General features: G+C 45.3%; 57 protein-coding genes, 1 riboswitch and 1 other annotated feature (1 of these 59 running past the window's edge). Of the genes, 11 read left to right on the top strand and 46 right to left on the bottom strand.

Annotated elements, in window-relative coordinates:
• The 18 genes from JSY36_RS18085 to JSY36_RS18000 form a co-directional block, all read right to left on the bottom strand.
• Positions 1–551, bottom strand: the 5' portion of a protein-coding gene (locus JSY36_RS18085) for an SDR family oxidoreductase (RefSeq protein ID WP_236785122.1). It extends 280 nt beyond the left edge of the window; only the first 551 of its 831 coding nucleotides appear in the window; the start codon lies at positions 549–551; its stop codon lies off the left edge, out of view.
• A gap of 5 nt (positions 552–556) precedes the next feature.
• The gene (locus JSY36_RS18080; protein ID WP_122897644.1) at positions 557–760 is read right to left on the bottom strand and encodes a hypothetical protein; all 204 of its coding nucleotides are present in this window, start codon (positions 758–760) and stop codon (positions 557–559) included.
• A complete protein-coding gene (locus tag JSY36_RS18075; protein WP_205167444.1) occupies positions 757–1,206 on the bottom strand; it encodes a DUF1648 domain-containing protein in 450 nt (149 codons plus the stop codon). The genes JSY36_RS18080 and JSY36_RS18075 overlap by 4 nt, the downstream gene beginning before the upstream one ends.
• A gap of 191 nt (positions 1,207–1,397) precedes the next feature.
• Positions 1,398–2,558, bottom strand: a complete 1,161-nt coding sequence (locus tag JSY36_RS18070) for an acyl-CoA dehydrogenase family protein (RefSeq protein ID WP_205167443.1) — start codon at positions 2,556–2,558, stop codon at positions 1,398–1,400.
• Between the two features lie 89 nt (positions 2,559–2,647).
• Entirely contained in the window at positions 2,648–3,940 is a 1,293-nt protein-coding gene (locus JSY36_RS18065; RefSeq protein WP_205167442.1) for a TRAP transporter large permease, read from the bottom strand.
• 5 nt (positions 3,941–3,945) lie between these two features.
• On the bottom strand, positions 3,946–4,434 hold the full coding sequence (locus JSY36_RS18060; RefSeq protein WP_205167441.1) for a TRAP transporter small permease: 489 nt from the start codon (positions 4,432–4,434) through the stop codon (positions 3,946–3,948).
• 22 nt (positions 4,435–4,456) lie between these two features.
• Positions 4,457–5,488 (bottom strand): TRAP transporter substrate-binding protein, encoded by a 1,032-nt coding sequence (locus JSY36_RS18055; protein WP_205167440.1) that lies wholly within the window; start codon positions 5,486–5,488, stop codon positions 4,457–4,459.
• 144 nt (positions 5,489–5,632) lie between these two features.
• Entirely contained in the window at positions 5,633–9,079 is a 3,447-nt protein-coding gene (locus JSY36_RS18050; protein WP_205167439.1) for an efflux RND transporter permease subunit, read from the bottom strand.
• Positions 9,076–9,525, bottom strand: a complete 450-nt coding sequence (locus JSY36_RS18045) for a MarR family winged helix-turn-helix transcriptional regulator (RefSeq protein WP_122897651.1) — start codon at positions 9,523–9,525, stop codon at positions 9,076–9,078. Before JSY36_RS18045 ends, JSY36_RS18050 begins: the two co-directional genes overlap by 4 nt.
• Before the next feature lie 845 nt (positions 9,526–10,370).
• The gene (locus JSY36_RS18040) at positions 10,371–12,443 is read right to left on the bottom strand and encodes a sigma 54-interacting transcriptional regulator (protein ID WP_205167438.1); all 2,073 of its coding nucleotides are present in this window, start codon (positions 12,441–12,443) and stop codon (positions 10,371–10,373) included.
• A gap of 259 nt (positions 12,444–12,702) precedes the next feature.
• Positions 12,703–13,878 (bottom strand): beta-aspartyl-peptidase, encoded by a 1,176-nt coding sequence (iadA, locus tag JSY36_RS18035; protein WP_205167437.1) that lies wholly within the window; start codon positions 13,876–13,878, stop codon positions 12,703–12,705.
• Positions 13,871–14,656 (bottom strand): asparaginase, encoded by a 786-nt coding sequence (locus JSY36_RS18030; RefSeq protein WP_205167436.1) that lies wholly within the window; start codon positions 14,654–14,656, stop codon positions 13,871–13,873. Before JSY36_RS18030 ends, iadA begins: the two co-directional genes overlap by 8 nt.
• Positions 14,657–14,671: 15 nt before the next feature.
• Complete coding sequence (locus JSY36_RS18025; RefSeq protein ID WP_205167435.1) at positions 14,672–15,646, bottom strand: ABC transporter ATP-binding protein; 975 nt, start codon at positions 15,644–15,646, stop codon at positions 14,672–14,674.
• Positions 15,612–16,640 (bottom strand): ABC transporter ATP-binding protein, encoded by a 1,029-nt coding sequence (locus JSY36_RS18020; RefSeq protein ID WP_205167434.1) that lies wholly within the window; start codon positions 16,638–16,640, stop codon positions 15,612–15,614. Before JSY36_RS18020 ends, JSY36_RS18025 begins: the two co-directional genes overlap by 35 nt.
• Positions 16,641–16,649: 9 nt before the next feature.
• The gene (locus tag JSY36_RS18015) at positions 16,650–18,212 is read right to left on the bottom strand and encodes an ABC transporter permease (RefSeq protein ID WP_205167433.1); all 1,563 of its coding nucleotides are present in this window, start codon (positions 18,210–18,212) and stop codon (positions 16,650–16,652) included.
• Positions 18,213–18,229: 17 nt separating this feature from the next.
• A complete protein-coding gene (nikB, locus tag JSY36_RS18010; protein WP_122897658.1) occupies positions 18,230–19,153 on the bottom strand; it encodes a nickel ABC transporter permease in 924 nt (307 codons plus the stop codon).
• A gap of 320 nt (positions 19,154–19,473) precedes the next feature.
• The gene (locus tag JSY36_RS18005) at positions 19,474–21,111 is read right to left on the bottom strand and encodes a glutathione ABC transporter substrate-binding protein (protein ID WP_236785120.1); all 1,638 of its coding nucleotides are present in this window, start codon (positions 21,109–21,111) and stop codon (positions 19,474–19,476) included.
• A gap of 392 nt (positions 21,112–21,503) precedes the next feature.
• Positions 21,504–21,764 (bottom strand): hypothetical protein, encoded by a 261-nt coding sequence (locus JSY36_RS18000; protein ID WP_122897659.1) that lies wholly within the window; start codon positions 21,762–21,764, stop codon positions 21,504–21,506.
• A 129-nt stretch (positions 21,765–21,893) separates the two neighbouring features.
• Here JSY36_RS18000 and JSY36_RS17995 point away from each other — a divergent pair, with 129 nt between their 5' ends.
• Positions 21,894–23,195 (top strand): ATP-binding protein, encoded by a 1,302-nt coding sequence (locus JSY36_RS17995; protein ID WP_205167432.1) that lies wholly within the window; start codon positions 21,894–21,896, stop codon positions 23,193–23,195.
• Positions 23,196–23,585: 390 nt separating this feature from the next.
• Here JSY36_RS17995 and JSY36_RS17990 read toward each other — a convergent pair whose 3' ends face one another.
• The 3 genes from JSY36_RS17990 to JSY36_RS17980 form a co-directional block, all read right to left on the bottom strand.
• A complete protein-coding gene (locus JSY36_RS17990) occupies positions 23,586–24,062 on the bottom strand; it encodes a thioredoxin family protein (protein ID WP_205167431.1) in 477 nt (158 codons plus the stop codon).
• Positions 24,063–24,067: 5 nt separating this feature from the next.
• A complete protein-coding gene (locus JSY36_RS17985; protein ID WP_205167430.1) occupies positions 24,068–24,493 on the bottom strand; it encodes a disulfide oxidoreductase in 426 nt (141 codons plus the stop codon).
• Between the two features lie 94 nt (positions 24,494–24,587).
• Complete coding sequence (locus JSY36_RS17980; protein ID WP_205167429.1) at positions 24,588–26,075, bottom strand: putative bifunctional diguanylate cyclase/phosphodiesterase; 1,488 nt, start codon at positions 26,073–26,075, stop codon at positions 24,588–24,590.
• Positions 26,076–26,126: 51 nt separating this feature from the next.
• A riboswitch (cyclic di-GMP riboswitch) is annotated at positions 26,127–26,210 on the bottom strand.
• A 170-nt stretch (positions 26,211–26,380) separates the two neighbouring features.
• Between JSY36_RS17980 and JSY36_RS17975 the strand changes: the two genes are divergently transcribed.
• Both JSY36_RS17975 and ald read left to right on the top strand, forming a co-directional pair.
• Positions 26,381–26,599 carry a KTSC domain-containing protein gene (locus JSY36_RS17975; protein ID WP_205167428.1) on the top strand — a complete coding sequence of 73 codons (219 nt, stop codon included), beginning with the start codon at positions 26,381–26,383 and terminating at the stop codon, positions 26,597–26,599.
• 177 nt (positions 26,600–26,776) lie between these two features.
• Positions 26,777–27,889 (top strand): alanine dehydrogenase, encoded by a 1,113-nt coding sequence (gene ald, locus JSY36_RS17970; RefSeq protein ID WP_205167427.1) that lies wholly within the window; start codon positions 26,777–26,779, stop codon positions 27,887–27,889.
• Positions 27,890–27,952: 63 nt separating this feature from the next.
• On the opposite strand, the gene JSY36_RS17965 is transcribed toward ald, so the two are convergent.
• Together JSY36_RS17965 and JSY36_RS17960 are read right to left on the bottom strand one after the other, a co-directional pair.
• Positions 27,953–29,431 carry a methyl-accepting chemotaxis protein gene (locus JSY36_RS17965; RefSeq protein ID WP_205167426.1) on the bottom strand — a complete coding sequence of 493 codons (1,479 nt, stop codon included), beginning with the start codon at positions 29,429–29,431 and terminating at the stop codon, positions 27,953–27,955.
• Between the two features lie 592 nt (positions 29,432–30,023).
• Complete coding sequence (locus JSY36_RS17960; RefSeq protein ID WP_205167425.1) at positions 30,024–30,848, bottom strand: HAD family hydrolase; 825 nt, start codon at positions 30,846–30,848, stop codon at positions 30,024–30,026.
• A gap of 297 nt (positions 30,849–31,145) precedes the next feature.
• Between JSY36_RS17960 and JSY36_RS17955 the strand changes: the two genes are divergently transcribed.
• The 4 genes from JSY36_RS17955 (at position 31,146) to phnE (JSY36_RS17940) (ending at position 34,862) form a co-directional block, all read left to right on the top strand.
• Positions 31,146–32,138 (top strand): phosphate/phosphite/phosphonate ABC transporter substrate-binding protein, encoded by a 993-nt coding sequence (locus JSY36_RS17955; RefSeq protein WP_205167424.1) that lies wholly within the window; start codon positions 31,146–31,148, stop codon positions 32,136–32,138.
• A gap of 315 nt (positions 32,139–32,453) precedes the next feature.
• Positions 32,454–33,242, top strand: coding sequence for a phosphonate ABC transporter ATP-binding protein (gene phnC, locus JSY36_RS17950; protein WP_205167423.1), 789 nt, complete (start codon positions 32,454–32,456; stop codon positions 33,240–33,242).
• Positions 33,223–34,050: a phosphonate ABC transporter, permease protein PhnE gene (gene phnE, locus JSY36_RS17945; RefSeq protein WP_122897671.1), complete on the top strand. Its 828-nt coding sequence runs from the start codon at positions 33,223–33,225 to the stop codon at positions 34,048–34,050. Before phnC ends, phnE (JSY36_RS17945) begins: the two co-directional genes overlap by 20 nt.
• Complete coding sequence (gene phnE / locus JSY36_RS17940; protein ID WP_205167422.1) at positions 34,050–34,862, top strand: phosphonate ABC transporter, permease protein PhnE; 813 nt, start codon at positions 34,050–34,052, stop codon at positions 34,860–34,862. Before phnE (JSY36_RS17945) ends, phnE (JSY36_RS17940) begins: the two co-directional genes overlap by 1 nt.
• A 657-nt stretch (positions 34,863–35,519) precedes the next feature.
• Here the strand turns inward: phnE (JSY36_RS17940) and JSY36_RS17935 are convergent.
• The 16 genes from JSY36_RS17935 to JSY36_RS17860 all read right to left on the bottom strand — a co-directional run bounded on the left by JSY36_RS17935 (position 35,520) and on the right by JSY36_RS17860 (position 48,823).
• Entirely contained in the window at positions 35,520–35,669 is a 150-nt protein-coding gene (locus tag JSY36_RS17935) for a YrzI family small protein (RefSeq protein WP_122897675.1), read from the bottom strand.
• Positions 35,670–36,474: 805 nt separating this feature from the next.
• Positions 36,475–36,831, bottom strand: a complete 357-nt coding sequence (locus tag JSY36_RS17930) for a DUF1516 family protein (RefSeq protein ID WP_122897677.1) — start codon at positions 36,829–36,831, stop codon at positions 36,475–36,477.
• A gap of 152 nt (positions 36,832–36,983) precedes the next feature.
• On the bottom strand, positions 36,984–37,721 hold the full coding sequence (locus JSY36_RS17925) for a response regulator transcription factor (RefSeq protein ID WP_336511529.1): 738 nt from the start codon (positions 37,719–37,721) through the stop codon (positions 36,984–36,986).
• 43 nt (positions 37,722–37,764) lie between these two features.
• Positions 37,765–38,424 carry a phosphate signaling complex protein PhoU gene (gene phoU, locus JSY36_RS17920; RefSeq protein WP_205167421.1) on the bottom strand — a complete coding sequence of 220 codons (660 nt, stop codon included), beginning with the start codon at positions 38,422–38,424 and terminating at the stop codon, positions 37,765–37,767.
• 20 nt (positions 38,425–38,444) lie between these two features.
• Positions 38,445–39,278, bottom strand: coding sequence for a phosphate ABC transporter ATP-binding protein PstB (pstB, locus tag JSY36_RS17915; protein ID WP_205167420.1), 834 nt, complete (start codon positions 39,276–39,278; stop codon positions 38,445–38,447).
• A 17-nt stretch (positions 39,279–39,295) separates the two neighbouring features.
• Positions 39,296–40,180, bottom strand: a complete 885-nt coding sequence (gene pstA, locus JSY36_RS17910) for a phosphate ABC transporter permease PstA (protein WP_205167419.1) — start codon at positions 40,178–40,180, stop codon at positions 39,296–39,298.
• Positions 40,181–40,183: 3 nt separating this feature from the next.
• Positions 40,184–41,092 carry a phosphate ABC transporter permease subunit PstC gene (gene pstC, locus JSY36_RS17905; RefSeq protein WP_419466051.1) on the bottom strand — a complete coding sequence of 303 codons (909 nt, stop codon included), beginning with the start codon at positions 41,090–41,092 and terminating at the stop codon, positions 40,184–40,186.
• Between the two features lie 151 nt (positions 41,093–41,243).
• A complete protein-coding gene (locus JSY36_RS17900; RefSeq protein ID WP_236785118.1) occupies positions 41,244–42,257 on the bottom strand; it encodes a PstS family phosphate ABC transporter substrate-binding protein in 1,014 nt (337 codons plus the stop codon).
• A gap of 402 nt (positions 42,258–42,659) precedes the next feature.
• Complete coding sequence (locus JSY36_RS17895; protein WP_205167417.1) at positions 42,660–43,394, bottom strand: MBL fold metallo-hydrolase; 735 nt, start codon at positions 43,392–43,394, stop codon at positions 42,660–42,662.
• 53 nt (positions 43,395–43,447) lie between these two features.
• Positions 43,448–43,846 carry a DCC1-like thiol-disulfide oxidoreductase family protein gene (locus tag JSY36_RS17890; protein ID WP_205167416.1) on the bottom strand — a complete coding sequence of 133 codons (399 nt, stop codon included), beginning with the start codon at positions 43,844–43,846 and terminating at the stop codon, positions 43,448–43,450.
• Positions 43,847–44,170: 324 nt separating this feature from the next.
• Entirely contained in the window at positions 44,171–44,464 is a 294-nt protein-coding gene (gene rpmA, locus JSY36_RS17885; RefSeq protein ID WP_122897695.1) for a 50S ribosomal protein L27, read from the bottom strand.
• Positions 44,465–44,469: 5 nt separating this feature from the next.
• On the bottom strand, positions 44,470–44,802 hold the full coding sequence (locus JSY36_RS17880) for a ribosomal-processing cysteine protease Prp (RefSeq protein ID WP_205167415.1): 333 nt from the start codon (positions 44,800–44,802) through the stop codon (positions 44,470–44,472).
• Between the two features lie 12 nt (positions 44,803–44,814).
• A complete protein-coding gene (gene rplU, locus JSY36_RS17875) occupies positions 44,815–45,123 on the bottom strand; it encodes a 50S ribosomal protein L21 (RefSeq protein ID WP_122897699.1) in 309 nt (102 codons plus the stop codon).
• Positions 45,124–45,138: 15 nt separating this feature from the next.
• Positions 45,139–45,231, bottom strand: a sequence feature (ribosomal protein L21 leader region).
• 54 nt (positions 45,232–45,285) lie between these two features.
• The gene (locus JSY36_RS17870) at positions 45,286–46,743 is read right to left on the bottom strand and encodes an Rne/Rng family ribonuclease (protein WP_205167414.1); all 1,458 of its coding nucleotides are present in this window, start codon (positions 46,741–46,743) and stop codon (positions 45,286–45,288) included.
• A gap of 431 nt (positions 46,744–47,174) precedes the next feature.
• Complete coding sequence (locus JSY36_RS17865) at positions 47,175–48,011, bottom strand: M50 family metallopeptidase (RefSeq protein WP_205167413.1); 837 nt, start codon at positions 48,009–48,011, stop codon at positions 47,175–47,177.
• Entirely contained in the window at positions 48,011–48,823 is an 813-nt protein-coding gene (locus JSY36_RS17860) for a M23 family metallopeptidase (RefSeq protein ID WP_205167412.1), read from the bottom strand. Before JSY36_RS17860 ends, JSY36_RS17865 begins: the two co-directional genes overlap by 1 nt.
• A gap of 187 nt (positions 48,824–49,010) precedes the next feature.
• Here JSY36_RS17860 and JSY36_RS20750 point away from each other — a divergent pair, with 187 nt between their 5' ends.
• Positions 49,011–49,136: a hypothetical protein gene (locus JSY36_RS20750; protein ID WP_272873326.1), complete on the top strand. Its 126-nt coding sequence runs from the start codon at positions 49,011–49,013 to the stop codon at positions 49,134–49,136.
• 205 nt (positions 49,137–49,341) lie between these two features.
• Here JSY36_RS20750 and JSY36_RS17855 read toward each other — a convergent pair whose 3' ends face one another.
• From JSY36_RS17855 to JSY36_RS17840, 4 genes are all read right to left on the bottom strand, one after another.
• Positions 49,342–49,968 (bottom strand): class I SAM-dependent methyltransferase, encoded by a 627-nt coding sequence (locus JSY36_RS17855; RefSeq protein WP_336511527.1) that lies wholly within the window; start codon positions 49,966–49,968, stop codon positions 49,342–49,344.
• Between the two features lie 18 nt (positions 49,969–49,986).
• Positions 49,987–50,478: an NUDIX hydrolase gene (locus JSY36_RS17850; protein ID WP_336511526.1), complete on the bottom strand. Its 492-nt coding sequence runs from the start codon at positions 50,476–50,478 to the stop codon at positions 49,987–49,989.
• An 8-nt stretch (positions 50,479–50,486) separates the two neighbouring features.
• Positions 50,487–51,455, bottom strand: coding sequence for a DUF2332 domain-containing protein (locus JSY36_RS17845; RefSeq protein ID WP_205167411.1), 969 nt, complete (start codon positions 51,453–51,455; stop codon positions 50,487–50,489).
• Positions 51,456–51,605: 150 nt separating this feature from the next.
• Positions 51,606–52,496, bottom strand: coding sequence for a helix-turn-helix domain-containing protein (locus tag JSY36_RS17840; protein ID WP_205167410.1), 891 nt, complete (start codon positions 52,494–52,496; stop codon positions 51,606–51,608).
• 64 nt (positions 52,497–52,560) lie between these two features.
• Here JSY36_RS17840 and JSY36_RS20745 point away from each other — a divergent pair, with 64 nt between their 5' ends.
• From JSY36_RS20745 to JSY36_RS17830, 3 genes are all read left to right on the top strand, one after another.
• Complete coding sequence (locus JSY36_RS20745; protein ID WP_272873325.1) at positions 52,561–52,683, top strand: hypothetical protein; 123 nt, start codon at positions 52,561–52,563, stop codon at positions 52,681–52,683.
• Between the two features lie 76 nt (positions 52,684–52,759).
• Complete coding sequence (locus JSY36_RS17835) at positions 52,760–53,896, top strand: S8 family peptidase (RefSeq protein ID WP_205167409.1); 1,137 nt, start codon at positions 52,760–52,762, stop codon at positions 53,894–53,896.
• 216 nt (positions 53,897–54,112) lie between these two features.
• Positions 54,113–55,342, top strand: coding sequence for an NADH:flavin oxidoreductase/NADH oxidase family protein (locus JSY36_RS17830; RefSeq protein WP_205167408.1), 1,230 nt, complete (start codon positions 54,113–54,115; stop codon positions 55,340–55,342).
• Between the two features lie 229 nt (positions 55,343–55,571).
• Here the strand turns inward: JSY36_RS17830 and JSY36_RS17825 are convergent, their stop codons facing one another.
• From JSY36_RS17825 to JSY36_RS17815, 3 genes are read right to left on the bottom strand one after another with little or no spacing between them, the layout of a single operon-like run.
• Complete coding sequence (locus tag JSY36_RS17825) at positions 55,572–56,459, bottom strand: GNAT family N-acetyltransferase (RefSeq protein ID WP_205167407.1); 888 nt, start codon at positions 56,457–56,459, stop codon at positions 55,572–55,574.
• A gap of 16 nt (positions 56,460–56,475) precedes the next feature.
• Positions 56,476–56,697 (bottom strand): hypothetical protein, encoded by a 222-nt coding sequence (locus tag JSY36_RS17820; protein WP_205167406.1) that lies wholly within the window; start codon positions 56,695–56,697, stop codon positions 56,476–56,478.
• Positions 56,672–57,328: a hypothetical protein gene (locus JSY36_RS17815; protein WP_205167405.1), complete on the bottom strand. Its 657-nt coding sequence runs from the start codon at positions 57,326–57,328 to the stop codon at positions 56,672–56,674. Before JSY36_RS17815 ends, JSY36_RS17820 begins: the two co-directional genes overlap by 26 nt.
• Positions 57,329–57,671 lie beyond the last annotated feature (343 nt).

The raw sequence follows: 57,671 nt of genomic DNA, 5'->3' as shown, positions 1-57,671 counted from the left end.
GCTTCGATCAGGCTTACATAAATACCGAACGGCAGCAGTTCCAGCCTCAACGACTCGCTGAAACCACCAAGAGCATGCTTTGAAGTTACGTAGGGAGCAAGGCCCGGAAACCCAAACCTTCCGCTTATGCTTCCTAGATTAATAATTTTTCCTTTTCTCCGCTCCCGCATCATCGGCAGGAACGCTTTCGTAATACCTACCACGCCTAAAACGTTGGTCTCAATCTGCCCGCGCCACTCATTCATGTCCACAAGCTCCGTCATTCCACCTAGACTGTAGCCTGCATTATTAATCAGCACGTCCACTTTCCCATAACGCTTTTTAACTTCATCCCTCACGTCATTCACTTGTCTGAAATCGGTCACATCGAGTGGTAAAACTGCCAGACAATCTCCGCAGCCCCGGCTCTCCGCTTCCCTCAGAAGTCTCTGTTTACTTTCCTCATCCCGGACCGTCCCGACTACACAGTATCCCCTTTCTGCCAGGGCGAGTGCAGTCAGATACCCGAAGCCGCTGCTCGTTCCAGTGATCACTGCTACCTGCCTGTCCAAAGCCATTATCCCCTTTTCGTTTCTTCCGTTTTTACTTTTTTCCACTCACTGATATTACCTAAAGTACCGAGCACTCCCACAACCACAAAGACAACCGCGATAATTTGCAAGCCTCCGTCTACACCTTCAAACGCCAGCCTGTAAATTCCAACGCCCAAAACCAACAGACTGCCTATAAAACTGAGAACTATCCTCGTTTTATTGCTCATGTTTTTTCCCCCTTTCTCAATGAACGAACTAAAAAGAATCCAATGATCCCAAAAGTTCCACCAATTCCACCGATCATAACGGGTAAAAAACCCCGGTTCAAACCGCCATCCGCAGCTGATTTTACAATTACCCATGTCAGACAGCAAAAAAAGACAACGATAAAATTCTTCATCACATTTACCTGCATAAGCATGTTCTCATATTGAAATCTCATGTTTTCCCGGGTCAAATGCAGATAATTAAATGTATGAGGATACTTTTCCAAAACTGTCATCCCAAGCCACAGTCCCGCCGTAATCAACGGTAAAATAAATAACGTACCGGGGCTTCCCCAGCCATCCGATTCTCCTTGCAGGTTAAAATGAATGGGAATAGTGTCAGGCAGGGCTTTCCACATAACGATTACATATACGACGGTGAAGGCTAGAACCAATAAACTACCCACATCAACCCTTTTCTCCATCACCGTTTTTGGAATATCCAGTTTTGGCTGTTCCAGAGTTTCACCTAATTTTTGTTATATGAATGTTGGAAAGTCTGGCAAACTGCCTCTCTAAATATTAACATATTTTTCTAATATTAAGAGCAACAAAAAGTGCCCAGGATATGTGTATCCTGAGCATCTGTATCGATCAATTATCTCTTTTCTGTCTTGTTAATAGAATCCACTGCCAGCTGGTTAATTGTCATATCATCCATCGGGGGATTATGAAGCCCGGCTCTTACATCCCGGTAATATCGTTGAAGTGGATTTGTTTCCGACAGGCTTTTTGCTCCGACAATACGCATCGCCAAGTCAACAATCTCCATCGCCTTGTTTACAACTGATAATTTAACAGCACCTAATTCAGCTTTCATACTTTGCCTGACATTGAGGTCACTTCGGTCCCATTTTTCCGCCACTGAATATAAGAAGTGCCGGCTTTCTAAAACGAGCAGCTCCATCTGCCCAATCTTCTGTATCACATTAGGAAGATCTGCTATCGTTCCTTCTATACTATTAGGTGAGTAATTTTTAGCAAAGTCTGTTGCGTACCTCTGCGCTGCTCTTGCAATCCCAATATAGCAGGCAGGAATATGAAGCAGCCAGCCCGCCGGCTCTTTCCTGCCAGGTGAAATATACTCAACTAAATCTGATTCATTTACGACAACATCATGCAGCACCAGGTCGTGGCTTCCTGTTGCTTTCATCGCAACTGAATCCCATGTATCCTCAATATCAACACCATCATATTCTCTTCTAATAAGAAAATTCCCTATCCGGTCAGAACCCTCGATTGATGCACTTACCACAAAGTAGGTAAGGATTGGGGCCATGGTAGTAAAGTTCTTTCTACCATTGATAATCCATCTATCCCCGTCTTTTACTGCTCTTGTTTCCGGCTTCCCTCCTCGGGTTGGGCTCCCAGTAGCCGGCTCTGAGGCGGCATTATTCAATAATGCACCATGGTAAAAAACATCATCTGCAAACGCTTTGTAGGTTTTATTATCCCATATTCGATTCTCACCCAGATGCTTTGTGATCCCCATATGCCATCCAATGGAGAGCGCGGTGGGGCCATCCGCTCTTGCAATTGTTTCCTGATGCTGAAGCATCTCCGTAAGTGAAATCCCCGCTCCTCCAAAATTCTCGGGAACCGTCCAGGAAGGATAGCCTATCCTGATTAATTCGTTTATATTGTCAAAAGGAAAAGTTCTTTCCCGGTCATGCCTTTCAGCGTTAATCTCAAATGAATGAACGACTTCACCAAGTTGTTTCTGGCGATCTTCAATTTCTTTTTGTTTGTTTAAAGTCATACAAATCCCCCTGTTTATCTTTTTTACAACTTTTTAAATGTATACTTTGAACTCCAAGTCCCCCTGACCTTCATACTCGATCCATAAAGCTAATAAACCACAACATCCGGCATGAGCATTCTCGGTAAAAACATGAACAAGTCGGGAACTAATAATCCAATAATAATGATTCCAAGTGTAATGCCAATTAAAGGAAGTATCGCTAAGAAAGCTTTAGGCGTACTCACTTCCCCAATCTGTGTAGCAATCAACAGACAAATTCCATATGGAGGTGTAACCATACCTAACGACAACGTCAAAATCACAATAATACCAAGGTGAAGAGGATGAGCCCCGGCTACCTGCCCTAACTCCTGAATGATCGGCATAAAGATAATTACGCTTGTAACCGGACTTAAAAAGGTGCCAATCACAAGTAAGAAAAGAACAATGAGCAAATACACGGCTGTCTGGTTTGTGGTTATTCCTGTTATAAAACCTGCAATTATCTCCGGTGCACCTAACATGGCGATTAACCATCCCATGATTCCAGCGCTTGCCACTGCCATCATCGGCAACGAATAATTCACAACAGAATCTGCCAGAATTCCGGGGAGTTTTCTAAAGTTTATGGAACGGTAAAAAATCATTAATATAAATCCATAAGCCACAGCGACTGCAGCTGCTTCAGTAGCTGTAAAAATTCCACCTGTGATCCCTGCGATGATGATGATTGGCAAAAGCAGGACGGGCAATGCTTTCCACAGGTCCATTCCCTTTTGCCGGACACTCGTTTTAGGGGAAGCAGGAAAACCCTTTCTTACTGCCAGGACGTATGTATAGACCATCTGCATAACAGCGATTAAAATCCCGGGTACGACTCCCGCAAGGAACAATGCTCCGATACTCACCTGGGCAACTGCCCCATAAATAACCATTAATATGCTTGGTGGAATGATGACACCCAGTGTAGACGAAACAGCTGTGAGGGCTACTGCAAAGGCTGGATCAAACTTCGCTTTCTTCATAGCAGGAATCATCATTGCTCCCACTCCTGCCGTATCTGCTGCTGCAGACCCCGATAATCCTGCAAACATCATACTTACTGTCACGTTAATGTGTCCAAGTCCGCCACGAATGTGACCGACCAGAGAACTGGATAAGTTCACAAGCCTGTCTGTAATTCCCCCATCATTCATCAGCCGTCCTAATAATAGAAATAACGGGACTGCCAGCAACGGGAATGAATTTACGCTGGAATACATTTGATTCACAATGGTCGTAAAAGGGAGCCCAAGTGTATAGATCGTCAGCATGGATGACAGTCCAAGGGCAAAAGCAATCGGAACTCTCAGGATGATTAAAACAAAAAAACTTAACAGCAAGATGATTAACGGATCCATTGCAATCAGTCAGCCCCCTTTTTAAACAGTGCCCTTACATCATTTGAAATAAGCTCGATAATAAACAGGAACATCACTAATCCGGACACAGGAATACTGGCAAACAAATATGCCTGAGGAATCTCCAGCGCATTTGATAACCTCGTTAATCCCATTCTCGCAAAATCGTATCCTCCGGTAATTAGCACATAGACAAAAAATAAGATTAACACGTGGGCCACTAATGAAAGGCTGTGATTTGTCTTTTCCATCTTTTTTGGAAATGCTTCTACTAAATAATGCCTGCGTTGCCGGAGGCCAATCGCAGCACCAAGGAAAATTGTCCATAAAAAACAGAAGATCGCTACTTCCTGAGCCCACAAAACAGGTAAGTGTAAATAATTTCTTGAAACCACCTGAAGTAAAATTAAACTGATATAAATGATAAATAACAAAACTGATAATGATATCAGTCCCTTTTCTACCCAGTCATTGAATGTTTTAATTACTTTCATCTGATGACTTCTCCTTTAACGGTCATTGGTGATTCAGGTTTTGTATCATATCAAGCAATTCTGACGCACCAATATCTTCAGCTAATTCCTCATGCAGTGGTTGCAGGATTTCAATAAAGGCATCTTTGTTAACTTCATTCACTTCCATTCCAAGACTTTCCAGCTCATCAAGAATCTCCTCATCATACTCGATTCCATTCTCCGTCCCAATATACCCGCTTTCTACCGCAACCTGTTCTATGATCTCTGCATACTCTTCAGGTAGCTGTTCATAGGTGAGGGTGCTCATGGAAAAGTGCGATACCATAAACTGATGCTCAGAAACACTTAAATAATCAGTAACCTCATTTAAATTACTTCCTTTAAAGCCGCTCAATGTACTTTCAAAGCCATCAACCACACCTGTCTGTACAGCAGAATAAATCTCATTCCAAGGAAGACTTGTAGGCACTGCACCTAATTCTGACCATATTTTACTTTCTAATGGGGAATCAGGTAAACGTAACTGGAGCCCTGCTATATCTTCCGGTTCTTCAATCGGGCCAATGCTATTAGCCAGATTCCTCGTTCCTCCACCTGCAAAAGCAAGAAGTTTAAACCCTAAGTCCCTTTCATCATGGAGATTTCTAAACTCTTCTGTCAGTTCGCTGTCATGAGCGATGGCTTCCTGAAAATGACCCATATCTTCAAATAAATAGCTCAGACTGAACAGCTGATACTCTCTGAGAAAAGGCGCAGCGTTTTGTGTCCCGCCAATTACAAAATCCACCGTTCCGAGCCTCATTTCATCAATGCTCCCTTCGTCATCTCCCAGGGTACCTGTATGGTGGATTCTGACCTCCACATCTCCCCCTGTTTTCTCCTCTACCTCTTCTGCAAAATACTCTGCCATATCAATCCATGGATGAGGTGCAGTAACCACAGTAGCCAGGTCCAGAACGTGGGGCGTACCATCTCCCTCTTCACTTCCTGATGCAGCCTCCTCATTTCCACACCCCACGATGATCCATGTTAAAGCTATGCCGCTAATTGTACCCAAAAACGTTTTTTTCATTATGTATCTTCCTCTCACAAAATATATTGTATAATCCTTATGGGTTTACTCGGATTAAAATACATTATACTTACTTATCAGAAAATTACAAGATAAATTCCTAAAAAAAACGCAGGCCCCATTCCGGGACCCGCGCTGAGTTATCTATTCATCATCTCTTCGTTTGTTGCGTTTTACAAAGGTGTCGAGCATATCCAGAAACTCATCGTTTGACATGTTGTCGAGACGGTGACGGTCTTTACGGGAAGGAAATTTCGGCGGATTGTCCGGGTCATAAATGAAACGGTCATCCTGTTTTTCTCCGTTCCTGTCAACCTCACGGAATTCAGCCTCCCGCACATCCTTTGGCTCATCGAGATAAGCTGACTCACGGGAATCAATTTCTTTTTCCCGGTAAAACTCCTGGAAGTCAAGTTCTTCCTGCTCTTTCTTCCCATCAGCAATCATCTGCTGACGGCTTCTCCCCTGGTCATTGGTATACCGCTCATCAAGGAGATAAGCCGGTACGAGCTGACCATCAGGTGTCACATACTTCTTATTCAGATTACGTGTTTCTTTATCAAAGAAGCTGTAGATAACCGGGATAAAGAACAGCGTCAGGAACGTTCCACTGATCAGACCGCTGATAACTGTAATCGCAAGCGGCTGCTGGAGCTCGGTTCCTTCACCAAATCCCAGTGCCAGTGGTACAAGACCCAGGATCGTTGTTGCTGCTGTCATAAAGATCGGACGGGCACGGTCTTTCACCCCTTCAACGATCGCATCATAGCTTCTGAGGCCTGCCTCTTTACGTTTGTTAATATAATCCACCAGTACAATCGCATTGTTGACGACAATACCGGCCAGAACAATAAAGCCGATAAAGCCCATCACACTTACTGGTGTCTGCGTTACCGTAAGTCCAATCGCTACCCCGATTAAAACAAGAGGCACACTGAACATAATGACCAGTGGATAACGAAGAGACTCAAACTGGGCAGCCATGACCAGGTAAACAAACACAATCGCCAGTATCAAGGCCAAGACCAGATCACCAAGGGCATCATCGAGAAGCTCCTGGTCACCGGTAACAGCAACCGTCGTTTCTTCATCCAGGTCCAGATCGTCGATGGTCGATTGGATGAGCTGGCCAATGTCCCCCAGGTTATACTGTGTACCGTATTGAAGGGTAAACTGAACCGCTTCTTCCTGGTTGATCCGGTTGATTTGTACCGGACCGTCACCTTCTTCAATTTCAGTAATATCACTAAGAGCTACGTACTCCCCTTCATTGTTGCGGATAAGGAGATCCTCAAGTGCCTCCAGGTCTTCTATGAATTCTTCTTGATACTGAACACGCACCTCATAGACATCATTATCACCCGTTACAATCTGCGTAGCTGTGGTCCCACGCATGATGGAGTTCACAGCATTCGCAATCTGTGCAGGAGTGAAGCCTTCTTCACGGGCGGCTTCATCATCAATTGAAATCTGCACTTCACGCACGGTATCTGTACGATCGTTGTTCACTTCCTGGAATTCGCTCATTCCGGACAATTCTTCATAAATCTCCTCAACTGCCTCATCGAGCCGGTTCGGATTCGTATCACTTACATTGAATGTGTACGTATTAGGATTGCCCCCAAAGGAAGCTTCAAGCTGAATCGACACCTCTTCAGCGTCTTCAGCTGCCCGTTCGATGTCACGGCGGAGGGATTCTGCAAACTCCATCGTTGTGACGTTACGGTCTGCAGTCGAAACCATAGACACATAGATAAACCCTTCGTCTGAGCCCCCGCTGCCCATAACGTTGTCTTCCTGACCGCCAGAGCCAGTCACACTCGTGTAATCCTTGATGAGCGACTCCCCATCGAGTACTTCTTCTACGCTTTCAATAACAGCAAATGTATCTTCAAGGGGCGTCCCGTTTTCCATTTCAATTTCCACCTGGAAGAATCCTTCGTCTGTTGCAGGCAGGAATTCTGTGCCGACAGTCGTTACCCCCACGCCTCCTCCAATAAGCAGAAGGAGAGTGATAAACAACACACCTAACCTGTGGCGGAGGGACCACCGCGCTGAACGGTCAAACATCATCACAAAGCGTGAGTTCCGGCGTTTTTCCTCTTCGTTTTCTTTCGGTTCCTTTAACCATCTTGCCGCAAGCATCGGTACGACTGTGAGTGCTACGGCAAGTGAGGCAAACAGGCTGAATGATACGGTGAGGGCAAACTCACGGAACAAGTTCCCTACAATTCCGGTAATAAAAATAACCGGTAAAAATACAGAAACGGTCGTAAGGGTAGATGCCGTAATCGCTCCGGCAACCTCTTTGGCTCCGTCCCGGGCAGCCTGAGCCGGGTCTTTCTTCATACTAAGATGCCTGTAGATGTTTTCAATAACAACAATCGAGTTGTCCACAAGCATCCCGATACCAAGGGCGAGTCCCCCGAGGGTCATAATATTTAACGAGAAGTTTGTAAAGTAAAGAAGAACGAATGTCACAATAACCGAAAACGGAATGGCGATTCCGATCAGCAACGGTGTTTTAAAGCTGCGCAGGAAAATGAAAAGAACGAGCATGGCAAACACACCACCGGCAATGAGTGCCATCGATACGTTAGAAATCGCCTCTTCTATAAATTCCCCCTGGTCAAACAACATGGCCGTGTCAATATCCTGGTAGCGGTCACCTTCCAGCAGTTCCTCAAGGCGTTCATTAAACGCCCTTGAAACCTCAGCCGTATTGGCATCGGACTGTTGCTGCACACTCAGGAGAATCGAAGCATCCTGGTTCGTACGTGTCACAACATCGCTCGCTTCAGGCGTAAGTTCAACGGTTCCAATATCCGAAACAGTCACATCATCTCCACTCTCAAGATCCTGTGTGACAACAACATTTTCGATATCTTCTACACTTGTGAGTTCAAACAATACACGGGTCGTCAGTTCAAAATCACCGCTTCTTACATTCCCCCCCGGTTGCGTCACATTGTGAGCCTGCAGGGCAGAAACCACTTCGTCCTGGGTAAGGCCGTACTCTTCCAGGTCATCCTGGTTTAAACTGATGCGAATTTCATCGACAACATCACCTAATGTATCAATGGAACCAACACCGTCAATTTTGAGAAGCTCCTGTTCAAGGTCTCCTACAAGTTCACCCAGTTCAGAGGCATCGCCTGTAACAGAAGACAAAGACATCTGGATGATCGGAAACTGAGAGGGGTCAAACTTTAAGAACCTTGGATCGGACGCATCATCAGGAAGGGGCGTCTGATTCATGTTTGTCAAAATATCATTTTCCACATCATCAATAGAAGTGGCCCATGAAAACTCAAGCAAGGTGAGTGATGAGCCTTCCATTGAAATGGAACTGATATTATTCAATCCTGGCAGCGTCGACAGGCTTTCTTCCATCGGTTCAGAAACCTGTGAAGCTACTTCCTGAGGCGAAGCATCAGGGTAGCTTGTTACTACTGCTCCGATCGGCGGATCAATATCCGGGATGAGCTTTAATGGTATGTTTATGAGTGAAATGAGTCCGAGCAGCAAAAACAGCGTCATTGCTACCAAGGTAAAGACTGGTCTCCGTATTGAAAAATTCGTTATTTTCATTCCTTACTCCCCTCTTTCTCCTCTAACATGATGTCTCTGAGTTTTTTATACACATCACGGAAATGAGCCAAATCATCTTCCGGTATCTTCGTTAAGTATTTGGTCATGATCGTCTGCCTCGTTCTTTCCATATGCTCAAGAAGCACAATGCCCTCGTCGTCCAGCTCAAAGGGAACCGTACGGCGGTTTTCTTCGTTGGGCTTTCGTTTAACAAGCTCCATCTGCTCAAGTTTTGAAAGCATTTGACTGACTGCACTCGGCGACACATTCAAGTGATGGGAAAGATCTTTTACATACTTCACTTCGTGGCGGCCGATTAAATACAGCAGCACCTGCTGATTTGAAGACAGACGGTTGTCATATTCTGTACCAAATTCATGCTGGATCATCATCATAACGTCTACAACCAGCTGCTCAATTTCAAGCACTGTATCTTCTATTTTCATTTCAATCGTCCCTTCTCAGACAAAAAAATGACGCCCTTTTCGTAAAAATCGCTCCTCTTACAATGGGTAATTCCGCTACAGGCGTATGCTTTCCGCAGGCAACACTTCAGCCTCCTAGGGAAGTTGGCTTCTGCTTTTTCCTACTCACTTAGTCTTCGAAGTATCTGCGTCGAAGCAATTCGGAGCTAATACATGGTGTAACCGCTCGTAGTCGATGCTATTCCCGCCGGAGTCGCCGCCTTTCGCTCCATTTTTAACAAGTTATCCGAAAAACAGCTAAAAATTAAGAAAGTTAACCGTTAACTTTCTTAACTATAATCTCCCGACCTTTTCAAAGTCAAACAATCGAGTGTGAACAAAATGTGAACTGTTGTCGCACTTCAGTTTTCTATGTAAATAAAGCTGAAGGCAGCTTGTTCTTTCCTTTCTACACTTTAGAGAACAGGATTATGATGATCTATTTGCACCATTACGGATGAAAACAGGCATGGGTTCTTTTTTAGGATGAGTTATCTTATCCCTACAACGCCTTGTGCGGAGTTGAACAGAATACGCGAGACTCCTGCGGAAGTGCGAAACAGATGAGCCCCCGCAATGGCATAGGCCTGAGAGGGCTCCTCTCAAGGCCGCGGAAAGGGAGCGGATTCCGTTCCATGAAGCTGAGTTTGAACTCTTTTTCAGTCAGTTTTGCAAACCATGCCTAAAGTAAAAGTCCCATTCATTCTGTATAATCATTGCCTCATCTATACTCCGGTCCGTCATACCCTCCAGGTCACCCCTCATCATATACATATTAAACAAAAAGCCATCCAAAAAGGCTTTGTCTGCCCTTTGGGATGGCTTACTCATTTTCCTGTATAGACCGTTTCGAGAAAGCCCCGCCCCTTTTCGGTCATTTTTGAGCCGAGACGACCTCTTGATTTCTCCACAAACCCACGCTCCTGCAGAAGGTCCATCCGGTACCTCACTTGCTGCTCTGAGAGGGGAAGACTGGAGTTCCGGCTGAACTCGGAGATTCGCTGGCGGCTGATGGCCAGCCCCTTCTGTTCAATCTCTCTGATGAATTGCAGAACGGTAACGAGCTCCTTTTCTTCTATAGAAGAGCCCGTGTCCGGATATTTAGAATAGGCATGCTGCTTTTCCCCACGTTCATTTGTTCCGAACCGCTTTGACTGAAAAAAGCTCTCGTTCGGAATATCTTTTATACGGATGACATGATCCTCACAGACGGCAAGCATGTAATCAATTGTGTTCTTAAGCTCACGAATGTTGCCGTACCAATGATACCGCTTAAGCTGATCAAGAACTTCAGCCTCAATTTTCACATCCATCCGCCCGGACTGGTGCATGAAATACCGGATCAGCGCCTCCATGTCGTCTTTTCGCTTCCGGAGCTCCGGCAATTGGATAAACAGCACCTTTAACCGGTGATACAGATCTTCCCGGAACTCTCCTTTCTCAATGAGTTCAAGGAGGTTCCTGTTCGTTGCTGCAACGACTCTTACATCCACAGGAATAATTTCACTTCCCCCAATTCTCAGGAGTTCTTTTTCCTGAAGGACCCGAAGCAGACGGGCTTGCACTTTCAAGCTGATGTCCCCTATTTCATCGAGAAAAAGCGTTCCTCCATTCGCCTGTTCAAACAACCCTTTTCGTCCGCCTTTTTTCGCTCCCGTAAACGCTCCTTCTTCATAGCCGAACAGCTCGCTTTCAACCAGTTCTTCCGGGAGGGCACTGAAATTCACGGCCAAAAAAGGACCGTTATGGCGGTTCGAAGCGTGATGAATTGAGCTTGCAAACAGCTCTTTTCCAGTCCCGCTCTCCCCTTGTATTAAAATGGTCAACTGGGTTTTCGCCAGTTTCTCTGCGATCTCTTTTGTTTCCAACAGCTGTTTGTTCTGGCCGATAATGTCGTCGAAGGTGTATTTTGCATAATGGCCCCGCTTGACCAGTTCTCTTCTGAGCTTTCTTTCCATTTCGATCGTTTCCACCGCATTTTTAAACGTGGCAACAATGGTCCCGTCCGCCTCCATGGAAAAGCGGTGCACGATGACGTCGGCATATTCAACGGTAAAATAACAATTCGCTTCTTTTTCATCTTCAGCCATAATAAATGTGACCAGATCTTTATTCGAAATCACATCGGTAATGTTCTTTCCGATCACACGTTTTCCTTCAAAGCCGAGAAGCTTCTCGAGAATGCCGTTGAACACCGTAATTTTCCCTTTCCGATCCACTGCAAGGATCCCGTCATGGACCCCGTCTACGACCTTTTTCAAATGTTCACTTACCTGATTTGCTTCGCTCGTAGCTACGGCCAGACGCCGGCTCAGCTGAATAATCGTTTGTATGTAGCGGGTTGATACTTCCTCCTGCTTTTCCTCTAGGAGTCCGAGCTTATCGAGAACGGTAATGATCGTTGTCATGTCAATAAGACGCGGGCCAATGTTGATCACTTCTTTAATTGAGTCCGGCACAAGCTCCATCTCTCCCGGTGTTATCGCAAGAGATACGTCTTTGACCATCTTTTTTCCGGGGAAATAAGGATAAAGCTTGATGTGGTCGATACCGAGGTTCTTTAAAGACTCAATCGCTTCATTAACCGTTTCCGGGAAATCATTTACGTATAACGCTTCTGTGCCTTTAGAGACTGTAAACAACTGATCGATATTGTGAAAATTGACGATCCGTTTCGCTGTGATCAGGTGGCATCCTTTCCCGATAAAAGCAGCCACCTCTTCTTCTATTAAATATGAAGATAATAAGACGACCCGGTCCTGTATGACACGGCCGATCCCTTCATCCACGGCATAGCTTTCAATTTGCACGAATGTTCCGATAAATTCCGACAGCTGGGCCACAAGGGTCTTCCTCGTTTCCTCCGAGCCTGCCAAAACAACCAATTTCCGTTCTTTCATGTCCGACACCCCTCTGGTTAAAGTATAGCATAGTGTGATATTAAATGGGTTTATTGGGGAACGGGGAATAGCCATTTTTTATCTAGATGCGAATCGGGGGCTTTAAACGAGTTAGGAAAGGGTTTAATCAAGTTAAAAGTCGAATTAATCAAGTTACACGTCCACTTGATCCATTTAGCCTTCTCTTTAGTCAAGTTAGCACCGTTCATGCCTCCTCCAAAATGAAAACCCCGGCACCAGCCGGGGTTGCAACTCTCGTCTATTCAAATGTTCCTTTCATCAAATGCTCTTTGTCTTTCATCATCCACTGCCCCCGGGCCATGACGGATTCGATTTCCAGATCCGATTCATTCACGAGAAGCAAATCAGCGTCGGCGCCGACTGCCACCCGCCCTTTCCCGGTAAACTTGTACACATCAGCTACATTGGATGTGGCTACTTTAATGGCATCTTCAAAGGCGATGCCTTCCTCCAGGACAGCATCCCGGACTTCCTTGTACAAGCTCGTCACACGGCCAATCTTAAGGCCGGTCAGGTTCCCTTTTGCATCAAACTCCGGCAGACTTCCCTGGCCGTCTGATGTGAAGGTGATCTGTTCAACGGGGACACCGCTGTCGAGCATCTTCTTAAGGCCGCGGCTGCACTTCGTTTCGTCCCCTTCGAGAATTTCCTTTGTTGTGCTCGTCGTAAAGTCCACGTAGCCGCCTCTCTTTGCAAAAATGATACCGGCTTCGAGCAGCCCTTCGTTCCGGTTAATATGAGTCGGAACGAACTGGGTGATCGGTATATCGGTTGTTTCTACGACTTCTTCGATCAGTTTGAGCCGGTCGGGACTATCTCCGAGGTGAACGTTCACAACACCCGCTTTCCCGGACAGAATCCCACCCACCCTTGCATCGCTTGCAATACGGGCAAGCTCTGCCCGGGTCGGCTGTGAGGAGCGGTGATCGGAGATGGCAATCTCCCCTGCCCCGATGATCTCTTCAATTAAGATGATGTCCTGCTCGATGGAACCGGTTAAAGTTTTCACGGGAACCTGATACGAACCCGTTTGGCAATAACACGAGATCCCCTCTTCTTTAAGGGCTTTTGCTTTTGCAATCAAATTTGTCATCGTCCGGGTTGTTCCGTCGGTTCCGATGACGCCGACCAGCGTTGTAATTCCACCTGCGATGCAGTCGGACAGCATGAGTTCAGGGGTTCTTGTTTTAAAACTCCCTTCACCCCCGCCCCCGGTAATATGTACATGAGCATCGATCAGACCCGGCATTAACCGTTTCCCCGATCCGTCTATCACATCATACGATGACGGGTCCAGACTCTCAAGATTGATTTGGTCTTCAATTAGAGCGATTCGTCCGTCGGTAATGAGAACATCTTTTTTCCCTGAAAATTCCGGACGATAAACGCTTACATCTTTAATTATCTTAAGCACGTATTCCACCTCCTGAAATCAGTTGTGTGATAAGTCTATTGACCACACGCTTTTTCATCTCTTCAAACATAAGAGGGTCGTGATTGCGAGGCGCATAAACAGCAGCACCTGCTTTTTTCCCCGGCACCCATATGCCGGCGTATGTAACATGATCACTCCAAATCTGCCAGGGAGATATTCCAGCAGATACAGTATGTGGCCCGCAGCTCATTCCCATTACATGGCTGAGCTTGACGATGGCTCTTTTCAGGGAATGTTCCCTGACTTCCGTTACATCCCCCAGTGTACTAAACATTCTCGAAACACCCAATACAGAAAAACGCCCCATTTCACCGGACCACCGTGATAAGAGTTGTTCTGTCATTTGACTGACCGGATGCGTACGGCTGAAAACCCCTCGCCAGTCGTGCTGCAGGTACATGGCCAGACCTGCCTTTCCTGCATAAGATGCAGTTAAACTAGTGTGATCGTCAGTAAAAGCATAAAATTCATCCGGTTCAATTCCAAAGCGAAACAGCAGGGACAGCTCAATATCTTTTTGAAGACGTGAATCATACTGCACACCACAGCAGACAGCCAGCTCCCTGTCCGTTAACAGATACGCTTCCGCTGCACCGGTTGTCAAAAGGGGTAACGCGTAAAAAGGCTGAAGGAGGGAAGGAAGGTTCACTTCCACACCTCCATTCCCTTCTTTATACTGACAGCCATTCAAGGAGTGGTACACAGCCAGATGCCCCATCTGACCCGGCCCTTGTTCAATCGAATTCTTTACTGTCATACCACTCCCTCCTTTCTATTGCGGATCATACAAATGACAGGCTACATAATGGTCCTCGTCCATCTTCTGAAGATCCGGACGTTCCACCCCGCAACGTTCATGTGCTTTAGGGCACCGGCCGACGAAGGCACACCCTTTGGGAGGATCTACCGGAGAAGGGACATCCCCCTGGAGAATGATCCGTTCTTTCCGCTCTCGCGGGTTCGTAATCGGAATAGCCGAAAGAAGCGTCTGGGTGTAAGGGTGCAGCGGGTTTTCAAAGATTTTATCCGTATTGCCGATCTCCGCCATACGCCCGAGATACATGACCGCCACCCGGTCACACAGGTGACGGACGACACTCAGATCGTGGGAAATAAACAGGTAGGTGAGCCCGAAATCTTCCTGTAGATCTTTAAGTAAATTCAGAATCTGTGCCTGAATCGAGACGTCCAGGGCCGCTACAGGCTCATCAGCAATGATGAGCTTCGGGTTTAGAATAAGCGCCCGGGCAATACCGATCCTCTGACGCTGTCCTCCTGAAAATTCATGGGCATATCTTCGGATAAAATCCCGGTTTAATCCTACTACATCCATCATTTCTTCTATCCGCTTTTTGCGTTCCTGTTTATCTTTCACTCCGTGGGCCTTCAACGGCTCCGCAAGAATGTCTTCAACCGTAAGACGGGGATTCAGGGAGGCATAAGGATCCTGAAACACCATCTGCATATTTTTACGCTGCACACGAAGATCGGATTTGGAAAGGGAAGCAATATCTGTTCCTTCGTAAAGAACTTCACCGTCAGTCGTAGGAACAAGCTGGGTAATGCCACGTCCTGTAGTGGACTTTCCACACCCGGACTCTCCAACGAGCCCGAGAGTCTCCCCTTCATTTACGGAAAAAGAAATCCCGTCGACCGCCTTCACATAGGTGACGCGCTTTTTGATTACGCCCTTTTTCTGGGGAAAATGAATTTTAAGGTCTTTCACGTCCAAGAGTGGTCTGCCCATCTTTTGCTTCCTCCTTTCGTCCGTGTACGTCGTCATAAAGCCAGCAGCGGGCATGATGCCCGTCCTTCATTTTCAGAAGAGGCGGATCCTCCTGTGTACAATGAGGCATCACATGGTCACAACGCCCCGCAAAGCGGCATCCTTTTTCCACAGTACCGGGTGCCGGAACCTGACCGGATATGGAAAAGAGCCGGTCCTGTTTTTCATCTACTTTCGGCAGTGAGCCGAGAAGTCCGACCGTGTACGGGTGTTTGGGATCGTTAAAGAGCGTATCTACATCTGCTTCTTCTACAATTTCACCAGAATACATCACTACCACACGGTCGCACATTTCCGCCACTACACCAAGGTCGTGGGTAATGAACATAATCGCCGTATTCGTCTTTTCCTTCAGACCACGCATCAGATCGAGAATCTGAGCCTGAATTGTCACATCCAGAGCCGTCGTCGGTTCATCAGCAATGAGAAGACGCGGTTCACAGGCGAGACCGATGGCAATCATTACCCGCTGCCTCATGCCTCCCGACAGCTGGTAAGGGTGGCTGTCGTATATCTGCTCCGCCCGGGGAATACCTACAAGCTTCAGCATTTCTATTGATTTCTTTCTGGCTTCGGCATGGGTCATACGGTTATGAAGAAGCAGCACTTCATTGATCTGCTTGCCGATAGTGAAGACGGGATTTAACGACGTCATCGGTTCCTGAAAAATCATTGAAATATCATTTCCACGGATCTTACGCATTTCCCGCTCTTTTTTATCCAGGAGGTTTTCACCATCAAAGTGGATCTCCCCGCCGGAAATCCGTCCCGGCGGCGATGGGATCAGCCTCATGATGGATAGGGATGTAACACTTTTACCGCACCCCGACTCTCCTACCACGCCGACAGTTTCACCGGCTTTAATGGAAAAACTGATGCCGTTTACGACTTTCACATCTTTCCCGTCACTTTTAAAACTCACTTCGAGGTTTTTTATATCAAGTACATTTGCCATTTGTATCACCTATTCTTTCAGCTTCGGATCGAGGGCGTCACGAAGCCCGTCACCCAGAATATTGAAGCTCAGCACTGCAATGACAATGGCCAGTCCCGGAAAGAACGTAGCATGAAACACAGTACCACTGTTGTCTTTTGCAGCACTCAGCATTGATCCCCACTCCGGCGCCGTAATGTCTCCCCCGAGTCCAAGGAAACTGAGGGCGGCCCCGATCAAAATCGCCACCCCAATCCGCATTGTCAGATAAACCATCACAACAGAAAGGGTGCCTGGGAAGATATGCCGGAGAATAATAACCGGATCTTTTACCCCAATCGAGCGGGCTGCTTCTACATAGGTCATTTCTTTCAAAGCCAGCGTTGAACCACGGACAATACGGATAAATACAGGAATCGTAAAGACAGCCACGGCTAAAATGATGTTCGTAATGCCCGCACCGAGAAAGGCAATAACCGCAATGGCTAAAAGGATCCCCGGGAAAGCAAGAAGAACGTCTGTCATTCTCGTAACCACACTGTCCACCCAGCGGCCGTAGAATCCTGCCAAAAGACCAAGGGCGGTCCCGATAAACGCACCGATCGCCACAGAAACAAATCCGATTAAGAGTGTATCCTGCGTGCCGTGAATGACCCGGCTGAAGATATCACGGTTCTGGTGGTCTGTTCCAAAATAATGAATGGATGACGGGGGCTGATGCTTATACACATCGGTGAGCGTAACGTTGGGCTCACTGACGTTTAAGTAGGCAAGAACCGGCTCCGCCTGTTCCCCTGCCGCAATTTGAACAACGGAACTTACAGGACCCGTCTGAATACGGATCGCCCCGTCCCCTTCACCAGTTACGGTAACAACGCCCGTGTCACTTACCTCGGCCACATCCTCATCAAGTGAAGAAAAATGCAGCCCTTCAATGGCTTCGGCGTCACTTGCCGGAGCATTGAAGCCGCTAGGTACTTCTTCTGACTCTTCTGTTTCATACAAACGTAAAGCGAGTTCGTGAATGTCTGCATGTTCTGTGATCTCTTCTCCATCGGTCAAAATGGCCGTAACATTAAGTTGAAACTCATCTCCAGGAGAGAGGACACCCTCAGGCTGTGATGGGATCAGCTGTGAAATGACCGGCTCTTTTCCTTCCAGGAGAGACTCCCCTTCCACCACTACCTGGAATGACGAGCTCACATCCCCGCTTTCAATTGTGGCATTTGTAAAGCCCGACGTATTGCCGTTCACTAAAATGCCCCGCTGGGAACGGCGGATCGATGCAATTCTCCGGTTTTCCGAATCGGCCGTCAGCTGCGCAATCTCCGCTCCTTCAATGGTTGACCCGTCTGTGAGAACCCCTTCAATCGTAACCGACGCATTGGTAAGCTGATCCAGGTCTATGCCTTTACCAGGATACTGGGACGTAACCGGGCGGTGTGGATCGTATGGCGCCAGTAGCGATCCGAACAGGCCCACAAATAAAATCAGAATGACTACGGCAAAAGCGGCCACAGCCATCTTCTGCTTTAAAAACTTCGTAAGGAATTCCCTGAAAGGAGAATAGGGCTTCGTCTCATTCGTGTTCATAGGCTGTCTCCTTTCCATCAGTCATAGCGGATCTGCGGATTTAAGAATCCATAGCTGATATCCACCAGTAGATTTATAACTAAAAACTGCAGTGAGAATAATAGAATCAATGCCTGTATAACCGGATAGTCACGGGACAAAATGGAATCGATCAGATAAGACCCCAGCCCCGGCCAGGCGAAAACCTGTTCAACAACGACAGCTCCTCCAATGAGAAAGCCAAACTGCAGACCTGCCATGGTGACAACAGGAATGAGTGCGTTTCTCAGGACGTGACTCCAGATGACCACACGTTCCTTCTGCCCTTTTGCCCGGGCGGTCCGCACGTAATCTTCCCGCATCACTTCGAGGACACTGGAGCGGGTAAATCGTACAATGGTCGCTGCCACACCAAACCCGAGGGTAATCGACGGCAGCAAAATATGCAGTGGTGTTCCGGCTCCGCTTGTAGGAAACCAGCCAAGCTGAACAGCGAAAATCTGCATGAGCATCAGACCAAACCAGAATTCAGGGATACTGAGTGCTGTAATGGTCGACACCATCCCCGCTCTGTCCCAGATGGAGTTTCGTTTTGTTGCAGAGATAATACCTACAGAAACTCCGATTAAAATCGCCCAGAACATACTCAGTATCGTTAGGACAAAGGTATAGCCAAACCGGCGGATGACTTCTTCGGATACGTCTGCCCGTGTCCGGTACGATTGTCCGAGGTCCCCATGCACAAGCATATCTTTCATATAACGGCCGTATTGAACAGGAAGCGGATCGTTGAAGCCTTCACGCTCACGAAGCGTCTGATACGTCTCCTGGTCAATCTCCGCTCCATACATAATCCGGATCGGATCACCCGGTGTGAGGTGAACGAACAGGAAAGAAATGATTGTTATGATAAATAAGATCGGAATCATGCCTATGAGTCTTCTAAGTACAAATTGAAGCATGGTCTCACCTCTTTCTGAATGAAGGTTTTAGAGTTTTAAATCAGAGGATTCCGGCTGCACTCAAGGTAGATACTTTCACCACGGTAAGTGAATGTATCGAGCCTTCTTTGGGGTTTATCGACCCTTATTGCGAGTTTATAGACCCTTTTTATGGATTTATCGACCCTTATTGCGAATTTATCGACCTTTATTACGGATTTATCGACCCTTAATCAGAATATATCGGTCATTCGACAAAATCCGACCACAAGCGCCGCCATCGTCACACTGAGAAAAAAGGGGCTCCATCAACGAAGCCCCTCTTCTTTTTTACCGGACAATCAGCGGATTTCCGCCAGGTTTAAGTGAACAGCACCAGAAGGAAGTACGTAAATGCCGTGTACGTTTGTACCTTTGGCAATCAGTGCATCCGGAATGTGGAGGAATACCCACGGTGCGTCTTCGTAAATCACCTGCTGGATTTCAGCGTATGTTTCCATTGCTTCGTCTTCATCAGGAGTGGAGATGGCGTCATCAAACATGACATCAAGCTCTTCGTTAACATAGAATCCTGAGTTGTTGAAGTTAGGCGGGACCCGGTCAGAGGCGAAGTTCGGACGTAAACCATAGTCAGCTTCACCGGTACCAGGAGACCAGCGGCCGATCCACAGATCCGTGCCTTCACCAGCATCGAGCATGTCAAACAACGTACCAGATTCATAAGCTTCTACTTCCACATCGATGCCGATCTCAGCAAGCTGGATAGCCACGTACTCTGCAACACTGAGAAACTCGGTGCTGTTACGTGTCCAGAGGGTAGCTTCGAACCCGTCTTCATACCCTGCTTCATCCATCAGTTCCTGAGCAAGCTCAAGGTCATACTCGTAGACAGACTGCCCTGCGTACCCATATACGGCCGGAGCAATGGCAGAATCAGCAACCTGACCGTAGCCGTCAAGAACCTGGGCGATAAGACCATCTTTATCTACTGCATGGTTCATAGCCTGACGCACTTTAAGGTCATCGTAGTTTTCGTTTTGGAAGTTCATTCCGATATAGTAAAGATCCGTACTTGACCCTGTGTAAAGATCAAGATCCTCTTCATTTTCCAATTCAGCGGCATTTAAGGTTGGAATTGGTGTGATGACGTCCACTTCGCCTGTACGAAGCATGTTCACCCGCGTACTTGCTTCCTGAACAGGGCGGAAGGTAATGGCGTCCACTCTTGCTGCTTCCTCCTCATTCCAGTAGTCATCGAATTTCTCGACAACAACGTGCTCACTGTCACGCCACTCGACAAATTGGAAAGGTCCGGTACCAACAGCACCTTCACGGTCAAGGTTGTAATCCGGGTCCTCCAGCTTCTTATTCAGCTCTTCTACTGATTTAAATGCCGCAGAAGAGTGGGCCATGTAGGAGGCCATGGCAGAGTTTGGCTCATCAGCTACGATTGTAACTGTGTAGTCATCCTCCACGATGACTTCCTCTACAAATGAAAAGAAAGAAGACCTTGCCATCCCATTATCCGTATCACGGACAAAATCGATATTTTCTTTTACAGCCTCAGCGTTAAATTCTGTTCCATCGTGGAAGGTTACGCCTTCACGTAAGTAAAAGGTAATTTCGGTAGCGTCGTCACTATAGTCATAGTCTTCTGCAAGGACAGGAACGATTTCCATATTTTCATTGAATCTTAGCAGCCCTTCCATCATCGTACTCTGAATCGTAGCGGAGTTGCCGTCTGTCGTATTATGAGGATCCATCGAAGTAGGCTCGGCTTCGATACCTACAGTAAGGTCTCCCCCTGAAGCCGCTTCTCCCTCTCCTTCGTCACCTTCATCTTCCGTTTCTTCTGTTTGCGGTTCATCTGTGCCTGTGTCGTCTTCACCTGTATCTGCGGGTTCTTCACCGCCGCATGCTGCCAGTACCAGGACGGATGAAAGAGCAAGTGCCATCCAGGACGCTTTAACTTTTTTCAATGTTCATTTCCCCCTCAACATTAATTTCATATTCACACTATATACACTGCAATTTTGATGCCAAAGTTCTAAGTATTCTAAAAATAACCCCCTCCCCTTCTCATAAACTATCTATTTCAAAGGATTTTCACCCTTTGATTCAATCAATAACCTTTCTGAATCTTCAATCTTATTGGTTGTTTTGGTTTGTTTATTGGTTGAACCTGATTTTTATGCATAAACAATAATATAATCGTCCTTAGTGAATAAATCAACATGTTTTTTTATTAATATGCAAAAAAACATTAAATAAAAAGCCTTATCCAGTCAGGTAAATCCTGACTGGATAAGGCTTCTTAAGACATAATCATTTCCGGCATCCGGGATATTTATTCTTTCATCCAATCACCCCGTTAAAAAAGAACAACTGCGAGGATGATAAAGGCCGCTCCAAGTGCTGCGACAGCCCCGTTTCTTACTGCATTCTTTTTTACCACAAATGTAAACAGAGCCACAACACCGAGTAAGATGAGGAAAAAGATGATCCCATCGGCAATCGGATGAATAACGGTCCCTTGTACCGTCGTTTCCTGGTAAATCTGAAAGTTAACAATGAGGGCAATGGCCCATAAAAGGACGATTCCGCTAACACCTGTGATAATATAACGTGCCATATTAACCACTCCTTCTTAAAACAATAATGGCATATTCCTTATTTTTTGACAATTATCCCATAATTCCATTGTGTTACCACGCATTTATTCGTACAATAAAGGAAAGTTTTGGAGGTGGGAGGAGTCTTCATGAGTGTTTTTAAGGATTTTCTGCACAACCTGTTTTACATCCTGACTCCCATTTTTCTTTATGTAACCTTTTGGGGAGGCTTTGGTTTTCAGCGTAACCGGAAAATGACAAGAATATTCTTCTTTATCCTTTGTGTGAGCTCCATGGTCCTTTCCATGACCTTTCCTGTAGTATTAAACAACGGAATTACCTTTGACCTCCGGCATGTTCCCCTGATAATCGGAACACTTTACGGCGGCTGGGGTATGGGGCTTGCTTTACTTTTGTTCCAGAACGCTTATCGTGCCATCTGGATTGGAATGGAAAGCATATTGTTCGCCATTTATTTCAGTTCACTAGTATATCTCTTTTTTCTTGGTTTTTCAAAGTATTATCATTCCATTAAATTAACGAAAAAAATTCTTTATTATATGCTGGTTCTCCTGATCGTTGCCTCTCTTGCGACGGTGTTTCCTTCTACGATCTTTGCCGATACGAGAACTGAAATTGCGTATTACATGGTACAGTTCTTCTTTATCTACTCATGTGTATCGTTTCTTGTTATCTATACACTTGAAAAGATCCTTTTAAACGAACGTCTTAAAGGTGATTTAAGAAAAAGTGAACAGCTCCGCCTTGTCAGCGAGCTTGCTGCTTCTGTTGCACATGAAGTAAGAAATCCTATGACAGTGGCACGAGGCTTCATTCAGCTTCTTCAATCGAATGCCAACCTGACGGAAAACGAAAAGAAATACATGCAGCTTACCCTCTCTGAAATTGACAGGGCCCAGCTGATTATCAGTGACTATTTATCCCTCGCAAAGCCAAAAGATGTGGAACTTGAAACGATCAATGTTGCTTTTACGATGGATAAAGTAAGGCACACCATTCAGGCCTACGCCCTTATGAACAATGTTTCGGTCTATCTTGACGTTCCGTCTCATTTAAAAATCAGAGGCGATGAAAAAGAGCTCACCCAGGTTGTTTTAAATTTAGCCAAAAACGGTATCGAAGCGATGCCACAAGGGGGAAAGCTGTTTTTGTCTGCCGGCCATACCGGCCAGCACATCCGAATAAAAATTGCAGACACAGGCAGCGGGATGACAAAAGAAGAAGTCAAACAGCTGGGCACAGCGTATTATTCCACCAAGGAAAAAGGAACGGGCCTTGGATTAATGGTGTCATTCAGTATTATCCGCTCCTGGGGCGGACATATACAGGTCAACAGTAAGGTCGGAGAAGGAACAGAGTTTATCATCCAGCTTCCTGTCGTAATTGAAAAGCACGATACTCCTGAAAAAGAACCGACGATGTCAGTATAAACAGCAGTTTCTGCAGGAGTGTAGCGTATTCCCTGCAACCACCATATTTAATAAATCAGCAATGCTCTTTAACACAGCTATCAAACAGCTATCAAACCTAATTCATTCGCACCATAAAGCATGAAGATAAGCATACTGTCTTTTTTCAGCTGAGTTACCCAGTTCCTCTGATTTTTCAGCGCATCGTGCGGAGTTGAACGGAATACGCAAAATTCCTGCGGAAGTGAGAGACAGACGAGACCTTACATCTCACCGGGTAGACTCGGCGCGAGTGCGCGGAAAGGGAGTGTATTCCGTTCACCGAAGCTGAAAAGTTGTCTAACCCAATTAAAAAGAAGCTGCCCCTAAAGGTTTAATAACAAACCTCAAAGGTAGCTTCTTTTTTATGAATTATTCCTCACCAAGTACGATATCATCGTAGAACCATTCATATGTCGGCTGGTCTGCAGCACCGTATATCCGTTCCACTTCTTCACCATTCTCATAATGAATCAGCGTCGGTGTTCCATCAATGCCAAATTGACTGAACCCGTTGTCAAACTCGAGTAAATTAAATAAGTGCAGGTCAATATCTTTTTCATCTGCCATTGGAATAATAACAGGACTTACCTGGTTACAAGCCTGGCAGGCAGGGCTGAAATAATAAACAGTAAAATCCTCTTCATTCTCAATCTTTTCATCCAGCTCATCCGGAAGAATGATGTTGTCATAATTCGGGTCATCAAGGGTATCAATCGTTTCCTGATGAAGACGGTCTTTACCATATGGGTTTCCTTCAGATTGCTGCTGATTCTGATACGACGTGACAAATGCAAGTGCACCAAAAATAATCACAACGGCAACCCCGAAGATAATGATTTTCTTCATGTTGTTCACTCCTTCGATTTAGCCAGTACAACGATCAATAATACAGAAATTGCAGCAAAAGCAATAAAAGCAAGAAACGGAATCGTAATAAAGCCAAACACGTTAATGTATTGATAATTACAAGGTACGACGCCGCAAAAATCAGATGTTTGTGCCATAGCCGGCACTTTCTGTACCAAATAGTGATACAGAGAAATCAACATACCGATTACGCTGAGAGGCAGGGCATAAACAGCCTGTTTTGCGTCTTTCTTTACTGCTGCAATGGCAAGGGTAATCGCAAGCGGGTACATAAAAATCCGCTGAATCCAGCACAGTTCGCACGGAATGAACATTCTTATTTCTGAAAAATAAAGAGATCCGAGCGTTGCCGTAAATGCGATGGCCCATGCAGCAAAAAGTCCATATTCAACTGCTTTATTATCTTTCACGGATGCATCTCTCCTATTTTAACATATGGACTTATCATAATACGAAAGAGGCGATTCGTATAGGTTGTTCACGTGATTGTCAGAAACTGCAGCCTCACGAGAGAATCTGCCGTGCAGAACCGTCCAGAAGAAAAGGTGTAACCTCGTGTGGCGGAAGCGGCTTGCAGTACAAGTATCCCTGGACTTCATCGCAGTCATTTTCCTTTAAAAACGTAAGTACTTCACTGGACTCCACCCCTTCTGCAACCACTTTGACATTCATGTTACGTGCCAGCTTAATAACAGAGGTAACAATCACTTCGTCCTTTTCTTTAATAAGGACATCCCTGATAAATGACTGATCAATTTTCAATGAATCGACCGGAAAATTCTTCAGGTAGCTGAGCGTAGAGTATCCGGTTCCAAAGTCGTCTATGGATAAATGGACACCAAGTTCTTTTATTCCTTCAAGCACTTCCTGTCCATTCTGCAATTGAGACAGAAGAAAGCTCTCCGTGATTTCAAGACTTAACAACCATGGATTCATATCTGTTTTACGGATAATCTCCCCCAGTTGTTGAATGAATTCCCGATCCCTGCACTGGACTGCTGATATATTAACAGACATCCTTACAGGCAGACCTTCTTTTTTCCATAGAGAAGCCTGTCTGCATGCCTCTTCCAGGACCCAGAGACCAATGTCCTTAATCAGGCCTGTTTTTTCCGCAACTGGAATAAACGTGAGAGGAGCTACACATCCCAGCACTTCGTCATTCCAGCGAAGGAGTGCTTCCACCCCGATCACTTTTTCTTTATGGAGATCGACCTGGGGCTGATAAACCAGGGAAAGACTTTGATTATGTATCGCTTGTTTCAGCCTTTCCTCCATCATTTCTGCTTTGTTTTGCCCGGTATCATTTTTCTGCTTTGCTCTTTTCAAAAGTTCCTCGGTACCACTGGATGAATGTTCATTCACCACTGCTGTGAGAATACACTTGAAGGGGTTTAGACATTCTGTTATTTTTTCCTCTGCCTCTTGCTCACTCACCCTGCCTTTAACAAAACAGCAAAAGGTAAATTCATCGATTACGTAAATGCTTCTCTCATGAGATTGGGCGTTTTTTAACCCTTCTGCCCACCTGTCTTCTCTTTCAGTAAACCTGCCGTAAACGAGGGTGAACGGCTGTTTTTCGTGCTTCTTCATCACCTCAAGAAGTGCCCGTTTGTTCGGAAGGCCCGTCCTTTCGTCAATAAAGGAAGCCGTAATTTCCTCGCAGGGGTGTAAAACGAAGAACGAAAATGCCGGGTCAAGTGGATTGTATTTCGGCATTGTAAGTTTTGAGAACGTAAAGGAATGAAGTACGCCTTCTGCGCTTTTAACCATCGCTTTTTTCCCTCTCAGCAGGATTAGAAACCTCCGATGGTCTGTCCCAAGCACATGGTGGTGATGAAGTCCGGTAAAGTGAAAAAACGAATCGCTTGCATACCTGATCGTTTCCTTTCCATCAACCATAAAGTAAATAGCGTCTTCTTCAAGAGTCTGATTGAGACGTTCTATAAAATAAGCAAGGTTTTGTTTATTGAACTCGAGTCCCTTATACAAATTGTAGTCCTCCTCTTTCATGGCCAACTGCATAAAAATAGCCGACCTTAATAACACTAAGGTCGGTTGCACTACCAGCTCCTGATTGTCCAAGTGCCCACATAAAGACAATCACTCTCCGCTACCTTTGTAATGATATTGTAATATTCAGACAAAGAAAAGCACAAGGGTCTATCTCCCTTTTCTCTACATCATTTTTACATTATTCTCCTATACCACTCTGACTGTGTCCGTTTTCTTTTTAATATGTCGGGTATCTTAACAATAAGGACTTTTACCTTATATTACTCAAGGAGGCGTATAGTATGGAAATGGAATTTGTACAGGTCAATGATCAGCAGGTCAAGTCGCTGGCTTATGATGACATGAACCAGCAGCTCCATGTCAGGTATCAAAACGGAGAATATCTTGTATATTACGGTGTTAAAAAGGCCGATTATGTCGCACTGCAAGGTACCACAGACACAGCCGGTTTTATCGATTCAAAGATTGCCCTGGATTACCGCTCTGAGCGCATGAACTAGAGAAATGACCCAGAGGAAGATAATCCTTTATCCCCACTCTTGAAGCAGTATATTCTTTTAATTAGAGTGGGGAAATAAAAGGTGGAACAGTTGCCGGACTTTCGATAAAATGGAGGTGGCAAGTTTGACCATTTAACTGACTTACACAGTAACAGAGACGTTTAAGGAGGGTTTATCATGAAGATAGGGGTACCCGGTGAGATTAAGAATAACGAAAACAGAATTGCCTTGACACCTGGGGGTGTACTGCTTTTAAAGCAGGCCGGACATGATGTTTATGTTGAAAAGAATGCAGGAATTGGAAGCGGCTTCACAAATGAGGATTACCAGGAGGCAGGGGCAAAAATTCTGACTGAAGCCAAAGATGTTTGGAATCGTGCAGACATGGTGATGAAAGTAAAAGAGCCTCTCGAATCCGAATATCAATATTTCCGTGAAGGACTAGTCTTATTTACATATCTCCATTTGGCAGCAGTCCCTGAGCTTGCAAAAGCACTTACAGAGAGCAAAGTAACGGCCATTGCCTACGAAACGGTGGAAGTAAACCGTACGCTTCCTCTCCTTACACCAATGAGTGAGGTTGCCGGACGTATGGCTGCTCAGATCGGGGCCCAGTTCCTTGAAAAGCCAAAAGGCGGAAGCGGCGTGCTCCTCTCAGGTGTGCCGGGTGTTAAACGTGGAAAAGTTACCATTATTGGCGGCGGAGTTGTTGGAACAAACGCAGCCAAAATTGCCATGGGACTCGGCGCTGACGTTACGATTATTGATGTGAATCCGGAACGTCTCCGTCAGCTGGACGATATTTTCGGTACGGAAATCAACACACTTATGAGTAACCCGATTTCCATAGCTCAAGCGGTAAAAGAATCAGACCTTCTCATCGGGGCCGTATTAATTCCCGGAGCAAAGGCGCCTCGTCTTGTTACTGAGGATATGATTAAGGAAATGATGCCGGGCTCTGTTATTGTGGATGTTGCTATTGACCAGGGCGGAATCGTTGAGACAGTAGACCGTATTACGACTCACGATAACCCAACCTATACAAAGCACGGTGTCGTTCATTATGCTGTTGCGAATATGCCTGGTGCTGTTCCGCGAACGTCTACAATCGCACTTACAAACGTGACTGTGCCATATGCGGTACAGATCGCAAACAAAGGTGTTGTAAGAGCGATTCAGGAGAACCCTGCGTTAAAACCAGGCGTAAATACAGCGGGCGGTCATGTCACTTACGAAGCAGTGGCACGTGATCTTGGCTACGACTACATGCCTGTTGAGAATGTGCTTTAATTAGAGCCAAACAACAGAACCGTCCGTAACCAGTGCTTATCTGGATTACTGGACGGTTCTTTTTTATTCTCCTGCGGCTGCTTCTTCCAGGGTTTTTGTAATCGAGACTAGTTTGTCTATCTGTTCCAGTGTGTCTTCGATGGAAGCATACTGCTCTTCAACAGAAGCGAGTACTTCTTCGACTGCTGCACTGGACTGCTGTGTATAGCTGCTTACAGTGGCGGACTCATTTATAATCCGTTTTGTTTCATCATCCACTTCATTCATCTGCGCTTCCACTTCCTCACTCTTACAGGCTGTTTCATTTGCGTGCTTCATTAATTCATCAAAGCGGTTGCTTGCTTCGAACGTTTCAGTTAAGTTTGCAGCTACCAACTCGCGGTTCACATTCATATCTTCCTTTACCATAGCAATATCAGCTTCAATTTTTGTTAATTTATCACTGATTTTTTTCGTAGAGTCATTTGAGTCTTCTGCAAGCTTCCGTACTTCATTTGCAACCACAGCAAAACCTCTTCCTGACTCCCCGGCTCTGGCTGCTTCGATGGAGGCGTTCAGTGCCAGCAGGTGGGTCTGGTCGGATATTCCCTTGATTGCCTTTACCATGTTGCCGATTTCCCTGCTTTCCTGATAAAGCTGGTCCACAACGCTTGTCTGCTGCTCAAACCCACCATGGATTTCTTTCATTCTCGATGAGAGTGTATTCATTTTTTTATGACCTTCCTCAGTGGAAGAAGCCGTTTCATTGGAAAGGGTATACATCAATTTAGCTGCATCATTTACTCTCTTAACAGCAGATCCCGTATGTGACACGGACTGATGGATGTCTGTCATGCTCGCAGCCGAGCTTTCAATGCCTTTGGACATTTCTGTAAAAGATAGGGTAATCTCTTTGGAAATCGCCCCCGTGTGTTTCATCTGATCATTGACCCGGCTCGCAACCTTGGTGAGTACCTCAATTGAGCGGTTAATTTCACTCAGCATCCCTTCCACTCTCTCTTTTCCCGCAGCTATATGGTTTTGCTGGGTGGTCATATTCCGCTGCATATTCTCCCCCATTTTTGCCTGGGCAACAAGAGCAATCGTTGTAATGATAAAGAGAATATTCAGGGAAACGAGAATATCATTTCCAAGCCCCATAAACATTTCTTCCCTGAACGTGATAAAGAAATAGTTTGTAAGAGCAAGCCCACCGACAGCTGCCATGGCAATGGCCCGGAAGTTGTGATAGAGAGTCACAAAAGCCACACACACATAAACCATAATATAGTTGGATAGTTTCGGCGAGGTTGATACCATAAAGTAAATGAGTATTAAAAAGTTGAATACAACAATGTACTGAACGTAAGACGGAAACCAGCCCTTTAACGTTATAATCGTAATGACTCCTACAGCGAAAAATCCAACGGCCGCATATGTAATCAGCCCCCGGGCAGGTACCTGTGCTGCAAAATTGCTTAACAGCCCTATGGCATATGCGACCCATAACAGCTTCATCATCAGCCGGTTCCGTTTATCATGATGCTCTCTTTTCTCCCCCATGTGTAACACCCCTTGTTTTGTCTTTACAAAGAAATGTGTCTTTTGAATGATCATTCATTCAAAATTTTTCTATTTTTCGACACTTTCCATAATCATACAAAACAAATAGAGCGCTTTCAATTTAAATAAGAAATCAATACTAGGTCTTTTTTATTTGTTTGAGTAAATCGATACTTCGCCTCACTCTGACTCGTAGATGTTTTCATCGAGGTGACACCTTTTGAAAAAAGCGTTCTATTTCAAACTTCTGACGGGCCTCGTCGTTTTATTTCCGCAATTACCTATTTCTTTATCTTCAGCATGATAAATGTCACCTTTGCGGTTGGTGCAGCCGCTGCTCTCCTGACGTATGGTGGAACGAGCTCCTTTCCCCCGCCAGTGGTTAGTGAAGGGTATGCACCTGTGGATACGAGAGGGATGTATACCCCGGAATCACAGGATGGTATCTATCGCCTTGATCCTTATTTTCTTTCTTCCCTTTTAACATTTCTGTCAAGCTTTCTGATGTATTTTCTAATGTAATAGTGATGTGAAATCGTAATAAACAAATTAAAGAGCAGACCTCAACAGGCCTGCTCTTTTTAAAAACCCTTTATATCTTTACACTCTCCACCCAGTCCGTAATCCGTTTTACCTGGACGAGGTTGTCGTGCTCCATTGCCTGGCTGCTTCCGGAGATGTAGACCGCTTTCATTTCCTGCAAAAGGGCCGGTGCAATTTCGTTTATGAAGTTATCACCTACAGAAACCGTTTCTGAAGGCTTCACACCAAACTCTTTTGTAAGTTCATTAAAGTAATGATCGGTCAGGCTTGGCTTTTTCGCTGATGTAACGACTTTAGGAAAAACACCATCGAGCTCAAGCTCTTTAAACAGTCTGCTTACGTCATCTGCATCACTGTTTGTCATGAGAACAATATTTGTCTTTTCTTTTAATTGAAGCAAAAACTCCCGGAGTCCCGGAATCGGATCAAGCTGGAATTCGTCTGTCACCATGTATTCCTTTGTTTCACAATATCTTGTATAACAGTCTTTCACACCGTAGTGCTTGGCACAGGCAAAAGGCAGCCACCAGCCGTCACCAATGGCAACGATGGTTTCAAAATCAAACTCAAGGTTTCCTTTATATGTATCTTTCACTTTTTCCAAAGGCCATTCTGTTCCATCCCAGTTGTGCGCTTCCACTACTGAAAGGGTCATTGGATCGACAGTAAGAACCGCATCATGTTCCACGTCGTACGCCTTTCCTACTTCAAGGACGTGCTTTCCGTTTTTAGACTTTTCATAGTCTGCCCAGAAGGCTGCTTTATCCTTTTCTGCTACATCGATAGAAAGGCGCTTCGCATAATAATCAAAATGATCCGTTCCTTCATATAGCGTTCCGTCTAAATCAAAAATGTATAATTTCTCAACCTGCATTGCCACACTCTCCCCCGGAAAAATTCGTAAACACTACTTTTTAGAGTAATCGTTTTACGTCCCGAGCGCAAGGTTCTACAAGATTTTAGTAAAAAGGATTCGAGAGATGTCGAAATCAGCAAAAAATAAACGGATTTTGACTATTTCGTAAAGTTTGTAAAGGCTTTGTGGATTCTTGTAAAGGTTCGGTTAGGAAACGGTAAAAGCTATAGTATTCCAACCTCCCTTCCTGCATAATCGCATTTGTAAGTAAAAAACTTACATACTTTGAAAAAAAGAAAAGAGGGGTTTTGCAAGATGAAGAAGTTATTCACAGTTTTAATGTCTTCAGTGATCGTTGCAGGGTTGGTTGCCTGCGGAGAGTCTGAAGGAGCTCAGGAAGAAACAGCTTCCAATGAGACTGATACTGAAGAAACAACAGAAGACGATGATGCGTCTGAAGACGACGCTTCTGAAGAGGAAGAAGAAGCTGCTGACAGACCTGATTCCATTACAATGGGGTTCGTTCCATCTACTGATTCCGATCAAATTGCGGCGACTGTAGAGCCACTTGCAGAACGCCTTTCTGAAGAGCTTGGAATTGAAGTTGAAGGTACTGTTATGACAAACTACTCCGCTTTGGTTGAGGCAATGGGAAGCGGACAGGTTGAAGTAGGGTTTATCCCGGCATTTGCTTATGTACTGGCAAGTGAGCGTCATGATATCGAAGTTATTTTAAAGTCTATCCGTAACGGTGAAGACAGCTACCGCGCTCAATATTCTGTGAGAGCAGATTCCGGTATTGAGAGTCTTGAGGATCTCGAAGGTAAAGTTTGGACATTCCCTGATGTAGCTTCTACCAGTGGCTACCTTTTCCCTGCTACCCAGCTTCGTACTGAGCTTGGTGTAGACGAAGATGATTTCTTCGCTGACCTCCTTGAAGCAGGTTCCCACGATAACGCACTTATCACTGTACTCGAAGGTAATGCCGATGTAGCAACAACGTTTGAAGATGCCCGTGACGTTATTGCTGATGACTACCCTGAAGTATTTGATGAAGAAACAGGATTAATTCAGCTTGGATTTACGGATCCAATTCCAAACGATACGATCTCCGTTATTCCTGGCCTTGGAAGCTTTAAAGATGAAATCCAGCAGGCTTTCCTTTCTTTTAATGATGATGAGGAAATGATTGAAATCATGCAGGAAGTTTACCGTTGGGACGGTATTGCTGAAGCTGCAGACGAAGACTATGACATCGTCCGCGAAGCTTATGAGCTGTTCTCTGACGAAGTTGATCCGCTTAACTAATTAATCATTTGATGACAATAGGAAAAAGAGGTTGGGACATAAAGAGAGTGTTTAGCAGTAGTTCCGAACAATGTGCGAACATAGCGGATGAAAGATACGTAGACTCCTGCGGGATGAAAAGCGAAGATGAGACCCCACAGGGCAGGCTCAGCCGCTTCCCGGGGAAAGCGAAGTATCTTTCAGGAGCGATTTATATGCATTGCACATTGTTTGTTCGGATTCACTAAACCTTTCTGCCCTAGCCTCTTTTCTATGTCTATGAAAATAAAAAGGGGATTATTTCCACCTAACACTTTCCAGGGGGTACATACAACAATGATTGAATTCAAAAACACGTCACTTGTTTATCCAAATGGCACACAGGGACTAAAAGATGTAAACATTAAAATTAATGAAGGAGAGTTTGTCGTAATCGTCGGACTTTCAGGCGCAGGTAAGTCCACTCTCATCCGCAGTGTTAACCGCATGGTGACGCCGACTGACGGAGAACTCCTCGTCGATGGTGAGGATATTCTCTCCTACAACGGGCGTCAGCTCCGCGACCTCCGTACGAAAGTAGGAATGATCTTCCAAAACTACAATCTCGTTAAGCGATCTACTGTGATGAAAAATGTGATCGCCGGCCGGCTTGGCCATACGGGTACATTGCGAAGTGTGCTGAACCTGTATTCAAATGAAGACAAATCACTGGCTTACCAGAGTCTGCAGCGTGTCAACATCGACGAAAAAGTACACTCAAGAGCCGATCAGCTCAGTGGCGGGCAGCAGCAGCGTGTCAGTATTGCCCGCGTACTCACTCAGCAGCCTAAAGTCATCCTCGCCGATGAGCCGGTAGCAAGTCTTGATCCTCCGACTTCTCACCAGGTGATGACGTACCTTCGAAAAGTGAACAAAGAGGACAAGATCACGACTCTTGTAAACCTCCACTTTATTGATATGGCAATGGAGTATGCTGACCGCATTATCGGCATGCGCGCCGGTGAAGTTGTATTTGACGGCCCTGCAAGCACAGTAACTGAAAGGACATTTGAAGAGATTTATGGACGTAAGATCCGTGAAGAAGACATAGTAGGAGGAGATGAAGATGACGAAAACAACGGCTAATCCAGGCCAGGAATCATTCGACCCTTCAAATCCACCAGGCTTACGTACGCAGCAGGCCAAGTGGAAGCTTACGTTTGTATTTGCTGCTGTCGTTCTCGTATACATGTTTACTTCGTGGCAGACAAACTCCAGCCTCATTGATCTTTGGTTTGGGATGCCTGACGTCTGGCGTATGGTAGGCGAACTGTTCCCGCCAAACTGGGGTTATGCAACTGAGACGTGGGGCCGGCTGAGTGAAACGATTCAGATGGCGATTATTGCTACAACGGTCGCCGGAATTCTCTGTATTCCAATCAGTTTGATGGCGTCATCAAATATTGCTCCAAACAAATGGGTTTACAATATTACAAAGCAAATCATGAACATTCTCCGTACGATACCCGATCTGCTGCTTGCGGTTATTTTTGTCGGGATTTTCGGAATCGGAGCGTTTTCCGGTATCATTGCCTTAATTATTTTCTCTCTGGGAATTCTGGCAAAACTGCTCGCAGAGACGATCGAAGCGATTGACAAAAACCCACTGGAAGCCATTCGTGCCTCAGGTGGTAATACCCTTCAGGTGATTGTTTACGGAGTCATACCGCAAATCCTTCCACAATACACGTCATTTACACTATATGTATTTGAAATTAACGTCCGGGCGTCACTGGTACTCGGATTTGTAGGTGCAGGTGGTATTGGACAGCTTCTTCAGCGCTCGATCAGCTTTTTCCAATACGGTCGCGCTATGATAATCATCATTATCATTTTCGTTGCCGTTGTAATCATTGAATACATCAGCGGAAAAATCAGGGAGGAGATTCTCTAATGGAACAGACAACTACACTGCCACTGCCTCCGAAAAAGAAAATTCCGCGAAAAAAAGTCATCCGAAACTGGCTCATTGCGGCCTTTCTTGTTGCTATGTATGCATGGACGTTCTCAAGCATCGGCATTAACTGGGGACAGATTGTCAGCGAGCGTACACTCAATAACATGGGCCGGGTAATCCCACAGCTCTTTTCACCTGAGTGGGCTGTTGCACTTGACGCTCTCAGACTGATGGGCGAAACCCTTGCTATGGCTTATACAGGAACACTGATGGCCGCGCTGCTCGCTGTACCCTTTGGTTTTTTTGCCGCTAAAAACATGGTGGACAGCCGCATCGTCAACACTGCCGCTAAATGGGCACTTGATGGCATCCGTGCCTTTCCTGAAATCATGCTCGCTTTGATTTTTGTAGCTGCAATCGGACCATCAGCCTTCGCCGGGGTCCTCGCCATTGCCGTCGGGTCCATTGGAATGCTCGGGAAATTGTACTCTGAAGTGATTGAGTCCATCGACATGCACGTTGTTGAGTCACTCGAAGCAAACGGGGCAAATAAAGCGCAGATTCTTTTCTACGGAATCATTCCTCAGGTTATTCCTGAATTTCTCTCCTACGCTATTTACCGTTATGAAATCGATGTTCGTTCCTCAACGATTCTCGGTCTGATCGGAGCCGGCGGTATCGGTATGATGATCCAGATCTCTACCATGAACCGGAACTGGGATGAAGTGGGTATGGCCCTCCTTATCATTATCTTTGTCGTTACCGTCATTGACTACGTAAGCTCAGCTATTCGTAAGAGAATTGTTTGACACACCTAAACTAAAGGCTCTGTTAAACTCAGGTGTTGAATACCCTCATTGCAATCCCTTTCCGCGGAGGCGCAGGTGAGCCCCCTCGCAGAAGAAGTACACCTGCTTCTTCCTCTGCCAGTTATTCTTGGCAGCTTTCTGCGTCGAAGCCACTCGAAGCTCATTCATGATGTGAACGCTCATTGCTCCCGCAGGAGTGTCGTGCATTCGCTGCAATCAACGATTTTTAATCAACAATGATCTCCAACAATGCGAATGTATTCGCACTATAACTCATGAAATTAGGCATACTGCTTTTTTGAATGAATATCCTTTTTGTCTGATTTTCAAAGCGCATTGTGCCTAATTTAGCGGAATACGCGACACTACTGCGGGAGTGCGAGACAGGCGAGACCCCTTTAGGGCAAAGCTCTGAGGAGGCTCGGCGCGAGTCCGCGGAAAGGGAGCGTATTCCGTTCAACGAAGCTGAATTTCAATTCTTTTTCCCAAATAAAAGAAAGCAGCTGATTCTGCTGCTTTCTTTCTGCTTTAAGCCAGATCATGGAGCCCAGCTACCCAAAGCCGTCCCCCTCAGGTAACCATACCAGTTGACTAACCACTCTGATTTTCATCATCAACGCCTCCTTTTCTTTTTGGTAAAAAACGCGACTCCCCTTCTTACATCATGCGGAAAAATTCTGCCTGGCGGGCACGCTGCTTTTCAATTCGTCTGCACGCCCGTTCATAATGCTGTTCCCGTTCAAGCTCTTCGCTGCTGTAAGGCTGACGCGTGATTGATACTGTATAGTGAAACAATGTCAATAGCATATCTTATCACCTCCTTTTTTTACTCCATCATCAACGTATGTGAAAGATCGCTGTTCGATACGCCTTTTGTTACGGAAACCGAAATAATAAGTCAAAAGTCACCGCTCTTCATTTGGTCTTTGGTAAAAATGATGCACTGTCTTTTACCCTTTCCTTATACCCCATCAGGGTATTTTAGAGCGTACTAAAAAACACAGACCGGTCCGCTGGTCTGTGCACTGAATTTTACATAAAACAAAATACACAGACCAATCATCACCGGTCTGTGCATCATTTTGTCATTTGGTTAAAAAACCTTAACAAATTTATACGAGAAGTCGCCCGATGATACGTTATGAAGTTTTACAGTTGAAATCATTTTTACCTGCATCATGGGAACGACCTCCTTTCGTTAATGTTGGTTAATTTTGGTGCTACACTTTTTATCTTATAACACTATATGGAAAATGCAACAGATTTTGTGTGTGAAAATGTGTAATCTACATGAATCCCGCGTAACCTTTAGTGCTGGCAACGGTATTTTCTTTGATATTAAAAAGATCCTTCGATTTAACTTCCCTCTGGCATGCTGCACTTCTTTTTGCAGAATAAATTGGGTTTTTGATAGAATTAATTACTTTTTTGACAGAATAAAGTACCTTATCGATAGAATTAAACTGGTTTTTGATAAAATACCTTCTCCGCAACTTGGATTTTTCTAGCCAACTCTATTGGCAGAACTCCATTAATCAAATACCCGCCCCGGGGCAAAATGTGCCTAATTCTGAACAGAAAAAAAGACAGCCAGAATGACTGTCCCTCAAACCTATGCTACAAAATATCCGAAATAAATAACCACGATCGTTAAAATGGCAAACTGTACCCAGAAAATCATCTTCTGAGAACCGTGAAGCGTTCCTTTTTTCGTACCTGTCGTAACCTTCTCCATTGTAAAGATCAGCAGAACAGCCAGAATCCCTTTTACCGCTGTCGCCCAGTAAAAGTTCATGATAAGCAGTGTCGCGCCGGTAACCAGGACAAATACGTAGAACAAACGCAGCGTCATCTGAACAATTTTTGCCCCTTTTGGACGGTTTGATTTGAACAGCATCATTGTTACTGCAAACAAAATCAGCATCACAAACCATGCCAGGGTGTGAGTATGTATCATTCCATCGTACACGAGTCATAACCTCCTCAAACAAAATATCATGCTTTATGTAGTATATCGTTTTCTATCTTCCAGGTAAAGAAGATGAGTATGTATTCAAGAGATTGTCAAATTGATCAAAGCAAAAGACCAGCTTCTCTTCTGCTGGCCTCACTCTCACATTTCTATGAAGGCACGGACTCTTTCACTACGTTCATCATATACCCAATATTCCTTACCGTTTTAACATACGTTGGATTTCTCCTGTGAGGCTCGATCTTGTTTCTTATCCGGCTGATAAACACATCAATAATCCGCTCATCAAGTTCAACCTCATCGCCTGAAAGCTCCTGCATCAGTTTCTCCCGGGACAGCGCTCTGCCTTTATTTTTGGATAAATAGTACAACAATTCAAACTCTTTTCTCGTTAAATCAACCGGACGATCATTCTTGTAAACAAGAAAATGGTCCGGGTCGATGGTCAATTCACCATTTTTAATGATTCGGGAATGCTCGGAAGACCCATGATTCTGGTCTTCTTGACTACAGCACTTTGAACCCCGCCGGATCGTAGATTTTACTCTTGCAACGAGTTCCTTTAACCTCAGAGGCTTCGTCATGTAGTCGTCTGCTCCCAGCTCAAGTCCGAGTACGGCGTCAAGTTCTTCTCTTTTTTCAGATATTAAAACGATAGGTGTCCAGTCATTTTTAACAAACCGCAGCTCTCTGCAAATATCGAGACCACTGTAACCCGGCAGATCCAGCTCTGTAACGATGGCATCAGGCTGGATAATAGAAGCCTGCCTGAACCCTTCGTGTCCGTTTTTTGCTACATATGTTTCAAACCCTGACCTGGAAAAATAACTCTCGATCATGTCAATCGTTGGTTGATCCTGCTCAATAATTAACACCGAATGAGCCACAAAAACCCTCCTCCACAACTGCACTTCTTCCCAGTCCCTAAAATCAGTTCAAATCGAACCGCTGACCGTTTACCTCGTAGATAATCCACTCTGCAATGTTCGTGCAGTAATCAGCAATACGTTCAATGTAGCGAGAGATAAATGCCATCTGAGTGATCTGCTGAATGTCCTGATTCTCTGCAACCGCAACATTAAAAATAGACTTTACAAACTGACCGTATTCCCGGTCCACATCATCATCAAGAGAAGCAATCTGCTGTGCTTCAAGTACATCTCTGTTACGGTATGCTTTCAGCACTTCTTTCATCATATATTGAGCTTTAGAAGCAAGGTTCATCAGAGCTTCTTCATGCTTTGTAACGGAATCCGTTTTAGTCATTCGTTTCGCTGCTTTTGCCATATCCACAGCAAGGTCACCCATTCTTTCCAAGTCACTGGATACTTTTAAAGCAACAATGATCTGGCGAAGGTCAGAAGCTACAGGCTGCTGTTTAGCGATCATTAACGTTGCTCTCTCATTTATTTCAAGTTCCAGCTCATTAATATGCCGGTCCTGGAGTATGATATCCTCCATCTTTGTTTCATCATTGTCCTTAATGGCTGACATCATTTCTGTAAAGGAACGTTCAACCATGGCCCCCTGGAGCATAATTTCTTTTTTTAATTCTAGCAGCTGTGATTCAAAATTCACTCTTACTGACATTATTCTGACTCCCCTTTCGTTTATCCGAACCGGCCTGTAATATAATCTTCTGTTCTTTTGTCAGAAGGATTTGAAAAAATACGGTCTGTTTCATCATACTCAACCACTTCTCCATTAAGGAAGAAAGCCGTTTTGTCGGAAATTCGTGCAGCCTGCTGCATGTTGTGGGTGACGATGACAATCGAATAGTTTTGTTTTAATTCTTTGATCAATTCTTCAATTTTCATTGTGGACTTCGGATCCAGTGCAGAAGTAGGTTCGTCCATTAAGATCACATCCGGTTCAATCGCCAGACATCTGGCAATACAGATCCGCTGCTGCTGACCGCCTGACAGACCGTATGCATTTTCACCAAGACGATCCTTAACTTCCTCCCAGATAGCAGCTCCACGCAAGCTTTTCTCAACAATCTGCTTTAACATCTTTTTATCTCTGATTCCGTGAACACGGGGTCCATAAGCAACGTTGTCGAAAATGGACTTTGGAAACGGATTTGGTTTTTGAAAAACCATCCCTACCCGTGTACGAAGCTCTTCCACCCGGTAAGAGCGGTCAAAAATGTTTTTATCACGGTACATTACTTCTCCTGTGACTTTGACACCGGCAACCATCTCCACCATTCGGTTAAGGGTTTTAATGTAGGTTGATTTTCCACATCCGGAAGGTCCGATGATTGCTGTTACTTCGTTTTCACGGATTGGCAGATGAATATCTTTCAGTGCTTGCGTGTTGCCGTAGTAAAGATTTAAACCTTTCGTATTGTAAACAAGCTTTTTATTTTCTTTTTTATCAGGTTTATTAATTTCACCTAATTTAATTTCTTGTTTTTTGCTGGCTGGTGATGTTAAAGACATGTTACATCCTCCTCAGTTTAGAATCGTTTTTGGAACTTGTTACGAATCAGGATCGCAACTGAATTTAACAGGAACAAGACGACAAGCAACACGACAATCGTAGCAGCTGCCAGGTTTGCATATTCTGCAGTCATTACAGAATCAAGAGTCCAATAATAGATTTGCATTGGAAGAGCAGTAAAGTTATCTGTAATACTTGTCGGAACAGGGATGAGTAATGCCGGGATTCCAATAACAACAAGTGGGGCTGTTTCCCCAATCGCTCTGGATAATGCAAGGATGACACCAGTTAAGATACCGGGTATAGCCGTTGGCAGAACCACATTCTTTATCGTCTGCCACTTGGTAGCCCCCATCCCAAACGAAGCTTCTCTTAAGTAACCCGGAACAGAGCGGATGGCTTCCTGGGCGGCAACAACAACGATAGGTAACACAAGAAGCGACATGGTCAGTCCCCCGGCAATGACACTTGCACCGAAACCAAACATACGGACAAATATCGTTAATCCTAAAATACCGAATACGATCGATGGGACACCTGCAAGGTTGGCAATGTTTGTTTGAATGAAAGAATGCAATTTCCCCCGCTTTGCATACTCTTCAAGGTAAATGGCAGTTCCTACGCCTAAAATCATCGTCACAGGGCCGACAATGAGCATGAGCCATAACGTACCCATGACGGCACCTCTGATCCCTGCTCTGTCTGCACTTGTAGATAACAGGTTAGTCAGGAAGTCCATTGAAAGCCAACCCATACTGTCGACAGCTACCCGGTACAGAAGAATAGCCAGAACGACCAGACCGAACAATGTTGATCCAAGAAATAAAACTTTCACTAATTTATTTAAGAAAACGCGTTTATCCATTCTTTTTTTCACTGAATTCAAGTCAATATATTCCATTGCTTAGTAAACCTCCCTGAACCGTTTGCTTATATATCTTGCGAGGAGATTCATCGTTAATGTAAACAGGAATAACGTCATCGCTACAGCATAGAGACTGTAATAAATCGTTGTCCCGGCAGCTGCATCTCCACTTGTTACCTCGACAATATAAGCGGTCATGGTTTGCATGGATTGAGTAACGTCAAAGGTGAAGTTTTTAGAGCTTCCACTTGCGATCGTTACAATCATTGTTTCTCCTATCGCTCTGGAGATCCCTAAAACAAATGAGGCTATGATTCCTGAAATTGCAGCAGGGATAACAACACGAAATGTTACTTCAAGTTGCGTTGCACCTAACGCCATTGCGCCTTCCCTCATTGAATTGGGAACTGAGTTCATTGCATCTTCTGATAGTGATGCAACGAGAGGAATAATCATAATTCCCATTACGATCCCCGGACTCAATGCGTTTGTGGCTGAAAGCCCTGGAATAATTTCTCTTAATACAGGGGTGACAAACGTAAATGCAAAGAAACCATATACAATTGTTGGTATCCCTGCTAAAACTTCAATCATCGGTTTTAAGATTTTGCGGGCACTTTTTGACGCATACTCACTTAAATAAACAGCTGTAGTCAGCCCTATAGGAATAGCTACAAACATAGCGATGATCGTCGTGAGCATTGTACCCATGATCAAAGGCAAAATACTGTACTGCGGTTCTACCGGACTGAGGGGTCTTAGCACCGTTCCTGTAAAGAACTCTCTTACGGGAACTTCCCTGAAAAATAAAACTGTCTCAAAAATCAATGTGAAAACAATACCTATTGTTGTTAAAACAGAAATAAATGCGGCAGCAAACAATAAGATCGGAACGACTTTTTCGATGAGTGTCGTACTGCTTACAGACTGTTTGTTGCGATAAATCATGTCTTTTACACTGCCTGATTTCAACATTTGTTACTTCCCCTTTCAATCAAAATGCTGCTCTTGATTGTTAATCCCTTGTTATCTTTTTTACATGATTGAAGATGAGAAGCGCTCTCGCCCCCCACCTTCATCACATTTATAATTTCATTAACTAATCGATTGCTTGAATTTGCTCCAACTGCTCTTGCAGTTCTTCTTCTGGAAGTGGAGCGAATCCAGTTTCTCCGGCAAAGTCATTGGCAACCTGCATAATGTACTCTGCAAATGCCTTAACTTCAGGCTTTTCCTGTGCGGAGTTGATGCTTAGGTTAGTAAATACAGGACGAGTAAATGGAGCATAGTCGCCATCTTCTGCAATCGTGTCTAGAGAAGGTTCTACCGGACCATCACCAAAGTCAATTGACACTGCGTTAAGCTTATCAGTGTTGTTTGCGTAGTAACCGAATCCAAAGAATCCAATACCGTTTTCGTCTTCAGAAATTAAGTTAACAAGAGTAGAGTATTCCTGTTGAAGATTGATTGTATCTACAAGGTCCTGCTCTTCAATAATTTCCTGTACGAAGAATTCGTTTGTACCGTGGTTTTCGTTCGGTCCATAGAAATTGATTTCCTCATCCGGCCACTCATCACGGATATCAGACCACATAACAACATCGTCATCTGCAAAGTTGCCTGTTACGAACATTTCTTTTACTTCTTCTTCTGTTAAATCAATCGCCCAGTCATTCTCAGGGTGAGTCACGATTGTCAAACCATCTAAAGCTACTTTAAACTCCTGGGATTCAATTCCGTTGGCTTCCAGTTCTTCAATTTCAGTATCTCTGATTTCACGTGAAGCGTTTGAAAGATCCGTTTCACCGTTCACGAAACGCTGCATACCCGCGCTTGTTCCGGCACGGCTCACTTCTACGCTCACTCCTTGTTGTTCATTTACCATAAACTCTTCGGCAATACGTGCCATTAGAGGATAAACAGTACCTGACCCGTCAATTGCTACTGACCCTGAAAGATCTTCGTTTGCTTCTTCTGTTGTTTCATCGGATGAACCGTTAGAGTCTGCAGCGGCATCTCCTGTATTCCCTTCTTCTTCCCCGCCACCACAAGCTGCTGCTACTACCATAAATCCTGCTGCTAATACTGATAAGCCAAACTTTTTCACTGTCAATTTCCTCCTCGTATCGAGTAAATTCTCTTATTTCTGTGATTAACTCTCTTACAATTGCTAGTATAAAAGACGAATATTAAGGAGAAATAAACCCTGTGTAAAGCAATTGTGAAGGTATTGTAAATTTCAAAAAAAGAAGAGAGGAAAGCGGGGGTCTGTCCCCGCACAATTTTGTGTAAAATTGCGGCACAGGGAGGATTTCATAAAATTGATAGGGGACTGTTGGTAATCTTCATCGCTTCCCGGTGTTCATATTGTGTTCATATGCTTTTGTCAGATTTTGCAGTGTTTTTTCTGAACATCATTTGAGACAAATAGAAAAAGGCTGTGCAGGAAGGTAAAACCTCACCTTCTCACACAGCCTTCTTCTAAAAACCGCTAATTCTATAATAATTACGTCATTTACAATTTAAATACTTTCCCCCCGGCAGCAAGCTCAACCTCTCCGCCGAACTCCCCCCGGGCTTCCTTAACCAAGTCTTCATAATTCCCAAAGTGCGGCAGGTGAGTCAACACCAGATGCCCCACACCTGCTTTTCGGGCCATCCGCCCGGCTTCCACGCTGTTCATGTGACCAAAGGGCTTTGAGTCCTGATCTGCGTAAAAACTCGTTTCCGCAATCAGGAGATCCGCTCCTTTGCTGAACTGAACAAGTTCATCGAGATATGTAGTGTCCGCCGTGTAAACAGCTGACCGCCCCGCCGCTTCCACACGTATGGCAAAGCACGGTACCGGATGATCTGTACGGCAAAACGTAAATGTCATCTCGCCAAACTGAAGCGACTCGCCTTCACTGTAAGGCAAGCCTTCCACCGCCGGCTCCTTCGTCAATGACTGAAACGCCGCTTTGTCTTCCTGATGTCCGTACATTAAAAGGCTGTCACTCGTCCGTTCAAGCGCTTTATCCACAATCCTTGCGTACTGAATCACTCCCAAATCCGCAATGTGATCCGCGTGATAATGACTGAACACCACTGCATCCACGTCCTTCAGCTCCGTGTATCTCTGGAGCTGTGACACGGCCCCGCTCCCGCAGTCGATCACTACTTTCATTCCATTATGCTCCACAAGGTAACAGGATGTGGCTTCTTCTTTTTCCGGATAGGCTCCCCAAAACCCGACAACTGTAATTTTCACGATCAATCAGCCTCCTTTTTCAAACGCACTTCCAACGTCCTTCGTTTCGCTCCTTAAAAATCCAAGAACCGCTCCCGCTCTTCAGCCGTCGGAACACGACACGCCGCCCTTTTCCCAAACCACTTTATCCGGTTTCGGGCAATAATGTTGTACACCCCGTCCCGCAAAGGATACGGAATCAGGATAAACACCCACAATAAATTCCACGGCCGCCTAAGCTCCCGGACGATTCGAAGCGCCGCCCCTGATTTCATGTGGGAGCTCCCATCCTCTTCTACAAGGATCATACTGTCTGTCCCCAGGGGAATACCCGACTTCTCCACAAGCCGCTTTCCTTCTTCACTCTGAAGGGACGCAAATGAAAACACCTTATCCGGGTCACGCTTTATGATAAACTGCACGCTCCCATCACAAAAATTGCACTCACCGTCAAACAGTACGACCTTTCCCACTCCGATCACCCCTGTCACAGTCTGTATCCTCAGTGTATCACAACGTGAGAAAGGCTAACCTGTTTAAACGGCGGAGGAAGCTGTTTAAATCGGTGCCGAACCTGTTCAAACGAGCGGGGAACCTGTTTAAGTGGCGCGTAAGGCTGTCCGCAAACCTCAAAAAACCGCCCCTCCCACCTAACTTGATTAAACCACCCTCTAACTTGATTAAACCCACCGCTAACTCGACTAAACGCCGCTCCTCCACTGCTCCCCCGCCTATAAAAACACAAAAAAACCCCGACACCACCTAAGCGGCATCGAGGGCTTTCTTCATGTATTGACTTACGCTTCTTGAACCTCAGGGTATACGCTCACTTGTTTGCGATCGCGACCTACACGCTCAAATTTAACAACGCCGTCAACTTTTGCGAACAACGTGTCGTCTCCGCCTCGGCCCACGTTTACACCAGGGTAAATGCGAGTTCCGCGTTGACGTACAAGGATAGATCCACCAGTAACAGACTGACCGTCTCCACGTTTAGTACCTAAACGCTTAGAGATTGAGTCACGACCGTTTTTCGTACTACCTACCCCTTTTTTCTGTGCGAAAAATTGAAGATCCAGTTTCAAAAACATAACTTTCACCTCCTGTTTACTTGGATATACTCCCCGTATTGTTCCTCCAGCATGGAAAACGATACGACAAGCCCTTCTAAGAGCAATTGAACTTTCTCATGCGTATCAACCCCGAGATCACCCGGAACCTGACAGCGGAGAAAACCACCCTCACTTCCCATCTCTACAGGAAGCTCGAGTTCACAAAGCTCAGCAATGGCATTAATCGTCCCAAACGACAAAGCAGACGCTGCAGCACACACAAGGTCATGACCATGGGGGCCGGAATCAGCATGTCCCTTCATCGTAAACGACGAAATATGCTTATTTTCATTTCGCTCAACCGTAACTCTGATCATAAGAGCCCCCGATTAAACGGTAATAGAATCGATCGTTACTTTCGTGTAAGGCTGACGATGACCCTGCTTACGACGATAGTTTTTACGCTTCTTCATTTTGTAAACGATTGTCTTCTTGCCGCGGCCGTGTTTCTCAACCTTAGCAGAAACAGAAGCACCCTCTACCAATGGAGAACCAACTTTCGTCTCGTCACCACCAACTAGGATTACCCGGTCAAACGTTACAGTTTCACCTTCAGCAATATCAAGCTTTTCAACGAAAACCTCTTGGCCTTCAGTTACTTTCACTTGTTTACCACCAGTTTCAATAATTGCGTACATATCATGCGCACCTCCTTAATTACTCAGACTCGCCATTGCAGGTGCTTTCTATCCCTCAGCCGAGGGGCAGTTCGCTTAAAAACCTGCTCTGTGCGGTTGCAGTTCTTTGGGTGCAACCAAACAACTAACAAGAAATATCATATCACAACGGTAAAATCAGTGTCAATCACCAGTTTGCCGATTCCAAAATCCCTTCGCTTCCCCCAACTCACCGGCAAAACGAACCGAGTAACCCGAACCATCTGTCTGGGTAAAGAAAACACGCACTCCCGTCTTCTCCTCAAGAGAATGTCTGTGACGACCCGTATCCAGATACTCCCCCAGTTCCTTTCCTGCGCTGATGACAACCGCCTCTGTATCCTGCATCTCAAGAAGCTCACGCTCAAGAGCAAAGTACAGGCTCTGTGCCGATCTCACGAGGCCTTTCCCTTCACAAACCGTACATGACTCCGTAAGCCGTTCCGCCACCGTCGACCTCGCTTTTTTCCGGGTCATCTCCACAAGCCCGAGCTTTGTAAACCCAATCACAGTCGTTCTTGTCCGGTCCTCTCTGAGAGCATCATTCAAGGTCTTTAATACCAGCTCCTGGCTCTTTTCGTCCTCCATATCAATAAAGTCCACAATAATAATTCCGCCGAGATCCCGGAGACGCAGCTGTTCAGCCACAGCCACCGCCGCCCCACAGTTCGCTTTAACCACCGTATCCTCAAGGGACGTCTTTCCGGTAAACTTCCCCGTATTCACATCAATGACGGTCATTGCTTCTGTTTCTTCTATTATTAAAGAGCCGCCGTTTTTCAGCCACACCTGCTTACTGAACACCTGCTCAAGCTTTTTTTCCAGATCGAAGACCGTAAAAATGCCTCCACGCTCTTTATGCAAACGCACCTCTGCCTGTTCAAAGGGATTCATCTTCAGCCAGCGGGTCAAAAAGGTGTAGTCTTTCGGATGGTCGATCGTAATTTTCGTATTCGGCCGGTGGGCATAGTTTCTTGCCACCTGCAAAATCATCGATCCCCCCTCAAACACAAGTGCCGGGGCTCCTTTCTCCTTCGAATCCACAAGGCTGTCCCTGAACATCTCCCGGAGCACATCGAGCTCCTGCCTTACCTGATCCATACTCAGTTCTTTTGCAGCGGTCCGGATAATGATCCCCTCCGGAGCCTCTACCGTCTCCTGCCCGAACGTACGCCACTCTTTTCTCAACTCATCTTCCCCAAGGCGTTTTGATACAGCCACGTAATCAGAGTAGGGAAGGTAAACAATGGACTGCCCCGGAAGCTGGATAAATTCCGAGAGCTTCGGCCCTTTCGTACTCATCTCTTCTTTCGCAACCTGGACAAGCACTTCCTGGCCCTGTTTCACACACGAGGCAATCGGCTTTTTCCCACCGTCTGTCGCCCTCACATCTTTACTATGTAAGTAGCCGTCTTTTCCAATTCCGAGATCCACAAACGCCGCTTCCATTCCCGGAAGAACCTTTGTAACTCTCCCTTTATATATATCGCCTACTCTCGCCGCTCCGGCCGGGAGCTCCACGAGCCACTCCACGACTTTGCCGTTTTCAAGAATGGCGCCTCGCTTTTCATCTGTAATTGTATTTAATATGATTTCAAGCACTGTCTGTCGCTCCGTTTCCTGTCTGATTACCGTTATTATACATGATCAGACGATTTGCCGCTTTTTAGACCTTTTACCTTCGGCTTTATTTAAAGAATAGTTTCAAACATTCTTTTATACTCAAAGTCCATTGCGCTGCAGGCGGACTTTTTCCGCGGGAGTCGCCGCCTTCCGCTTCATTCCTCATATTTATGAAAAATACTTGATATAGGAGTTTTAATATCCCCTGTTTACAGAAGATGAAGAAGCCGGCTAAATCCATCTCCCTTAAAACGTCTAAAACCAGGGTGCAGCTGGAGCACCAAAGGCTTTAAGGCATTATTCTGTGAAGACCAAATTTGCCTTTTCGAGAACGGTTAGTTGCTAATTAGGTTACTGAAATCTCGTATCTGCACATCCTCTCAAAATAAGAAGCTCCCCTTCGTCCGGGATCAAAAGACCGCGCCGATGGGGAGCATTCGTTTTTTCTGATTAAAAAAAGCCTCTATGATTTTTTCTTCCTCAACTGCTTTTCCAGTATCGTGGAGGACGATCATGTGCTGACAGTTCCGTCTCAGTTTTTTAATCACATCAGCGATCTTCTCGTCCCCATTCACAAACACAGGCCTCATCCGGCTCACGAGTTTTGCCTTTTTCTCAAAACGCTCGATGAGAAACCGCATGAAAATAAAATGCCGCTGTCTCCATTCGAGATAATGATGAACAGCGAGGAAGCTGAGGACGACGATTAAATTCAGATGGAACGGAAGAATGCTCAACGCAACACACCAGAACAGCGTTAAAAACACGAGAGAAGAATAAAACGATGTGTAGAGCGCTTTCCGGTAAGGAAGGAACGCAGTCTGAAGGACAAACAGTAATTTCCCCCCGTCCAATGGCTTAATCGGCAACAGGTTAAAAGCCAGAATTGTCAGGTTGTGAAACAGAAAAATGGCATGATCCGAAGCACTCCACCATTGAAACTGTAGGCAGATAAAGCTCAGGGCAATGAGCCAGAGGTGCTGCAGGGGCCCGGCGATAATCACAAGCGCTTCTTCTTTCACCGGCCTGTTTCCGTACTCCTCTGTTTCTGCCACACCACCAAAAGGAAGGAGTTCAATCTTAGTCAGGCGCCAGCCAAACCGTTTCGCCGTCCATCCATGTCCCATCTCATGAATAAACACGATCAAAAACATCATGATGACTTCCTTAAAATAACCGGTAATGATCCCGGAGCCGAGAATGACCCAGAAGAGCGGGTGAACTTTAACGATCTTCAAAAGATCCATCAAGGTGCGATCACATCAATCGGATCAACGAAACTTTCCCCTTCTTTTAATGCAAAGTAATACACACCAACCGAATCGTCATCACGAGCCGGTGATACGTACCCGACCAGATCACCTGCTTCCACATGGTCATAGAGATTCACCTGGATATTGTCGAGCATGCCGTACCACGATTCTCCCCCGTCGTAATGACGGATCACCACTGTTTTTCCCCACTCTTTTGCTTCGTCTTCACCTACAAAGCTGATCACGCCACCCCGGACCGCTTCAACAGACTCATTAATATTCGTCTCCACATAAATGCCCCGTCCGTTCTGCTCAAAGGACTCGGCGATGGTCCCGGTAGCAGGTAACGCGTATGCCAGTTCCATGTCTTCCCCCTCAGGTGCCGGTGCTACTTCCATGCTTGGGGGCAGGAGAGCAAGGGGACGGCCGAACTGATTCTCATACCAGTCAGACACCGCAGCAAATTCGAAGTCCTGATTAAAGGATTGATGAACAAACTGACGGGCGGTATCAAACTGCCCTGCCGGAAGACTGAAAAGGATTGCCACAAGAAGGAACAGGCACACACTCGAGAGTACCTGAAACATGATGGTCTCCTTTTTAAAGAACGGTTCAGACTGCTCCTTATCCCTTGCACCGGGGCGGTAAAAGTCCGTTTCTTCCCTGGACTCGTCATGGCTCGTCTGAATCCATGGCGGATAGGAAGACCGGTCCCGTCTCCGCTCCCCTTCCCGTGCTCTGCCGGGCTGCCGGCGCTTACGCTTTGCTTCCATCATTCTTTTTATTTTCTCCGCCCGATTTTTCATTCTCTTTCCCCCATCCTCTGCATACCATAAAGACTTATTAATACACTATATGACTTGTCCGGAGGGAATATGCGGAGCCTGTCACCCAGCATTGTGAGTGGTTAAATTACACGATTTTTCACGCCCTGACGCCTTGTTCACCTGCTATAATAAGCTAAACCAGAAAACAGGGGGGGGGCAAAAGCATATGAACCTGATCGTCGAAAGCTTTGCAGGTCTTCTCTCAGTGGCAGCCGTCTCCATTTTTTCTTTTCAGTCCGTCGAATTTTTCCAGGCAGCACTGGAGCTCATTGCCCAGTATAAAAAGAATTAAAAGGACCTCACTGGCGCGGGCCGGTGAGGTTTTTTAGGGGATAAAATGGATGCAAAATTTTAAGAACCGGTGATTGCATATTTAAAACCGATAATCATACAGTTAAAACCATTTAAAAAATATTAAGCCGTTAATTACGCAATTGAAACCGTAAATAAGATTATAAAGCCGGTAATCACACACTTAAAACCGATAAACCTTCGCCCTACTTCTCTATAACAAACACACCGCCGCAGTAGGAATGCTTGTGGAACGTCACCCGGCATACTCCCCTTAACGCTTCTTCCAGCTCATCAGCCACAAAGTAAAACTCATCCCCGTCCCAGTGATGAAGATTCTCCTCCCGGCATGCGTTCAGATGCTTCCGCGTTTCAAATGCCACGTCCCCGATGAAAATTCTGCCGCCTTCTTTTAACAGCGGCAGCAGCTCCCTCACCATCCTTACCTTCTCCTCGTCACTCAAATGGTGAAGGGCGTATGTACTCACAACGGCGTCAAACTTTTCTTCCTTCACTTCCGTAGGCAGTCCTTTTGCAAAATCCCACTCAATCAAGGTCGCATCAGGCATTTTCCCCCTGGCTATGGCAATCATTTCACTGGAAAAATCAATCCCCGTAACCCGATGGCCGGCTTCATAGAGGCTTGTGGTCAGTACACCTGTCCCAAAGCCGATATCCAAAACCTCTGCTTGGTCTTTTTTCATCACTTCACTGTAGATCCCGTTGATGTTCTTCTTATACCCTGCAAAGGGATACTCGTTCTTTTCTTCAATAACCATCACGTCCTGATCATAGGCTTTTGCCCACAAATCGAATCCCTGTTTATTTAACACCTGTTCATTCCTCCTTTACTAAACCCGGCTGTACACCTTCTCCAGTGGATTTTCGTCTACATTTACGAGCAGGTCTCCTTCGTAATAATACCGGTATGTATGTTTATTTTCCCCATCAAGCATCTGTGGCAGGAAATACATAAAATCAGCAAGGCCCGTGTTTTCTTTATCAATAAGCCACTCTCTCGTTTTCCAGTCCAGAATCCCTTCTTCTCTTTTTACCGGTGTTGGATACGATGTCTGTTCCGGAATTTCAGCAATATACACATACATGCCTCCATAATCTGCACCGTCTACCACCCACGTTACATTTCCTTTATGGTCGATGTCAGTAAGCACCAGCCCCGTCTCTTCTTTTACTTCTCTAAGCACCCCTTGAAGAGGTGTTTCCCCGGGTTCAATTTTCCCACCGACACCGTTCCACCTGCCCATCCATGATCCTTTTTCCCGGTTGAGCATAAGAATTTCGTTTCCCCTTTTAATAAAACAAATCGTAAAATTCAGCATCATCCTGCCTCCTAAAGGTTCCACTCAAACCATTGGCCGTGCCCTTCCGTGCGGCCAATGGTGTTTTTCTTCTCAATCCCGTCTATTATTGAATCCACATGCAGCAAACCATCCCACATGTTGTTGTACACATGGAAAATATCGCGCCAACCGCCGATTAAGTGAATGTTTTTCTCCAACTGTTCTTTAACATTGACAGGAATCTGATTAGCCACGTGGGTATGAAAAACAACGAGGGTCGAATCTCTCCCGGCTTTTTCCGCCAGTTCGGGCAACAGACTGACTCCGTCTCCTTCAATGAGCTGAACAGGATCTTTTTTCATCAGCCGTGCGGCTTCTTCAAACATGACGCGTCGTTCTTCGTGCTCGGGCCAGATGAGTGCCTTCAGCCACATGCGATCTTCCTCTTTTCTTACGTCATTCACGTAAAGATCCACCCCGACTCTTGAAGCGACAGGAGGGCTCTCGGGCAAAAGAACAGGCTTCCCTTTACACTCGGAGCGAATCCGGACAGAAGAATCCGCCATCCCGTATGTATAACCGTCCCCATATTCATACGAGTATCGATCCCAATGGAGCTGCAGACCTGCACTCGTCCCGATTTCAATCAAAGAGAGAGGCTTGGCCGTCTGTTGAAAAATCGAGCAGAACACCGGATAAAGATACGCACATCGTCTGATCTCATTTGTTTGTACACGCTTTGTTTTTAACAGACGCGAAATCTCTGATTTGTTCGCGATGCAGAATTCTTTAAATCTCTTAAAATCCGCCCCCAGGATCCCATCTTCTTTTTCTTTAAGGAGCAGATATTGAACAGCACCAAAAAACAGATTCGGAACCGGCTGTCCTTCTCCGGCGTTCGAAGCCAGGTCAAGGAGCTGCCGGTCTTTCGAAACCTCTTTACTCCATTTTTCATACAACTGACTTGATCCTTTGCACTCTTTTTCAGCAAAACGGACAAAACGTCCCGACAGGTTCATAGGAATTCCTCCCTACATATTTAACATTATGATTAATATGTGTAAATAAAAACCATAAATGATGAGTTTGCTAATATTTATCTTACAAAACCCTATTGTACTAACCTCTGAAAGTAGGTAGGATATAAAACAAATATTCAGAAAATTTATTCATTTTAAATAGTTTTCTTTATATTGCCAGAGCAGCCGGCTGTAAAGCTTCTTATCAAGCAATTCGAAAAAGAAGAGTGCTTTTTGGTAACATTCTCTAATTTCATCCTCATCACAGCCGAGTCTCTCAAAGCACTGACCACGGTAGTAATAGAATTGGCCCAAAAGAGACATATTTTCTTTTTCCAGTGACTTCCTAATTCCGTCTTCAATAGTGGCGAGTGACTCTTCAGCGGCCCCCATATCATAAAGGGTTTTTGATTTGTTGTACATGACCCTGATTGTAAAAATATCCGCAGTCAAAACAGAGGCAGCGGCTGAGGACCGGTCTTCATTCTTAAGAATTTTATCGTAGTAGTACAGGCTTTCCTTATACTGGCCGTTGGTCGCAAGCAGGTAGGCAATGGAGTTAAGAATCCGGTCCCGCAGATTGCCTTTTGACTGAACGGGTGTTTTCTTTTCATCATGGAGGCCTTTAAGCAGTTGAATCGTTTTTTCTATCGAAACACGTTTTGTCTGATAGGCACTTAAGTGAAAATGCCACGTGAGATAGCTTGTCATCCAGTAACAGGTAGTGGATTCGTCCAATTTACCCTTGAGCAAGTCATACATCTGCTCAAACTTCTGCTCGCCGGACAAATGTTCAACATGGGCTATGAGATCCTCATTTTCATCCATATCGTCTTCAAGCATGAGCTGGATAAAAAAATCGATTGGTACATGAAGTTTAGCCGACAGGTAATACAGCGTATCGACTGCCGGAAAAATCTGTCCCCGCTCAATTTGAGAAATGGCTGACTGTGTGCAGATCCCGTCAGCAAGCTGTTTTTGTGAAAGAAAGTGCCGCTTGCGGAGCTTTACGATTTCTGCGCCTAACTTTTGGTTATTCATTTTGTTTCACCTTACTATACTCTTTTTTACCAGTTTACCAGATCTTTGAAAGGAGGGTTGCCACATGTGGAAAAAACTCGTTGTTATTGCATTCGTCACAGGCTTTATAAGTGCAGGTACATTTAGCGTAACTGATGCTCAGGCAGTAATTGATACGCTTCCACAGGACCTGCCTTACGAGAGTTAAGTCTTTCAATCTTTTAAAGGCTTTTCAGGTACACAGGATTCATAACAATAAAATTCGAACAAGGGAGAGGATCAATTTGAAAAAATTATTCACAGTATGGTTGGCATTGGTGTTACTTGCTATTCCGGTGCAGGTTGGGGCATTTGCAGATGAAGGAAGTAATACGAACCAGGATTATCTGGTACAGTTTGACGGACCGGCAAGCAAAGGGTTAATCAAGGCTTTTGGGGTAGATGAAAGTGATATTCTTCATACATACGATCACTTGCCTGTGGTTCATGTAAACCTTACAGACAACCAGGCTCGCGGACTGGCTAACCACCCGCAGATCTCGGCTGTCGAGGAAAATGCTGAAGTACAGGCATTCGGTCAGACCGTACCGTGGGGCGTTCCACATGTACAGGGAACAGCAGCTCAGAACGCGGGATACACTGGCGCAGGCCTTAAAGTTGCCATTCTTGATACAGGTATCGACCGTAACCACGAAGACCTATTTGCCAATGTTAAGGGCGGTCATTCTGTATTTACTGATTCTGCGAACAACGACCCTTACTACGATGAAAGTGGACACGGCACCCACGTAGCCGGAACAGTAGCAGCAGTCGATAACGACCTTGGTGTTGTCGGTGTTGCCACACAGGCAGAGCTGTATGCCGTAAAAGTACTGAACAACTCCGGAAGCGGCTCTTATGCTGGTATCGCTGAAGGAATTGAATGGTCAATCAATAACGGAATGGATATCATCAATATGAGCTTAGGCGGATCCCAGAGTTCTTCCATTCTTGAGCAGTTCTCGAACCTCGCTTACGAAGAAGGCCTTCTCGTTGTTGCAGCTGCTGGTAACAGCGGAAACCGCGGCGGAAACAATGACACAGTGGGCTACCCTGCCAAATACAATTCCGTTATCGCCGTAGCAGCTGTTGATCAGAACAACAACCGTGCCACGTTCTCAAGTACAGGACCAGCTGTTGAAATTTCAGCTCCTGGTGTAAGTATTTTAAGCACAACTCCCGGCAATAACTATGCTGCTTTTAACGGTACGTCAATGGCCTCTCCACACGTAGCCGGCGTTGCCGCACAGGTATGGCAGGCAAAGCCTGGACTTTCTAATGTGGAATTAAGAAACCTGTTAAACGACACAGCTGTAAATCTGGGAGGCTCTAACCAATACGGTCATGGCCTTGTCCAGTCACTGGATGCGATTCAGCAATAGCCTATATTAGCCCAAATGTGGACGGTTCTTTTGCTTCCTAAGAAGCAACGGAACCGTCTTTTCTTTTACCGTAAATACTCCAGTAAGAACCCTCCACTCCGCCCCACATGTCTTTCCCGATCGAAATAAGCATGCTATGATCTGTTTACCTACGGTGCCGGGCACCGTGTTCACTGCGTCACACAGTGCCCGGCACCGTAAAGAATGGAGGTCAATATGGAAATGTCCGCATTAACGACACCATTGACATCGAAAACTTTCACTATAAAAAATCGTTTATTAAAAGCGGCTATGAGTGAAGCCCTCGCCACATCACAAAACAACCCTATAGAGGCACTTATCCATTTGTATCGTCGGTGGGCTCAAGGGGGTGCAGGTCTTCTGATCAGTGGTAACGTGATGGTCGATCGAAAAGCTTTAGGGGAACCTGGGAATGTGGCCATTGAAGATGAGCAAGACTTAGCCATGTTAAAGAAGTGGGCAAACGCTGGCACTCAACATGATACTCACTTTTGGGTTCAGTTAAATCACCCTGGGAAACAAACTCCAAAATCCGTATCAAAAGAACCGGTTGCCCCCAGTGCTGTTCCGCTCTTTGGAGGTGGACACGCCTTTAACAAGCCTCGCGCACTCACGACAGATGAAATTTGGGACATCATTAAGCGCTTTGGACGTGCTGCTCACATTGTTAAAAAAGCGGGGTTTACTGGTGTCCAAATCCATGCCGCCCATGGGTATTTAATCAGTCAATTCTTATCACCCCACCATAACCAACGAACAGATGAATGGGGTGGAGATTTGAACGGCCGCATGCACTTTCTTTTAAAGGTTTATCAAGAAATAAGAGAGCACGTAGGCGATGATTTTCCCATAGGCATTAAACTTAATTCAGCTGATTTTCAACGGGGAGGATTTACTGAAGAAGAGTCCATTGGCGTACTTAAAACCATGGACGAAGCGGGTATTGACTTGATCGAAATTTCAGGCGGAAACTATGAAAACCCGAAAATGCTTGGTGGAGATGTGAAAAAAAGCACGAAAGAAAGAGAAGCCTATTTTTTAGAGTACGCTGAAAAGGCAAGACATCTCGTTCGCGCACCCTTCGTTGTGACCGGCGGGTTTCGATCTGAGAAAGCCATGGTGGACGCCATTGAAAGTGGCGCGCTAGACATGATCGGTATCGGTAAGCCGTTTGCTTTAAACCCTGATCTGCCAAACCAAATCATCAATGGCTCCTACGAAACGGTAAATACAAAACCGATCAAAACCGGCTTTAAGCCATTAGATAAAAGAGTATCCAGCATGCTAGACCTCACATGGTACGAACAACAATTGGCACGAATGGGAAAAGGGAAAGATCCCAACCCTGATCTTCCCCCTTTGAGAACGCTAGTAACAATGATTGTCACCCACGGCACTGCTATGTTTCAAAAGAGACGCACCTAAGAGGGGACGGTTCTTTTTGCTTCCTGCTAAGCAACGGAACCGCCCCCACCTTGTCAAGCTAATTCAATAGAAACAAATAAACCATCAACGCCACTCCTGCAATTAACCCCGACAACGTCATGATTTTTCTTTGCCGATCGTTCACTTTCGGTCACCTCTCTTCTGGCAGTGCGGGGACGGTTCTTATGCATCTATTTTAGGACGCAGAAGAACCGTCCCTACATAGCCGTCACCTCTTTTTCCAGCGGTAAGACGTGGACACAATTGTTTCAAAAAAGCCGATGTCGTGATACAGCTTCCTAGCTCCACTGTTTTCTTCATCTACGCTTAAAAACAGGGATTTTGCACCTGCATCTTTTGCTCTCTCAATTGTGTATTCAATCAACGCGGATGCATGGCCTTGCTTACGAAAATCTTCGTGTACCGCTACATCTTCAAGCCTATAAAAGGTAGTCCCTTCAATGTGATCCCATAGAATTGCCCCGGCAACACAATCGTCAACGATCACGTATGCCGCTTCCATGTTAAAGTCACCCAAATATTCATCCAGCTGCTCAACGGGCTTCTCCCACTTCCCGGCCAAACTTAATACGCGAGCTGCCTCTTCATAGTGGCAGTCCCCTTTTTGTAAAGGATAAACCGTTTTCGAGCTGGTCCCCTTTTCAAACCCTTGCACATCAATATCCATTTCGATTTGGCGCGCACCCTTTTTCCACTCCATTCGCTCCGCCGTTTGTAAAAGAAGCTCGTTACTCTCATTTATACTCAAGATGATAGTGTCAAACTGTTCAGATATTTCTTCTTCCAATTGACCGAAGAGCCAATCAAACACACGTTGATCGTGATTTTCTTTTGTAAACACCGGTCCAATTATATACGCCTCTTTGTCTCCAGGTTCATATAAAAAACCGAAAAAACCGACAGGCTCATCTTTATTTTCTACCACATACAGCGTGTCCTCGTAGGTGTTCCCCCACTCGGCCACTTCCGCTTCAAGCTCCTCCAACCCTTTCACTCTAGGATAAGAAAGACCTTGCGTCTCTTCCTTCCAACTCCACTGGCACAATTGATCAATAAATGCCCGATCGGCCGCTTCTGCTTTTCGAATCGTCTTCATTTTCTTTTCCCTCCATTTATGTGCAACACATGACTGCTTTAGTCACATCTTTTTCTTTGATCCAAATCGTGCCGTCTCTTACTTCGAACATGATTATAGCATCTTGAAGCCGTTGAATCTGGCTTTCACTATGACTTGCCCACTCAACATAACGGCTTTCCTCCTCTGAGGCAAATAGAACGAAGCACATCGTGCCTGCAAGGAGGATGTGTTTAATAGGTTCTCGTTTTACCATCATCACCCTCGATCTTTAGGTTGGGGCCGTTGAAGCTGCCCCCATCAAAACCACTAGATTCCACTTCTGCTGAGATGGAAACAACCTTTCTCTCTGAACCATCCAAACTAGCTTCAAAAGGCCCGTATTCATTTAAAAGCGATAAAATCTCATTAAATTCTTTATATCCACTATATCTCTCCATAAATGAAAGTGTAAAAAAAACAGCCTCATCACTGTGATTCGTAAACGTGAGCTCACACTCGGCTTTCATTCGCTCGTTACCGCTTCTATTAAACTCACAAACACTCGCCGAACTATCGTAACTCACCGCATATACCCCAGAGGCAACCGTTCTTTCAAAAGCTGAAGCCGTCGCAATTGGCATCACATTCACTAATAACAAACTTAATAGAGCCAGTCTAAGCTTATATTTATCAAGAGCTTTTACGAGGAACACAACCGCCGCTACGATCATGGCTACATACAGCCACCCGAACCACATGATCCCATCCGCTGTACTCACCGGAATTCCTAAAACCACCATCGAGTGAACCCCGCTCTGGTAAGTCGCATGAGGAAACGGAAAGTTCAGTGCCATGACCACGAAGAATAGAGATAGGGAAGTGATTAAATAACCTTTATGTATAATCAATCATTTTCCTCCTATGTCATATCATTATGAATCTTCTTTATTTTAACATAAAAATCCAATTAAAAAGGATGAATCGTTTTTACGATTCATCCTCAGGCTGTTGAGAAAGTCTTTTCTCAACAGCCTTTTCTTTTTGTGTTTAATAATCCAACTATTCAGATATTTATAGTACACTAATAATAAAGGGTCTAGTATGAATTGCACATAAAAGCAGAGATCCTGCATCCGCTTCAGACGGACGCTTTCCGCGGGCAACGCTTCAGCCTCCTCACTCCGTTGCGGGGTCTTCAGCTGTTGCTTTTCCCGCTGGAGTCGCCGTCTTCCGCTACTGCCTACTATTATA

Source organism: Alteribacter salitolerans (assembly GCF_016901055.1).
In the GTDB taxonomy this organism is placed as follows: domain Bacteria; phylum Bacillota; class Bacilli; order Bacillales; family Salisediminibacteriaceae; genus Alteribacter; species Alteribacter keqinensis.
The sequence above is the reverse complement of the archived record's forward strand: the minus strand, read 5'-3'. Positions and strand labels throughout refer to the sequence as shown.

Bases quoted from the DNA above. Each gene is read 5' to 3' on its own strand.
- JSY36_RS18080 (WP_122897644.1), bottom strand. From the start codon at position 760: ATGAGCAATAAAACGAGGATAGTTCTCAGTTTTATAGGCAGTCTGTTG.
- JSY36_RS18070 (WP_205167443.1), bottom strand. From the start codon at position 2,558: ATGACTTTAAACAAACAAAAAGAAATTGAAGATCGCCAGAAACAACTT.
- JSY36_RS18065 (WP_205167442.1), bottom strand. From the start codon at position 3,940: ATGGATCCGTTAATCATCTTGCTGTTAAGTTTTTTTGTTTTAATCATC.
- JSY36_RS18060 (WP_205167441.1), bottom strand. From the start codon at position 4,434: ATGAAAGTAATTAAAACATTCAATGACTGGGTAGAAAAGGGACTGATA.
- JSY36_RS18055 (WP_205167440.1), bottom strand. From the start codon at position 5,488: ATGAAAAAAACGTTTTTGGGTACAATTAGCGGCATAGCTTTAACATGG.
- JSY36_RS18050 (WP_205167439.1), bottom strand. From the start codon at position 9,079: ATGAAAATAACGAATTTTTCAATACGGAGACCAGTCTTTACCTTGGTA.
- JSY36_RS18045 (WP_122897651.1), bottom strand. From the start codon at position 9,525: ATGAAAATAGAAGATACAGTGCTTGAAATTGAGCAGCTGGTTGTAGAC.
- JSY36_RS18040 (WP_205167438.1), bottom strand. From the start codon at position 12,443: ATGAAAGAACGGAAATTGGTTGTTTTGGCAGGCTCGGAGGAAACGAGG.
- JSY36_RS18030 (WP_205167436.1), bottom strand. From the start codon at position 14,656: ATGACAGTAAAGAATTCGATTGAACAAGGGCCGGGTCAGATGGGGCAT.
- JSY36_RS18025 (WP_205167435.1), bottom strand. From the start codon at position 15,646: ATGGGCAGACCACTCTTGGACGTGAAAGACCTTAAAATTCATTTTCCC.
- JSY36_RS18020 (WP_205167434.1), bottom strand. From the start codon at position 16,640: ATGGCAAATGTACTTGATATAAAAAACCTCGAAGTGAGTTTTAAAAGT.
- JSY36_RS18015 (WP_205167433.1), bottom strand. From the start codon at position 18,212: ATGAACACGAATGAGACGAAGCCCTATTCTCCTTTCAGGGAATTCCTT.
- nikB (WP_122897658.1), bottom strand. From the start codon at position 19,153: ATGCTTCAATTTGTACTTAGAAGACTCATAGGCATGATTCCGATCTTA.
- JSY36_RS18000 (WP_122897659.1), bottom strand. From the start codon at position 21,764: ATGGCACGTTATATTATCACAGGTGTTAGCGGAATCGTCCTTTTATGG.
- JSY36_RS17995 (WP_205167432.1), top strand. From the start codon at position 21,894: ATGAGTGTTTTTAAGGATTTTCTGCACAACCTGTTTTACATCCTGACT.
- JSY36_RS17990 (WP_205167431.1), bottom strand. From the start codon at position 24,062: ATGAAGAAAATCATTATCTTCGGGGTTGCCGTTGTGATTATTTTTGGT.
- JSY36_RS17975 (WP_205167428.1), top strand. From the start codon at position 26,381: ATGGAAATGGAATTTGTACAGGTCAATGATCAGCAGGTCAAGTCGCTG.
- ald (WP_205167427.1), top strand. From the start codon at position 26,777: ATGAAGATAGGGGTACCCGGTGAGATTAAGAATAACGAAAACAGAATT.
- JSY36_RS17965 (WP_205167426.1), bottom strand. From the start codon at position 29,431: ATGGGGGAGAAAAGAGAGCATCATGATAAACGGAACCGGCTGATGATG.
- JSY36_RS17960 (WP_205167425.1), bottom strand. From the start codon at position 30,848: ATGCAGGTTGAGAAATTATACATTTTTGATTTAGACGGAACGCTATAT.
- JSY36_RS17955 (WP_205167424.1), top strand. From the start codon at position 31,146: ATGAAGAAGTTATTCACAGTTTTAATGTCTTCAGTGATCGTTGCAGGG.
- phnC (WP_205167423.1), top strand. From the start codon at position 32,454: ATGATTGAATTCAAAAACACGTCACTTGTTTATCCAAATGGCACACAG.
- phnE (WP_122897671.1), top strand. From the start codon at position 33,223: ATGACGAAAACAACGGCTAATCCAGGCCAGGAATCATTCGACCCTTCA.
- phnE (WP_205167422.1), top strand. From the start codon at position 34,050: ATGGAACAGACAACTACACTGCCACTGCCTCCGAAAAAGAAAATTCCG.
- JSY36_RS17935 (WP_122897675.1), bottom strand. From the start codon at position 35,669: ATGCTATTGACATTGTTTCACTATACAGTATCAATCACGCGTCAGCCT.
- phoU (WP_205167421.1), bottom strand. From the start codon at position 38,424: ATGTCAGTAAGAGTGAATTTTGAATCACAGCTGCTAGAATTAAAAAAA.
- pstB (WP_205167420.1), bottom strand. From the start codon at position 39,278: ATGTCTTTAACATCACCAGCCAGCAAAAAACAAGAAATTAAATTAGGT.
- pstA (WP_205167419.1), bottom strand. From the start codon at position 40,180: ATGGAATATATTGACTTGAATTCAGTGAAAAAAAGAATGGATAAACGC.
- pstC (WP_419466051.1), bottom strand. From the start codon at position 41,092: ATGATTTATCGCAACAAACAGTCTGTAAGCAGTACGACACTCATCGAA.
- rpmA (WP_122897695.1), bottom strand. From the start codon at position 44,464: ATGTTTTTGAAACTGGATCTTCAATTTTTCGCACAGAAAAAAGGGGTA.
- JSY36_RS17880 (WP_205167415.1), bottom strand. From the start codon at position 44,802: ATGATCAGAGTTACGGTTGAGCGAAATGAAAATAAGCATATTTCGTCG.
- rplU (WP_122897699.1), bottom strand. From the start codon at position 45,123: ATGTACGCAATTATTGAAACTGGTGGTAAACAAGTGAAAGTAACTGAA.
- JSY36_RS17865 (WP_205167413.1), bottom strand. From the start codon at position 48,011: ATGGATCTTTTGAAGATCGTTAAAGTTCACCCGCTCTTCTGGGTCATT.
- JSY36_RS17860 (WP_205167412.1), bottom strand. From the start codon at position 48,823: ATGAAAAATCGGGCGGAGAAAATAAAAAGAATGATGGAAGCAAAGCGT.
- JSY36_RS20750 (WP_272873326.1), top strand. From the start codon at position 49,011: ATGAACCTGATCGTCGAAAGCTTTGCAGGTCTTCTCTCAGTGGCAGCC.
- JSY36_RS17850 (WP_336511526.1), bottom strand. From the start codon at position 50,478: ATGATGCTGAATTTTACGATTTGTTTTATTAAAAGGGGAAACGAAATT.
- JSY36_RS17845 (WP_205167411.1), bottom strand. From the start codon at position 51,455: ATGAACCTGTCGGGACGTTTTGTCCGTTTTGCTGAAAAAGAGTGCAAA.
- JSY36_RS17840 (WP_205167410.1), bottom strand. From the start codon at position 52,496: ATGAATAACCAAAAGTTAGGCGCAGAAATCGTAAAGCTCCGCAAGCGG.
- JSY36_RS20745 (WP_272873325.1), top strand. From the start codon at position 52,561: ATGTGGAAAAAACTCGTTGTTATTGCATTCGTCACAGGCTTTATAAGT.
- JSY36_RS17830 (WP_205167408.1), top strand. From the start codon at position 54,113: ATGGAAATGTCCGCATTAACGACACCATTGACATCGAAAACTTTCACT.
- JSY36_RS17825 (WP_205167407.1), bottom strand. From the start codon at position 56,459: ATGAAGACGATTCGAAAAGCAGAAGCGGCCGATCGGGCATTTATTGAT.
- JSY36_RS17820 (WP_205167406.1), bottom strand. From the start codon at position 56,697: ATGATGGTAAAACGAGAACCTATTAAACACATCCTCCTTGCAGGCACG.